Raw genomic sequence first — 57,671 nt, 5'->3', positions numbered from 1 at the left:
CCCGAGGTCGTCAGGTTCGTCTTCCGCGGCCTCGTCGGGTTCGCCGATCCGTTGCGCGCCGACGCGGCCGCCGCCGTGCGCGAGGCGCGGGCCGCCGGCGTCAAGGTGATGATGATCACCGGCGACTATCCGGCCACGGCCCTGAACATCGCGCGCCAGGCCGGCCTCGACGTGCGGGCGGGCGTTCTGACCGGGGATGACATCGCTCGGCTCGATCAGGCGGCGCTGCGCGCGCGCCTGACGGACGTCTGCGTCTTCGCGCGCGTACGGCCCGAACAGAAGCTGGCGCTGGTGGAGGCCCTGAAGGCCAATGGCGAGATCGTCGCCATGACCGGCGACGGGGTCAACGACGCGCCGGCCTTGGAGGCGGCCCATATCGGCATCGCCATGGGGCGACGCGGGACGGACGTGGCCCGCGAAGCCGCCGACCTCATCCTGCTGGACGACAGCCTGGCGTCGATCGTCGGCGGCGTGCGGCTGGGCCGACGGATCTACGACAATCTGCGGCGCGCCCTGACCTATGTCACCGCCATCCACGTGCCGATCGCCGGCCTGGCCCTGGCGCCGGTGCTGCTCGGCGCGCCGCCGATGCTGTTTCCAGTGCAGGTGGTGTTTCTCGAACTGATCATCGACCCGGTCTGCTCGCTGGTCTTCGAAGGCGAGCCCAGTGATCGCCAGAGCATGCGGCGGCCGCCGCGCTCGCCTCGGGCAAGCCTGTTCGGGCCGCGGCAGATCGCGCTCGGCGTCTTGCAGGGGCTGACCATTCTGGCCGCCGTGCTGGCGCTCTACCTCTGGGGCCTGACGTTCATGTCCGCTGCCCAGGCGCGGGCCGGAGCGTTCGTGGCGCTGGTGATCGGCAACCTGACCCTGGCCGTCACCGACGCCGCGGGGCGTGACGGACGCCTGCTGGATGCGCGGCGCTGGGTTTTCTGGACCATCGCGGGGACGGCGGGCGCCATCTTGCTGCTGGTGTTGTTGGCGCCGGGTCTGGCGGCCCTGTTTCGCATGGCGAGGCCGCCGGCGGGGTTTGCGGCGCTCTGCGTCGCCACGGGCGTCTCGGCGGCCAGCTGGGCCTGGCTGTCGAGGATGATGCGGCGGCCCGGTCCACGGGAGTCCGCCCCCGGCGCCGGCGAGAACGCTTGATCTCGCTCAAAGCGCGAAGCTAGGGCGCGCGCACCCTGACGTCGCGGCGGATCTAGCGAGAGCCGCGAGAGAAGGGACCGCCGATGGACTGGCAAATCTTGGAAGCGTGGTTGAGCAGCGCGAACCTGTTTGTTATCGCGGTCTGCCTCTTCGCCGCGCTGTGCGCAGCGGCGGTCGCCGGAGCGATGCTTCACGACTACCGACGTGGCAAGCGGGGCGCGGACGCGGACGCCGAGAGCGGGCAGGAGGGATACATCGTCTCGGCGGTCCTCGGGCTGCTGGCGCTTCTGTTGGGCTTTACGTTCTCCATGGCGGTGGATCGCTTCGACGCCAGGCGTTTCCTGGTGCTCGAGGAAGCCAACGCCATCGGCACCACCTACCTGCGCGCCCAGTTGCTGCCCGAGCCGCACCGGGCGCGCATCACGCATATTCTGGTTCAGTACACGGACAACCGTCTGGTGCTGGCCAAGGCGGCGTCCGGCAGCCCGGCGCAACAGGCCTCCCTCCGGGTCAACGACGCGCTGATCACCGACCTCTGGGCGGCGACCAGCGCCGCCTTCGACAGCGTGAAGACCTTGGACTTCTCCAGCGTCTTCCTCAGCTCGGTCAACACCGTCATCGACCTCGACGCCTCGCGCAAGATGGCGCGCGTGACGCGCGTGCCGACCGAGGTGTTCGGTGTCCTGATCATATTCCTCGTGGCGACGGCCGCGGTGCTGGGCTACGTGCTGAGAGGCATGCAGAGCCGCCGCGAGGCCGGGCTGCTCCTGGCGCTCCTGACGCTCTCGCTCATCCTGATCATCGATATCAATCGCCCGTTGCTCGGTGGCGTTTCCGAGAGCCAGCGGCCCATGGAGGACCTCCGCGCGGCGCTCGCCGCGCGGCCGCCAGCGGTTTTCGACAAGTGGCGATCCCCGGACTCGCCCGGCGTCGGGCAGCGGTGAAGGGGGCAAGCCGCTGCTGGGTTGATCCTGCTCCGGCGTCGGTTTCAGGTCAGCCAGTATCGGCCGCCCCGCGCCGCGAAGCCGTCGCGGATCAAGCGCAGCAGGCCGGTCGCCAGTTTGGACAGCATGATCGCAACCCTCCCTGCGAAGACTTCACGCTGGGTGATGAAGGGGGCGGAGGCAAACCTGGCCTTGGCGCGCGCGTGAGGGCGGGCGTGAACGGCGCGGGATGCGGCGCCTGAGGGCCGAGGGGCCTGCTTTTTTGGCAGATCGGCGTGGAGGCGAGCGCGCCAGCGGCCTGTCGGCGGTATTACGATTGCGACAACTCGTAATATGTCGAACGCTGCCTTCAGCGAATTTGGAGGGAGCCCGCTCATGACTGTCTTGTTCACCCGCAAGCGTTTCATCGCGGCCATGGCCGCGACTTGCCTGGCCCTGGCCTCGTGCGGACCCAAGCCCGCCGAGAAGACGGAAACCGCTCCGGCGGCGGCCCCCGCCAAGACCAGCTACAAGATCGGCTGGACGATCTATGCCGGGTGGATGCCCTGGGCCTACGCCCAGCAGTCCGGGATCGTGAAGAAGTGGGCCGACAAGTACGGCGTCGAGATCGAGCTGGTGCAGATCAACGACTATGTGGAGTCGCTGAACCAGTTTTCGGCCGGCAAGCTGGACGGCGTGACCGCCACCAACATGGACGCCCTGACCGTCCCGGCCGCCGCCGGCAAGGACACGACCGTCCTGATGATCGGCGACTATTCCAACGGCAATGACGGGGTGATCCTGAAGAACGGCGCGACACTGGCGCAGATCAAGGACCGGCCGGTCAATCTGGTCGAGCTGTCGGTCTCGCACTACCTGCTGGCCCGCGCGCTCGAGACGGCCGGGCTGAAGATGGCCGACGTCAAGACGGTCAACACCTCCGACGCCGACATCGTCGCCGCCTACAGCGCCGCCGACACCAAGGCCCTGGTGACCTGGAACCCGCAGCTGTCGGAAGTGAAGAAGATGCCCGGCGCGACCGAGGTGTTCGACAGCTCCAAGATCCCCGGCGAGATCCTCGACGGTCTGATGGTCAGCACCGACGCGCTGAAGGCCAACCCCAATCTGGGCAAGGCCCTGACCGGAATCTGGTACGAGACCATGGCCCTGACCGTCGCCCAGACCCCGGAAGGCAAGGCGGCCCGCGAGGCGATGGCCAAGCTGTCGGGCTCGGACCTGGCCGGCTTCGAGAGCCAGCTGAAGACCACCTACCTCTATGCCGATCCCAAGGCCGCCCTGGCCGCGACGGTCAGCCCGGACCTGGTCACCGCCAACGACCGCGTCCGCAAGTTCAGCTTCAGCATGGGGCTGTTCGGCCAGGGCGCGAAGTCGGTGGACGACATCGGCATCAGCTTCCCCAATGGCAAGACGCTGGGCGATCCGGCCAATGTGAAGCTGCGCTTCGATCCGACCTATGTGCAGCAGGCGGTGGACGGCAAGCTGTAGAGCGTATCGACTTCCAAAAAGCCGTGCGTGGTCCTCGTCCTTCGACAAGCTCGGGATGAGGACCGCTTCCAAGGCCGCGGCAGTCGAAAACCTCATCCTGAGCATGTCGAAGGACGAGGTTTTCGGTGGCCGGGGCAGGGCGGCTTCCTCGTAGACAAAGGACCCAGACCCGCTTCATGCGCCGCTTGTTGAACGTCAGACCCCGAGGCGGCCTAAGCGTCCTGCTCGGCCTGCTGCCGCTGCTGGCGGCGGCGCTGGTCTATCTGATGGCGTCCCAGGCCCGCCACGCCGAGAACCCGCGCGACAAGCTGCTGCCGACCCCGACCGCCATGGTCGAGGCGGTGCAAATGATGTCCAGGGTCGATCCGCTGACCGGCGACGCGCCGCTGGTGGTCGACACCGCGGCCAGCCTCAGGCGAATCGGGACCGCTCTGGGGATCTCGACCGCGCTCGCCCTGGTGTTGGGCCTGAGCCTGGGCCTGCTGCCCCTGCTGAGGGCCAAGTTCGGACCCCTGGTGGCGGCGATCGCCGTGGTGCCGCCGATCGCGGTGTTGCCCATCCTGTTCATCGTCTTCGGCCTGGGCGAGACGGCCAAGATCGCCCTGATCGTCATCGGCATCACCCCGGTCATGGTCCGCGACCTGGCCGCCCAGGTCGGCGCCATTCCCGAGGAGCAGCTGGTCAAGGCCCAGACCCTGGGCGCCAGCACCTGGCAGTTGGCCCTGCGCGTGGCGCTGCCGCAGGCCATGCCGCGGCTGATCGACAGCCTGCGGCTGTCGCTGTGTCCCGCCTGGGTCTATCTGATCTCGGCCGAGGCCATCGCCGCCGATGTCGGCCTGGGCTACCGGATCTTCCTGGTCCGCCGCTATCTGTCGATGGACATCATCCTGCCCTACGTCGTCTGGATCTCGATCCTGGCCGTGGCCATGGACGTGGCGCTGAAGCTGGCCAGCCGCCGCTTCTACCCTTGGGCTCACCCGGTGCGGGGGCGCTGATGGACCTGTTGACCTTCCGTAATGTCTGGGTCGAGTACGGCGACAAGGTCGTGCTCGAAAATGTCGATCTGTCGATCAAGCAGGGCAGCTTCGTCTCGATCGTCGGACCGTCCGGGGCGGGCAAGAGCACCTTCCTGCGCCTGGCCCTGGGTCAGGAGGCCCCGACCAAGGGCGCGATCGACCTGGACGGCCGCAAGCTGCGCGCCGAGCCGGGCCCCGACCGGGGCGTGGTGTTCCAGAAATATTCGGTGTTCCCGCACCTCAGCGCCCGCGACAACGTGGTGTTCGGCCTGGACTGCGCGGGTTCGATGTTCCGCGGCCGGCTGTCGGGCGCCAGGCGTCGCGCGGCCCTGGAGCAGGCCGACGCCATGCTGGCCGCCGTCGGCCTGGGCGACAGCGGCGACGTCTATCCGGCCCAGCTGTCGGGCGGCATGCAGCAGCGCCTGGCCATCGCCCAGGCCCTGATCAAGAAACCGCGCATCCTGCTCCTGGACGAGCCGTTCGGGGCCCTGGACCCCGGCGTGCGCCTCGACATGCACGCGCTGATCACCGGCCTTTGGCGCGAGCACGGCCTGACCATCATGATGGTCACCCACGACATCAAGGAGGCCTTCAAGCTGGGGACCCGCGTCCTGGCCTTCGACAAGCGCCGCCGCGACCCGCAGGCCCCGCACCGCTACGGCTCGACGGCGGTCTACGACTTTCCGCTGGACAAGCCGGGCGCGGTGGGGCCCGAGGCGCTGGCGGGCCTGGGCGGCTAGAGCGTGGCAGCCGAAAGTGGATGCCGGTTTCGGCGCCCGCCACGCTCCAGATGTTTGAACGAGAGCATATCCCTGAGGGATAGCTCTAGGCCACCTGCGCGCTGGCGGCGGCCATCTGGGCCTCGAACTCCGGGTTGGCCGGAAGCTTCAACAGCTCATGGGGTTCGTTGCGGTCGTTGGCCGTCTTCAGATAGCGGGCGCCCGTGCGGCTGGTCAGGGCCTCGACCTTCACCTCGACGCCGTCGCGCATCACGAAGAACCGCCGCTGGCCCGCGTCGGCCAGTTTGACCGCCTGCCTGATCGTCAGGGCCCAGGGCTCTGGCGAGGGGCCGCCGACATGGGTGATCCGCTCGTAGGTGGTGTGGCGTCCGTTCTGAGCGATCCAGGTGATTTCGGCGTGCTTGGTCATCGTGCTTCCGGGTCCGGGCAGGGCGCGCGACGAGACCCGGCCAGGCGATGGTCGCGTGGCCGGGGCGTCGAAACGATTGTCTGCTGGTGCAAGAGCGCTGACGTCAGCGCGTCAGCAAGCATAGCAGTTTTCAGCGATTCCGGGGAAAAATGCTTGAAACGCGCGTCGCGGCCGCGCCGGCTAGCCCGCCAGCGACGCGATATAGGCCCGCCAGCCGCCCAGGGCGGTGATGTCCGTCGCCCCGTCCAGGGCGCGCGGTTCGGCCACGAAGCCCTTCACGGAGGTTCCGTCCTCCAGGGTCACCGTGCCGATGGCCAGCGGGGCGGGGACCTCGGCCGTGAAGCTGCCGAAGGCCTCGAAGTCCAGTTCGTAGACCTCCACCAGGATCGACGCGCCGCCCCCGTCTTCATTGGCGCCCACGTGGATCAGCGCCGGCTTGGGCGGCGTGGTCCGCGCCATCGCGTAGAGCTTGTAGGCGGGAGCGGTCCTGGTCGCCGACACCAGCCGCGCGTCGCGCGAGGTCAGCTGCCAGTGCAGCGGCATCCCGGCCAGGTGGGCGCCGACCACGGCCAGCTTCACGCCGGGCCTGCGCGGCGTCAGGTCCAGCGGGGGCGTGTCGGCCATGGGGAAGGTCTCCAGATAGCGCTCGGCCAGGGCCAGCAGCGCGCGGTCGGCGAAGGCCGGTCCGATCAGGGTGACGCCGAAGCCGGTCCCGTTCTCACGGAAGCCGGCGGGGACGGCGAGGGCGCTCATGTCGAGCAGGTTCACGAAGTTGGTGTAGAGGCCGAGATTGGCGTTCAGCGCGATCGGTTCGGCCAGCACTTCCTTCAGGCGATAGATGGTCGGGGCCGTGGGCAGCAGCATCACGTCCACGTCGTCCCAGATCCCCTCGGCCGCCCGGCGATAGGCCTCCAGGGCGTAGAGGCCCTTGAAGGTCTCGACGCCGGTGACCGCCACCCCGCCCTGGACGATGGCGCGCACGGTCGGGTGGATCGCGCCGGGACCGTCGCGCAGCAGATCTTCTACGGCGGCCGTGCGCTCGGCCACCCAGGGGCCGCTGTACAGCAGCTTGGCGCAGTCCAGCAGCGGGGCGATGTCGATCTCGACGGGCGTGCCGCCGGCGGCGGTCATGCGGTCGAGGGCGGCGGCGTAGAGGGCGGCCGATTGCTCGTCGCCCATGAACAGGCGCTGGTCTGGGCGCGGGACGCCGAAGCGGAAGGGGCCTTCCGGCGCGGCGGGCGGCGAGGATGGCGCGCGCCGCGAATAGTCGTCCTCGGGATCGAAGGCCGTCAGCACCTCGTCCACCAGCGCCGCCCCGGCCAGGTCGGCGGCGAACACGCTGATGCAGTCCAGCGAGCGGCAGGCCGGAACCAGGCCGCGCGTGCTCCAGCGGCCCTTGGACGGCTTGAGCCCGACCAGATGGTTGAACGCGGCCGGCACCCGGCCCGAGCCGGCGGTGTCGGTGCCCAGGGCGAACGCCACCAGTCCCGCCGCCACCGCCACGGCCGAGCCGGAGCTGGAGCCGCCGCTGACATAGGCCTGATCGAACACGCACAGCGGCGCGCCGTAGGGGCTGCGAACCCCGACCAGGCCGGTGGCGAACTGGTCGAGATTGGTCTTGCCGATCAGCACCGCCCCGGCCGCGACCAGCCGCTCGACCACGGTCGCCGAGCGCTCGGGCGTGTAGGCGAAGGCCGGGCAGGCGGCGCTGGTGGGCCAGCCGGCGACGTCGATATTGTCCTTCACCGCGAACGGCACGCCGGCCAGGGGCAGGATCTCGCCGGCCGCGATCCTCGCGTCGACGGCGCGGGCCTGGGCCAGGACCGCCTCGGCGGACAGGCGCAGGATCCAGGCCTGGGGCTGGATCTCGTCATAGGCGGCGACCGCGTCGAGCGCCGCCTGGGCGACCTCGACGGCGCCGGCGCCGGCGCCGCCGTTGACGGCGTCGGCGATGACGGTGACCGACAGGCGCTGGAAGCCGCTCACGCCGCGGCCTCCAGATCGGGCGCGATGGCCACGATCGGCGCGCCGGCGGCGATGGCCTGGGCCGGCTGGGCGTAGACGGCGGTCACCACGCCGGCCGTCGGGCTGTTGACGTCGCACTCGGCCTTCATGGCCTCGATCACGGCGATCACCGTCCCGGCCTCGACCCTTTGGCCGGGCTCGACCAGCACCTTCCAGACATTGCCGCCCAGCGGGGCCTCGACCAGGTCGCTGCCGTCGGGAACGGTGACGGCCGCCGCCTCGCCGCCGTCATCGGCCACGCCGGACAGGGCCTCGACGCGCGCGAACTCGCCCTTGGCCTCCCATTCGGCGCGCTCGGCGTCGAAGGCGGCCTGGCGCGTGGCCTGGAAGGCCGCGATGCTGTCGGCGTTCTCGGCCAGCATCCGGCGATAGTCCGACAGGCGGAAGGTCTCTTCCTCGATGCGGATCTGGCGGCGGCCCAACGGGAAGTCGCGCCGCCATTCGACCAGTTCCTCGGCGCTGACCGGGAAGAAGCGGATCTGGTCGAAGAACCGCAGCAGCCACGGCTTGCCGTCCACGAAGGCGTCGGTCTGGCGCCAGGTGTTCCACACCTGGATGGTCCGCCCGAACAGCTGGTAACCACCGGGGCCCTCCATGCCGTAGATGCACATATAGGCCCCGCCGATGCCCACGACGTTGGGCGGGGTCCAGGTGCGGGCGGGATTGTACTTGGTGGTCACCAGCCGGTGGCGCGGATCGACCGGGGTCGCGACCGGCGCCCCCAGATAGACGTCGCCCAGGCCCATCACCAGGTAGCGGGCGTCGAAGACGATCTTCTGAACATCATCAATGCTCGCCAAGCCGTTGACCCGGCGGATGAACTCGATGTTGTCCGGACACCACGGCGCGTCGTCGCGCACGGCCTGCATGTACTTGTCGATCGTTTGATAGATCGCCGGGTCTTTCCAGCTCAGCGGCAGGTGGACCACGCGCGACGGGATCTCGAAATCGTCGAGACCGCCCAGGCGTTCCTCGGCCGCCGTCAGGGCGGCCAGCAACTCGGCCTGGGTCAGGCGGCGGCTGTCATAGTGCACCTGCAGCGAACGGATGCCGGGCGTCAGGTCGATGACGCCGGGCAAGGCCAGGGTCCGCAGATCCAGCAGCAGGGCGTGGATGCGCAGGCGGAGTTCGAGGTCGAGGACGATGGGGCCGTACTCGACGAGCAGGTGCTGGTCGCCTTGGCGGCGATAGGTGACGTGGGGGCGATGACCCTGTTCGGGGAGTTCCTGAAGAACAGGTTCTCCCCCCTCCGTCGGCTTCGCCGACACCTCCCCCACGGGGGGAGGCTCGCGGAGCGTTTCGAGCAGGATTTCCTGCTCCGCCAACGCCTCCGCCGCCGCCGCGTCGTCCACCACGTCGAACCGCACCGTATCCCCCGGCGCCAGCTGCCCGGCCTTCCACAGGTCGGCCTGGACGATCACGAACGGACAGACGAAGCCGCCCAGCGACGGGCCGTCCGGACCCAGGATGATCGGCATGTCGCCGGTGAAGTCGACGGCCCCGATGGCGTAGGCGTTGTCGTGGATGTTGGACGGATGCAGCCCGGCCTCGCCCCCGTCGCGACGGGCCCACTCGGGCTTGGGGCCGACCAGGCGAACGCCGGTGCGGTTGGAGTTGTAGTGGACCTTCCAGTCCGTGCCGCCGATCATCGCCACGTCGGCCGGGGTGAAGAAGTCCGGCGCGCCGTGCGGGCCGGGCAGGACGCGGACGGTCCAGGCCTTGGTCGTGGCGGGGCGCAGGTCCCCGGCGAGCGGCGCGGCGGTCGTCGCGGAGGCGGCGTCGCCCAAGCGCAGCACGTCGCCAGCTGTGAGATTGCGCCCGGCATGGCCGCCGAAGCCGCCCAGGGTGAACGTCGAGCGGCTGCCCAGATAGACCGGCACGTCCAGCCCGCCCTGGAACAGCAGACAACCGCGCAGGCCCGCGCCGATCACGCGGCCGATCTTCAGGGTCTGGCCGGCGGCGACGGTGACCGGGGCGTAGGCCTCGACCGCCACCCCGTCGAGCTTGGCGTCGAACGCCGCGCCGGTCAGGCAGACCACGGCGGAACGGTTGAACTTCAGGGTCGGACCCAGGGCGGTGATCTCCAGCCCCGCAGCGTCCTCGCCATTGCCCAGCAGGCGGTTGCCCAGTCGGAAGGCCAAGGCGTCCATCGGGCCGGACGGCGGCACGCCGACGTCCCAGTAGCCCTGGCGCCCGGGCCAGTCCTGGACGGTGGTGGCCGGACCGCCGCTGAGCACCTGGACGGTGTCGGGCGTCCAGGTCACGCCCTCCAGGGCGCGCGTCGAGACCTCGCCGCTGACGAAGGCCTCCGAGCGGACGACGGTGCGCAGCCAGTCCAGATTGGTCTCCAGCCCCGCCAGCCGGGTCTCGTCCAGGGCCGCCTGCAAGGCCGCCACGGCCGCCGGGCGATCGGCCGCCGTGACGATCAGCTTGGCCAGCAGCGGGTCGTAGAAGGCGCTGACCTCGGTCCCGTCCACCACCCAGCCGTCGGCGCGGACGCCCTGGGGAAACGACACCTGGGTCAGAACGCCGGAGCTGGGGCGGTAGTCCTGGGCCGGGTCCTCGGCATAGAGCCGCGCCTGGATCGACGCGCCCTTCGGCTCGGGCGGCGGTAGGTCGAGGAAGGCGAAGTCGCCGGCCGCGCCCCGCACCATCCATTCGACCAGGTCGACGCCGGTCACCTGTTCGGTGACGCCGTGCTCGACCTGCAGCCGGGTGTTGACCTCCAGGAAGAAGAAGTCGTCGCGCTCGGCGTCGTAGAGGAACTCCACCGTGCCGGCCGAGCGGTAGTTGGCGGCGCTGGCCAGGCGGACGGCGGCGTCCAGCAGGGCCGCGCGGGTGGCGGCGGGCAGGCCGGGGGCGGGGGTTTCTTCGACGACCTTTTGATTGCGCCGCTGCAGCGAGCAGTCGCGCTCGCCCAGGGCCACCACCTTGCCGGCCCCGTCGCCGAACACCTGGACCTCGACGTGGCGGGCCTTGCGGACATAGCGCTCGAGGAACACCCCGCCGTCGCTGAAATTGCCGGTGGCCAGGCGCCGCACCGCCGCGAAGGCCTCGCTGACCGCCTCGGCCGTCTCGCAGACCCGCATGCCGATGCCGCCGCCGCCGGCCGTGGCCTTCAGGATGACCGGGAAACCGATGCGTTCGGCCGCTTCCAGGGCCGCCGCCGGATCGACCAGCAGATCGGTGCCGGGCGCCAGGGGCACGCCGTGGGCCTGGGCCAGGTCGCGGGCCGTGTGCTTGAGGCCGAAGGCGCGGATGTTGTCGGCGGTCGGACCGACGAAGGCGATCCCCGCCGCTTCACAAGATTCCGCGAAGTCTGCGTTTTCGCTGAGGAAGCCGTATCCCGGATGAACGGCCTGGGCGCCCGTCGCCTTGGCCGCCGCCAGGATCAGGTCGGCGCGCAGATAGCTTTCGGCGGCCGGAGCCGGTCCGATCCTCACCGCCTCGTCGGCCAGGCTGACGTGCAGCGAGCCGGCGTCGGCGTCGCTGAACACCGCCACGGACTTCACGCCCATGGCCTTCAGGGTGCGGATGATCCGGCAGGCGATGGCGCCGCGGTTGGCGATCAGGACCTTGTCGAAAGGAACCTTGTCGAGCATGGGCGCGGGCCTATTCCGAAACGATCATGCGCACGGGCGTCGGATTGAAGCCGTTGCAGGGGTTGTTGATCTGCGGGCAGTTGGAGACCACCACCACCACGTCCATTTCGGCCCGCAGGTCGACATAGAGGCCGGGGGCCGAGATGCCGTCGACGATGCCCAGGGCCCCGTCGGCCTCGACCGGCACGTTCATGAACCAGTTGACGTTGCTGACCATGTCGCGCTTGCCTCGCCCGTGGCGGGCGTTGGCGGTCAGGAAGTTCTCGACGCAGGCGTGCTGGGCCTTGGTGTGGTGGCCGTAGCGCAGGGTGTTGCTCTCGCAGGAGCAGGCCCCGCCGATGGTGTCGTGATAGGCCACGGCCGTGGCGGTGACCGTCATCATCGGCGCGCCCTCGTTGGACAGCAGCACCGAGCCCTCGCGCAGGAAGACGTTGCCCTGAGCGGCGATGGTGTCCTGGGCGCTGTAGCGCTCGGCGTCGTCGGCGGCGCTGTAGGCCAGGAAGTCGACGGCCTGGTTGCCCTCCAGATCGACGATCCGCAGGGTCTGGCCGGCCTTGACCTCGTGCAGCCAGGGCGCGCGCGCGGGCACGATCTCGTCGTGGACCACGGTTCCGGACAACGGGGGCGGGGTGTGGGTCATGCGGCCCTCAGCGACGGTGGTAGTCTTCGACGTTGAGGAAGGCGCGCAGGCCCTCCGGCGTCGCGTTGCGGATCGGGTCGGCTTCCGGCGTGACCGGTCCACGCCAGGCGGTGGCCCGCAGCGGCGTGACCGCGTATGCGGGGCGCGGGTCCAGCACGTGCGGGCAGTTGGCCAGCACCACGAAGAGGTCCATCTCGGCGCGCAGGGTGACGAGCCGACCCGGCGGGTAGGGGCCGACATCGATCACCGTCTCGCCGCCCTGGGCGATCCGCACATCCTTGAACAGGTTCAGGCACGGATGGATGTCCTTGCGGCCCAGGCCGAACTTGGCCACGCCCAGCGAGAAGCGGTCGCGGGCGTTGGGGTGGGCGCCGTGGTTGAAGCCGTCGCCGTACTTGCGGGCGTTGCTGGCCTGGTTGGAGGCGCCGCAGAAGGCGTCGTGGGTCCCGGCCGTGTCCTCCACCAGGCTGGCCAGCACCCGGCCCATGTCCGACAGCAGCAGGCGCCCTTGGCCCAGATAACCGTTCCACTGCACCTTCAGGGTGTCGGCGATGTTCAGGCGCTCGACCGGGCGCTCGGCGTTGAACAGCAGCAGCGACGAGCTGGCGTCGCCGGCCAGGTCGGTCAGGCGCAGGCGGGTCCCGCGCGCGATCTGGCGGCCGGCATAGCCGCCCGGCGCGATCGTCTCGTCCCAGACCACGTCGGCGGCGGCGACGCCCAGCGGCAGGTCGACGGCGTCGGTGGCCGGCACGGTGGGCATGGCCTCGGCCCGGGTCCCGGCCTGGGCGCGCGCGTGGGCCTGGGCGGCGTAGGGATCGGCGGTGCCGCTCATCAGACGACTTCTCCTTCTTCGCCGTGGAAATGCAGCGGCGGCAGCAGGGCGGTGGTGGTCACCAGCTTGATCTGCTGCACGCCGCGCACCTTGCGCAGGTCGTCGCAGAGCTGTTGAAGGCGCTCGAACGGACCCTGGACCAGCAGGACCTCCATGGCCTGATCGTCCTCCAGGAAGACGTTCTGGGCCGAGATCACCTCCTTGACGAAGCTGAGCTGCGTCTGGGCCAGGGCATGGCGCACCCGGCCGCTTTCGGCCCGATAGATCAGGGTGATGGTGCCGGCCAGGACGGCGTCGGGACGCTCGGCGCTGTGCTCGGCCAGTTCGTGGCGGATCAGTTCGGCGATCATCTGCGAGCGGCTGGGCAGGCCGCGCTCGGCGACCATGGCGTCCAGCTGCGCCATCAGCTCGGCCGGCAGGCTGATGCTCAGGCGGGCGAGTGTCGAGGAGGGCGTGTCCATGGGATGCATCCGACGGTGAATATTACGAAGGATGCAATATGTAATACTGCCCGCGCAGCAGGTCGATGCCGGGCGCCTCGGTTTTGGGCGATCGGCGACCGATCGTTACGCAGCCGAAGCGCGCGCCGGACGCGATCTGGGCCCAGGCCGCGCCTCGTGCGCTCGGCGGTGACAGGTCCCGTTTTCCGGTCCGCGCCCAATGTCCGCCGTCGGCGCCGAGCCGCCACATGATCGCGCGAGTAGGCGTCCTTTCGTGCGCGTTTCATGCGCCGCCTCCGTTGTGGATGAGAATCTTTTGCTCCGATCACCCCCCTCAAACGGGGGTTGTCGCCTTGGTCCAGGCCCCGCTAGCTCCGACGCTGTCGTTCGGGGAACGGCGAATGTCCAGTGGCTGAGTGGGGTGAAACATGTCGGGAATCGAAATCAAACGCGGTAAGGCTCGACGCAATCCGCGAGCCTTGTGGCTGACGGGAACGGCTCTGGGATGCTCGTTGCTGGTCCAGCCGGCCGCCGCCCTGGCCGCCGAAGAATGCGGCGCGCCCGCCAGCGGGGTGGTCACCTGTTCGGCCCCCGTCACCACCGGCGTCAGCTACACGACGATCGACGATCTGATTCTGAACCTGCCCGCCTCGGTCTCCAACACCGGCGCGATCGCGGTGGGCGTCGCCGGCGGGGCCGGCGATATCGGGATCGTGGCGGTCGACATCGCCACCAGCGGCGACAACGCCCCGGGTCTGGTGGTCAACACCACCAGCGGCGCGATCGACATCGCCGTGACCAAGGCGGCCACAGCCGGAACCGGCTTCACCGGCGGCGACACCAACGACGCGATCATCGCCCAGTCGGTCAGCGGCGCGATCAAGGTCAAGGCCGGCGAGCTGTCGACGGCCGGAACCTATACTTCGGCCGTCGCGGCGGGCTCGCAGACCGGCGACGTCTTGGTCGAGATCGACAAGGTCGCCTCCTCCGGCCTGGGCGGCGGCGTCGTGTCGGCCCGTTCGCTGAGCGGTCCCGCCGGCGCGCCGACCAGCGGCGGCAAGGCGACCGTCGTGGTCGGCGAGGCCACGGTCACGCGACCCAACGGGGTCATCGGCGCCTATGCGTTCGGCGACGTGTCGGTGACCGTCGGCAAGATCGTCGCGACCGGGGGGCCGGCCACCGGCTATTTCGGCGAGACGGTCTTCGGCCAGGCGATCGGCGCGCGCAGCTACGGCGGCGACGTCAGCGTCAAGGTCGACGAGCTGTCGACCAGCGGCGTGGGCTATCTGGGGGTGACCGCCACGGCCCTGGCCGGCGACGCGACCGTCGAGAGCGGAACGGTCACCACGGCCAGCGACGGCGCGTACGGAATCTATGTCCGGGCGCGCGACACGGCCAAGGTCGTGGCCGACACCACGACCACCCACGGCGCGGTCACCTATGACACCGCGACCCACTATACCGACGCCATCCGTGTCGAGGCGGCCGGCCTGATGGACGTCGCCTCGCAGCACGCCACGGCCACGGGGGCCGGCGGCTCGGCGATCCTGGCCAAGGGCGACGGGGCGATCAAGATCGTCAGCGGCGAGGCGGCGGCGACCGGCGACGTGATCACCGTGGGCGGCGTCCAGGTGTTCGCCAACGCCATCAGCGCCCAGAGCTTCCTGGGCGGCATCGACATCACCAGCGACACGGCCAGCGCCCAGGGCGCCCAGTCCTGGGCGATCTACGCCTCGGCGGCCAACGGCGCGATCAGCATCGACAGCGGGACCGCCACGGCGGCCGGGGCCGGCGGCCGGGCGATCTACGCCAACGGCGGCGGCGGGGTGACGATCAAGAGCGACACGGCCTCGACCACGGGCGCGCCCAGCGGCGCCAACGCGGCTGACGCCATCATGGCCCTGACGTTCAACAAGACCGCGAACATCAGCATCACCAGCGGTTCGGCCAGCACGACCGGAAACAACGCCCGCGGCATCTATGCCTGGACCAACGGCGACATCGCCATCGACAGTGGCGAGGTGACCACCACCGGCGCCAACGCCCACGGGATCATGGTCGATTCCGACGGGGCCATCGTCTACGCGACGCCGCACGTTCCCGCCGGCGGCGCGGGCGCGCTGAGCATCGTCAGCGACAAGGTCAGCGCCACCGGCGCGGGCTCGACCGGGATCTGGGTGGATCACGCCGGTCCGATCACGATCGACAGCGGCGAGATCACGGTCGGCAACGGCGTGGGCCTGTACGTCTACGGCCAGGACGCGGTGGACGTCTCGGCCGACAAGGTCACGGCGACCGGCACCGGCGTCGTGGTCTATGGCCGCGAGGGCGCGGTGAAGGTGGCCACGGGCGCGGTCTCGACCGGCGTTGAGGGCGACGTGGGCGTGTTCGCCCAGAGCATCAGCGGCGACATCACGATCACGGCGGGTTCGACCCAGACCAGCGGGGACCTGGCCCATGGCTTCACGGCCGACGCCGTCGGCGGGGTGTCGACCAGCGGCGATGTCAGCGTGACCAGCGGCGAGGCCAAGACCTCGGGCCGTTCGGCCTTCGGCGCCTACGCGATCAGCCAGACCGGCGCGGTGTCGGTGGACAGCGATTCGGTGGTGACGGCGGGCCAGGGCTCGACCGGGCTCTATGCCCGCGGGGCGAGCGCCTCGGTCACCAGCGGCTCGGTCCTCACGACGGGCGACGGCGCCGGCGGCGTCTACGCGTGGTCCAACGGCGACATCGCCATCGACAGTGGCGAAGTGACCACCACCGGCGCCAACGCCCACGGGATCATGGTCGATTCCGACGGGGTCATCGTCTACGGCACGCCCCATGTCCCCGCCGGCGGCGCGGGCGCCCTGAGCATCGTCAGCGACAAGGTCAGCGCCACCGGCGCGGGTTCGAACGGGATCTGGGTGGATCACGCCGGCCCGATCGACATCGACAGCGGCGAGATCACGGTCGGCAGCGGCGCGGGTCTGTACGTCTACGGCCAGGGCGCGGTGAACATCTCGGCCGACAAGGTCACGGCCGACGGCACCGGCGTCGTGGTCTACGGCCGCGAGGGCGCGGTGCACGTCACCACGGGCGAGGTTTCGGCCGGCGCCGCGGGCGACGTGGGCGTCTTCGTTCAGAGCACGACCGGCGATATCGTCGTCGACGCCGGCGTCACCAGCACCGCCAACACCGGGCTGAGGGGCGGCTTCACGGCCGACGGCGTGGGCGCCAGCTCGACGAATGGCGGTCACGTGACCGTCAACAGCGTCGATTCCGCCGTGGTGGGCCAATACGCCTCGGCCGTGTTCGGCGTGTCCACGGGCGGCCAGGTCGAGATCAACAGCGGCAAGGCGCGCGCCAGCAGCGCCAGCACGGTCGCCGTCTACGGCCGCGCCGACCAGGTGACGATCACCAGCCAGGACGCCCAGATCGCCGGCGCCAGCGCGCGGGCGATCCAGGCTCTGGCCGATCGCGGCGACGTCGTCGTGACCTCGGATCGGGCGGTCGCCGGCGACACGGGCGGCGTCGCCATCGACCTGTTCGCCAGCCACGACGTCGACCTCACCGTCACCGGCGAAACCGTGGGCGGTCAGAGCGGGGTCCGGGTTTCGGCCCTCAACCGGGCCGAGGTCACGGTCGGGGCGGACGCCTCGATCACCTCGACCAGCGGCCCGGCCGTCGAATTCCGCGCCATCCCCGTGCCCAGCGGGCTGGGAGGCTCGCCGGCGACGGGTTACGGCGCGAGCCTGACCACGGCCGGCCATATCGGCGGCGGGACCGGAGCCTTGGCCGTGAAGTTCGGTGATGGGGCCGACACCCTGACCATCCTGACCGGCGCCAGCTTCACCGGCGCCGTCGACGGCGGGGCCGGCGTGGACAGCCTGGTGCTGAAGGGAACCTCCAGCCAGCAGAGCGCCGACCAGACGTTCGGCGGCGTTCTCGGCTTCGAAACCGCCACGGTCGAGGCGGGCGACTGGACCCTGACCGGCCTGTTGCAGACCGACAACATCGCGATCGCCTCGGGCGCGACCCTGCGCATCGACGACCGCCAGGACGCCAACGCCTGGCTCCAGACGACGACGCCGGGCACGGGTCTTTCGATCCACAATGACGGGACGCTGATCTCCCAGAGCTTCGACACCAACCTCTATGCCGACAGTGGCGTGCAATCGATCAGCGGGACGGGCGACGTCGTGCTGAACTCGGGCGCGATCCTGGCCTCCGGCGCCTGGACCTATACGGGCGTGACGCGGGTGAACGGCGGCGAGCTGTACGTGGCGACCGACATCGGCGGCGCCCTTGAGCAGACCGGCGGCGACGTGGTCATTGGCGCGGCCTACGTCACCGACGACGCCGGGTTGGGCACGGTGAAGGTCTCCGGGCCGGGCTCGGTCGGCGGCTTCGCCGGCGCCATCAAGGTCGACGGCGGGCAATTCTTCATCGGCCATGCCGGCGACTACACGCTGACCAACGCCCTGTCGGGCGCCGGCGGCGACGTGATCTGGGCGGGCGGCGGGAACCTGACCCTGTCGGGCGCCTATTCGCGCACGGGCCTGCTGACCAACGACGGCGGCCTGGTGACGATCGCCAACCTGTCCGCCGACTCGCGGCTCAACCTGAAGGGCGACGCCTTCGCCCTGGCTTCGGGCGCCAAGACCACCGGCGGGCTGTCGGGCGACGCCGACCTCGACATCGGGGCCGGGACCCTGACGATCGTCCAGATCAACGGCTCCAGCTATTCGGGCGACCTGACCGGCGCCGGCGGCCTGACCAAGTCGGGCGCCGCGACCCTGACCCTGAGCGGCGCGGCCATCTATGCGGGCCCGACCACGGTCTCGGGCGGCAAGCTGTTGCTGACCGGTTCGCTGAGCAGCGACGTCACGGTGGCCTCGGGCGCGACCCTGCAGGTTGGCGACGGCGGGACGATCGGCGACCTGACCGGCGACCTGGCAATCGCCGGCACGGCGATCTTCAACCGCTCGAACGAGTACGACTACGGCGGCGACATCACCGGCGCGGGCGACCTAGTCAAGCAGGGGGCGGCTCGCCTGACCCTGTCGGGCCAGTACGGCTTCACCGGCACGACCACGGTCCAGGGCGGGTCGGTGCGAATCCTGCACCTGCCGCAGACCGCCGAGGTCCAGGTCGACAACGGCGTGCTCGACCTCAGCGGCCTGACCCAGACCATCACCAACCTCAGCGGCGGCGCGACGGGCGAGGTCGACATCGACGGCGGGGCCCTGACCGTCAACCAGTCGGGCAGCACCACCTTCGCCGGCGCGATCACCGGCTCGGGCTCGTTCACGATCACCGGCGGCGGCGTCATCGAACTGACCGGCGCCAACACCTATACCGGCGACACCACGGTCAGCGCCGGCAAGCTGAAGATCAACGGCTCGGTGACGTCCGACGTCACGGTCGGCTCGGCGGGCGCCCTGGGCGGCTCCGGGACGATCGGCGGCGACGTGGTCGTGCAGACCGGCGGCCAGGTCACTCCCGGCAACTCGCCCGGCACCCTGAACGTGGCCGGCGACTTCACCTTCGCCAGCGGCTCGACCTATCAGGTCGAGGTTTTGCCGACCGGCGAGCACGACCTGATCGTCGTCGGCGGCGCCACCACCATCCAGGCCGGCGCCAGCGTCGCCGTGCTGGCCGGCGGTCCGGCCTCGCAATACGCGCGCCTCAGCCAGTACGGCATCCTGACCTCGGCGGGCGGAATCACGGGTCGGTTCTCCAACGTCACCAGCGACATGGCCTTCCTGACGCCCAGCCTGACCTACACGACCAACGCGGTGCGGCTGAACCTGCTGCGCAACGACATCCGCTTCGCCAGCTTCGCCACCAGCCCGAACCAGGCCCGCGTGGCCGGCGCGGCCGAAGCCCTGGGTCTGGGAGCGCCGGTCTACGACGCCCTGGTCACCCAGAACGCGGCGGGTTCGGCCCAGGCCTATGACGCCCTGGACGGTCAGATCTACGCCGACGTCACGTCCGTCCTGGCGGGCGAGGCGGGACGTCTGCGCGAGGCGGTCCAGGCCCGCAGCTCGGCGTCCGCCGAGATCGCCGGCGGCTGGGGCGACGTCCTGGCGGGCTGGAGCGAGATCGACCCCGGCGCGGGCGCGGCGGGCCTGAAGGTCAACGGCGCGGGCCTGGTGGTCGGCGGCGACAAGGTGCTGGGCGAGACCCGCCTGGGCGTGGCCGCCGCCTATGGCGAAGGCCAGGCCAGGGTGTCGGCGCGCAGCAGCCGCGCCGAGGCCTCCGGCGGCCAGGTCGCGGCCTACGCCGCCACCACCTTCGGACCCCTGCGCGCCAATCTGGGCGGGGCCTACGCCTGGTCGTCGGTCGACGCCGAGCGGGTGGTGCTGTTCCCGGGCGCCCAGGATCGGCTGAAGGGCAAGTACGACGCCACGGTCGGCCAGGTGTTCGGCCAGGTGTCGGCCCCGCTGGCGCTGGGCGCGGCCTCGGTCGAGCCCTTCTTGGCGGCCAGCTATCTTCAGGTGAAGAGCGACGACTTCAGCGAAACCGGCGGCTTCGCGGCCCTGAAGGTGGACGGCGTCACGCGTGAGCTCGGCGTCGTCGACCTCGGGGTCAAGGTGAAGGGCGAGCTCGGCCTCGGCTCCACCGTGGTCCTGCGGCCGCGCGGCGCCGTCGCCTGGCGCATGGCGACCGGCGACCTGGCGGGTGAAACCGCCAACGCCTTCGCCGGCGGGACGACCCGCTTCGTGGTCAGCGGCGCCAAGTACGACGCCAACGCCCTGGCCGTCCAGCTCGGCGCCGACCTGGTGTCGGGCGATCGCGCCCGGTTCGGGGTCACCTACGAAGGAACCTACGGGGAGCGGCATCAAGCCCAGGCCATCCGCGCCGGCGGCGTCTGGCGGTTCTAGGCGGCGCTTTCGGGAGGCGCTTCTGGGGGGGCGCTTCCGGAGGAGGGACGGTCGAGGGCGTTAGCGCGTCCTCGACCGGTCTTCGCCGAGGATCAGGATCAGTTCGGCCTGACGGGTCGCCCCCGTCTTGCTGAAGATCGATTTGAGGTACGACCGCACCGTATTGCGCGACAGGTTGCTGGTCAGGGCGTAGTTGGCCAGGGTGCCGCCCTCGACCAGGAAATAGGCCAGCTTGGCCTCGGCCTCGGTCAGGCCATGCTCCTCGCGATAGTTCGCCAGCGCCTGCTCCTGCGAGCGGCCCTTGGCGCGACCGAAGATTTCGAGGGCGCGCAGGACATAGGGATGGCCGGCCTCGGCCGCCTTGGTCAGGCGGGCTTCAAGGCTGGGATAGACCCGGGTCAGCGACTTGAGGTTGTCGAACAGAGCGTCTTGCTGTTTCTTGTTCGTCATAAAAGCGTGACCCGGGGAGCGTTCGCGTACAATGGTATCGATTACGACGGCTGGCTCGCGTCAAGGGCTGGTCGAATTGAAGGCCGCGCCGGAAACGCCGCGCAGGCCGTTTTCCGATTTCCGCCAGAAGGCCAGCTACGCCATCGCCCAGCGGGTGATCATGGGCCAGCTGCGCAAGGGCCTGGCCTGTCACGCCCAGGGCGAAGCGGCGTTCGCCGGCTTCCTGCGGCGCGCCCGGGCCTGGCACGACCGCTACGACGGCGTGCTGCCGTCGCTGGAGGTTGACGCGACCTGGAGCGAGGCGCCCGACTTCGTCGCGCCCGCGCCGCCCACCCGCGCCGACTGGTTCGCGCCTCGGGACAAATCGCCGCGGGGCACGGTCTTTTACGTCCATGGCGGTTCGTTCGTCGCCGAGCGCAGTCCGCGAATCGGCCAACTGGTGGGCCGGTTCGCCGCGGCGGCGGAGGCCAGCGTCTATGCGCCGTCCTATCGCCTCGCGCCCGAGCATCCCTGTCCCGCGGCTGTCGACGACGTCGTCGCGGCCTGGCGCTGGCAGCGGCGTCACCGACCCGACGAACCGGTCGTGGCCCTGGCCGAGTCGGCCGGCGCGGCGATCATGATGGCCGCCTTCCAGGTGGTGCGCGACCAGGGCGAGCCGATGCCGGCCGGCATCGTGCTGCTGTCGCCCTGGCTGGACCTGTCGCTGCAGAGCTGGTCGGTCATGGCCGCCTCGATCGCCAAGACCTCGCCGCACACGATGGAGTCGCTGGCGATGTTCGCGCACTTCTATCTGCAGGGCCGCTCGGCGATCGAGCCGATCGCCTCGCCGCTGTTCGGCGGCTTCCACGGCTTTCCGCCGCTGCTGGTCCACGCCAGCCGGACCGACATCCTGTACGACGACTCCATGCGCCTGGCCGACAAGATCCGCGACGTGGGCGGCGACCTGACCCTGCGCCATTGGGCCGACGAGACCCATTTCTGGGAGCGGATGAACACGCCCAAGGCCCGGCAATCGATCGAGCTGGCGGCGGGCTTTATTCGGCGGCGATTGGACGCGGCGACGGCGTCGTCGCTATAGGCCGCCGACAGCTCACCGCCGTGACAATAAGCGGCGCCATCCGTTAACCCTGCTTGTCTAGGGTCGCCGCATGCGATCGGATGCCGAAAACAGATCAGGTGGCGTGGACCTGCGGGCCCACCCCCGTACGCCGACCAAGCGCAAAGCCTATCTGGTCGATGGCCGAAAGGCCTGGAAGTGCTCGCTGATCGACATCGCCGAAGGCGGGGCCCGCATCGCGCTCGGCGACATGGATCTGCCGGCGGAAGGCGCTTTCCTGGTGGATTCCATCGCCAAGCGGGTCCACCGGACCCGGGTGGTCTGGCGTTCCGAGAAGGAAGCCGGCCTGCAGTTCCTCGAAAGCGATACGCTGGACGGGCCGGCGGGCGGCAAGGACGGCGCGGTGAGCATCGCCACGCGCTTCGCCTGGCGGCTGACCACGGCCTGACCGCCGAAAGTCGCGACGGCGGTCCCCCGACTGGCGGCGAAGATGCGGCGCGGCAGATTTCGACCTTGAAATGCGCAGGCAACGTGGCCGGGCAACTAAGGCGGCGAGCGACTTAGCGCCGCTGTACGAGCATCCGTTTCGCCACCGTGGCGTTTGATGCTGCGGACACGGCGGCGTTCGTCCTCTCCTTGCCCCGCGCGCCTGAGATCTCGATGACCGAACCCCACCGACCGACCCGACCCGTCAGCCGCAAGGCGCAGATCATCGGCGGCGCGATCGCCTTGGCGGTTCTGGCCGGCGTGGTGTGGTTAGCCTGGAGCCTGATGCACGCGCCGAAAGGCGAGGGCGGCGGTCCAGGCGGCGGATTTGGCGGCGGACGGCGCGGCGGTCCAGCCAGCACCGTGGCCGTGGCCACCGCCGCCCAGACCGACCTGCCGGTGGTCATCGAGGCCCTGGGTACGGTGACTCCGGCCGCGACCGTCACCGTCAGGCCGCAGGTTTCGGGCGTGATCACCCAGGTGATGTTCAGGGAGGGTCAGATGGTCCGCGCCGGCCAGCCGCTGGTGCAGATCGATCCGCGTCAGTTCCAGATGGATCTGCTGCAGGCGCAGGGCGCTCTGACCCGCGACGAAGCCCAGTTGGCCAGCGCCCAGGTCACCCTGTCGCGCTACCAGACCCTGCTGGCCCAGGATTCCATCGCCCGCCAGGAGGTCGACACCCAGGCCGCGACCGTCAAGCAGCTGCAGGGCTCGGTGATGGCCGACCGGGCCGCCGTCGGCACGGCGCGGCTGAACGTCGGCTATGCCCGGATCATCGCCCCGGTCAGCGGCCGCGTCGGCCTGCGGGTGGTGGACGCCGGCAACTATGTCGGGGCGGGCGACGCGGCCGGGGTGGCGGTGATCACCACGATCTCGCCGATCGATGTCGAGTTCACCGTGCCCCAGGACGACGTGCCGCGCATCGGCGCCCGGGCCAACAGCGGCGCCGCCCTGCCGGTCATCGCCCTGGACCGGACGCGGACCACCACCCTCGACAAGGGAACCTTCTCGACCCTGGACAATGTGGTCGATGTCGGCACGGGCACCGTCAAGGCCAAGGCCCGGTTCGCCAACGCCGGCGGAACCCTGTTCCCCAGCCAGTTCGTCAATGTCCGCCTGGAGCTGGACACCATCAAGGACGCGGTGGTCGTGCCGGCCACGGCCCTGCGCCAGAGCAGCGACGGCGCCTTCGTCTGGGTGCTGGGTCAGGGCCAGACGGTGCACAAGCGCAAGGTCACGGCCGGTCCCTCAACCACGTCGCAGGTGTCGATCGTCAGTGGACTGAAGGTCGGCGAAAAGGTCATCACCGAAGGCGGCGACCGCCTGCGCGAAGGCGGCAAGGTCCAGCTGCCGGGCCAGGCCGCCGGCCGCATGGGTCAGGGCAAGGGCAAGGGTCAGCGCGCCGGCAAGGCGGGCGAGGGGCAAGGCGGGCAGGGGCAGGGCGGCGAGCGTCGCCGCCGGCAACAAGCCGAATAGGCCCGCGCCATGAATCCCTCCAAGCCCTTCATCCAGCGGCCGGTCGCCACGGCGCTGTTCATGGCGGCCATCGTCCTGGCCGGCCTGGTCGGTTTCCGGCTGCTGCCGCTGTCGGCCCTGCCGCAGGTCGACTATCCCACGATCCAGATCCAGACCCTCTATCCCGGCGCCAGCCCCGAGGTGATGAGCCAGACGGTGACCGCGCCGCTGGAGCGCCAGCTGGGCGAGATGGCGGGTCTGGCGCGGATGAGCTCGGTCAGTACGGCCGGGGCGTCGATCATCACCCTGCAGTTCAACCTGGGTGAAAGCCTGGACGTCTCCGAGCAGGAGGTGCAGGCCGCCATCAACGGCGCCAACAGCCTGCTGCCGGCCGATCTTCCGGCCCCGCCGGTCTACGCCAAGGTCAATCCGGCCGACGCTCCGGTCCTGACCCTGGCGGTGACCTCCGACACCCTGCCGCTGACCGAGGTGCAGAACCTGGTCAACACCCGCCTGGCCCAGAAGATCAGCCAGGTGTCGGGCGTGGGCCTGGTCACCCTCAGCGGCGGCCAGCGTCCGGCCATCCGCATCCAGGCCGACACCCAGGCCCTGGCCAGCTACGGCATCACCCTGGCCAATGTTCAGACCGCGATCAGCAACGCAAACGCCAACAGCGCCAAGGGCAGCTTCGACGGCCCGACCCGCGCCTACACGATCAACGCCAACGACCAGCTGCTGACCGTCGACGACTATTCGAACCTGATCGTCGCCTACAAGAACGAGGCCCCGATCCGCCTGCGTGACATCGCCCGGGTCGTCCAGAGCGCCGAGAACACGCGTCTTGGAGCGTGGGCCAACGAGACCCCGGCGATCATCGTCAACGTCCAGCGTCAGCCGGGCGCGAACGTCATCAAGACCGTCGACGCCATCAAGGCCAGGCTGCCGGAGCTGGAGGCGGGCCTGCCCGCCACGCTCGAGGTCAAGGTGCTGGCCGACCGCACCACCGGCATCCGCTCCTCGGTCCACCACGTGGAGATGGAGCTGCTGCTGGCGGTGGTGATGGTCGTGGTGGTGATCTTCTTCTTCCTGCACAGCCTGCGCGCCACCCTGATCGCCGGCCTGGCCGTGCCGATCTCGCTGATCGGCGCGTGCGGGGTGATGCACCTGATGGGCTTCAGCCTCAACAATCTGAGCCTGATGGCCCTGACCATCGCGACCGGCTTCGTGGTCGACGACGCCATCGTCATGATCGAGAACATCAGCCGGCACCTGGAGAGGGGCGTCAAACCGATGACCGCGGCCCTGCGGGGCGCGCGCGAGATCGGCTTCACGATCATTTCGCTGACGGTGTCGCTGATCGCCGTGCTGATCCCGCTGCTGTTCATGGGCGACGTGGTGGGGCGGCTGTTCCGCGAGTTCGCCATCACCCTGGCGATCACCATCCTGATCTCGGCGGTGGTGTCACTGACCCTGACGCCGATGCTGTCGGCCCGCTGGCTGAAGCCGGCCGGCGAGGAGCACCAGGGCCGCGTCGCCCGCAAGTCCCAGGCGGCGTTCGAGCGGGTCGAGCGCCGCTACGAGAAGGGCCTGGCCTGGGTGCTGGAGCATCAGAAGGCGACCCTGATCGTCGCGGTGGCCACCTTCGCCCTGACCGCCTTGCTCTATCTGATCATTCCCAAGGGCCTGTTCCCGACCCAGGACACCGGCCAGCTGCAGGCCCGCACCGAGGTCGAGCAGTCGGTGTCGTACGACCGCATGGCCGGGCTGCAGCAGGAGGCCGCCCGGGCGATCCTGGACGACCCGGCGGTGGAGAGCCTCAGCTCGTTCATCGGCGTCGACGGCGCCAACAACGCGATGCTCCACACGGGGCAGATGCTGGTCAACCTGAGGGCCGACCGGAAGGGCTCGCAGGAGAAGATCATGCAGCGGCTGCGCGACCGCGTCGCCGCCGTGCCGGGCGTGCACCTGTACCTCCAGCCCACCCAGGACCTGACCATCGACGCCGAGACCGGCCCGACGCTCTATCGCCTGTCGCTGGAGGGGGCCGACACCGCCACGGTCAAGGAATGGGCCGGCAAGCTGGCCGAGCGCCTGGCCAGCGTGAAGTCGGTGCGCAACGTCTATAGCGACGCCGGCGCCACTGGGGCGGCGGCCTATGTCGACATCGACCGCGACACCGCCGCGCGGCTTTCGATCACGGCTTCCGACATCGACGACGCCCTCTACAGCGCCTTCGGCCAGCGGATCGTCTCGACCATCTTCACCGAGACCAACCAGTACCGGGTGATCCTGGAGGCCAAGCCGGGCCTGCTGACCGCGCCGGAATCCCTGGGCCTGCTGAACCTGAAGACCGGCGGCGGCTCGCCCACGCCGCTGTCGGCGATCTCGACGATCAAGGAACAGACCGCTCCGCTGCAGGTGACCCACGTCTCGCAGTTCCCGGCCACCACGATCGGCTTCGACACCGCGCCCGGCGTCTCGCTGGGCAAGGCGGTCGACGACATCCGCGCGGCCATGAAGGACATCGACATGCCGGTGGCCGTCACCCACACCTTCCTGGGCGCGGCGGGAGCGTATGAGAACTCGCTCAGCAACCAGCTGTGGCTGATCCTGGCGGCGGTGGTCTGCGTCTACATCGTGCTGGGCGTGCTCTACGAGAGCTACATCCACCCGCTGACCATCCTGTCGACCCTGCCGTCGGCGGGTGTCGGCGCGCTGCTGGCCCTGTGGATCACCGGCAACGACCTGGGCGTGATCGGCGTCATCGGCATCATCCTGCTGATCGGCATCGTCAAGAAGAACGCGATCATGATGATCGACTTCGCGATCGACGCGCAGCGCAACGAGGGCAAGAGCCCGCGCGACGCCATCTTCCAGGCCGCCGTCCTACGCTTCCGCCCGATCCTGATGACCACCCTGGCGGCGCTGTTCGCGGCCGTGCCGCTGATGCTGAGCTTCGGCGAGGGCGGCGAGCTGCGCCGGCCGCTGGGCATCGCCATCTTCGGCGGCCTGCTGGTCAGCCAGCTGCTGACCATGTTCACCACCCCGGTGATCTACCTGGCCTTCGACCGGTTCGCCCCGGCCGACAAGGGCGTCCATCGCGAACACGACGACCACGTCGCGCCGGATCGCGCCGATCCAGACCCGATCCCGGGAGCGCCGTCGTGAACCTGTCGGCGCCCTTCATAAAGCGGCCGGTCGCCACGGTCCTGCTGACTCTGGGCCTGGCCCTGGCCGGGATCGCCGCCTTCCTCGTGCTGCCGGTCTCGCCGCTGCCGCAGGTGGACTATCCGACCATCTCGGTCTCGGCCAACCTGTCGGGCGCCAGCCCCGAGACCATGGCCTCCAGCGTCGCCACCCCGCTGGAGCGGCGGCTGGGCGTGATCCCCGGCGTCACCGAGATGACCTCGCAGAGCAACACCGGCTCGGCCCGGGTGACCCTGCAATTCGACCTGAACCGCAACATCGACGGCGCGGCGCGCGAGGTGCAGGCCGCCATCAACGCCGCGCGGTCGGACCTGCCGGCCACGCTGCGCAGCAACCCCAGCTACCGCAAGCAGAACCCGTCCGACGCCCCGGTGATCATCCTGGCCCTGACCAGCGACACCAAGACCCCGGGCCAGATCTACGACGCGGTGTCCAACATCGTGGCTCAGCGCCTGTCGCAGGTGACGGGCGTGGGCGACGTCGAGATCGGCGGCGGCTCGCTGCCGGCCGTGCGGGTCTCGGTCAATCCGTTCCTGCTCAACAGGTACGGCATCGCCCTGGAGGACGTGCGCGCCGCGGTGCAGTCGGCCAACGCCAACCGGCCCAAGGGGCAGGTCGAGGGGGGCGGGCGGCGGTTCCAGGTCTACACCAGCCCCGGCGGGCGCAAGGCGGCCGACTATGCCGGCCTGGTCGTGGCCTGGCGCGGCGACGCGCCGGTGCGGCTGATGGACGTGGCCGACGTCACCGACAGCGTCGCCGACACCCGGACCCTGGGCCTGTTCAACGGCAAGCCGGCGATCATCATCCTGGTCACCCGCCAGCCGGGGGCCAACATCATCCAGACCGTCGACAGCGTTCGCGCCACCCTGCCGGAGCTGCGCGCCCAGCTGCCGGGCGACATCAACGTGGCGGTGGCCAGCGACAGCACCAACTCGATCCGCGCCTCGCTGAAGGAGATCGAGATCACCCTGCTGATCTCGGTGGTGCTGGTGGTGCTGGTGGTCAGCGCCTTCCTGCGCAGCGCCCGGGCCACCTTCATCCCGGCGGCGGCGACCATCGTCTCGCTGCTGGGCACGTTCGGGGTGATGTATCTGCTGGGCTTCTCGCTGAACAATCTGAGCCTGATGGCCATCACCGTGGCGACCGGCTTCGTGGTCGACGACGCCATCGTCGTGCTGGAGAATACCCAGCGCCATATCGAAAAGGGCATGGACCGCTTCAAGGCCGCCCTGCTGGGCGCGCGCGAGGTGGGGTTCACGGTGCTGTCGATCAGCATCTCGCTGGTCGCGGTGTTCATCCCGCTGCTGTTCATGGGCGGCCAGGTGGGGCGGCTGTTCCGCGAGTTCGCCGTCACCCTGTCGGCGGCGGTGCTGATCTCGCTGGTCATCTCGCTGACCACCACCCCGATGATGTGCGCCTACCTGCTGCGTCCGCCGAAGCCGGGCAAGAAGGAGGGGCGGATCGCGCGCTTCTTCGAGGCCGGCTTCGACCGCGTGCACCAGACCTACGAATACAGCCTGGACTGGGCCCTGGCCGCCAAGCCGCTGGTGCTGCTGATCCTGGTGGTGGTGATCGGCCTGACCGCCTGGCTCTATGTCGCCATGCCCAAAGGCTTCTTCCCGCAGCAGGACAGCGGCCAGATCCAGGCCGGGCTGCGCGCCGACCAGAGCGTGTCGTTCCACGTCATGCAGGCCAAGCTGAAGCAGGTGGTCGACATCATCCGCAAGGATCCGGGGGTCGACACCGTGGTCGGATTCACCGGCGGCGCCCGGGCCGGCGGCGGCTTCCTGTTCGTCAATCTCAAGCCGATCGGCGAGCGCAAGGAAAAGGGCTCGGTCGTGATCAACCGCCTGCGGCCGCAGCTGCAGAAGGTCACCGGCATCAGCGTGTTCCTCAATCCCGTCCAGGACGTGCGGATGGGCGGGCGGCAGAGCAATTCGACCTACCAGTACACCCTGACCAGCGACTCCAGCGACGCGCTGAAGGCCTGGGCCCCCAAGCTGGCCGAGGCGATGAAGGCCCGGTCCGACGTGATGACCGACGTCGACAGCGACCAGTCCGAGAACGGCGTCGAGACCTTCGTGACGATCGACCGCGACAGCGCCTCGCGGATGGGCGTCACCCCGCGCGCCGTCGACAACGCGCTCTACAACGCCTTCGGCCAGCGCCAGGTCGCGACCATCTACGAGGACATCAACCAGTACGCCGTGATCCTGGAATGGGACCGCCGGTTCTCGAAGGGCCCCGAGGCGCTGAACGACCTCTATGTGCCGACCCGCGCCAGCGGCGCGACGGGGGCGACGTCAACGAGCGGCGCGGCGGTCAATCCGAGCCTGCGCGACCCTTCCACCGGCTCGGCCCTAAACACGGCGGTGACGCCGATGACGCCGCTCTCGGCGATCTCCAGCGTCGCCCAGGCCGCCACCCCGACCTCGATCAACCACCAGAACGGCGAGCTGGCCACCACCGTGTCCTTCAATCTGGCCGACGGGGTTTCGCTCAGCGACGCCCAGGCCGCCATCAAGCAGGCCGAGGCCGACATCGCCCTGCCGACCAATGTCCGCGGCAGCTTCCAGGGCAGCGCCCGCAGCGCCAACGAGCAGAACAAGCAGCAGCCGTTCCTGGTCGCCGCCGCCATCGTGGCGATCTACATCGTGCTGGGCATCCTCTACGAAAGCTACGTCCACCCGCTGACCGTGCTGTCGACCCTGCCCGCCGCCGGGGTGGGAGCGATGCTGGCCCTGCTGATCTTCAGGATGGAGTTCTCGGTGATCGCCCTGATCGGGGTGTTCCTGCTGCTGGGCATCGTCAAGAAGAACGCCATTCTGATCATCGACTTCGCCCTGGAGGCCCAGCGCTCGCGCGGGCTGAGCGCGATCGAGGCGGTGCGCGAGGCCAGCCTGCTGCGCTTCCGCCCGATCCTGATGACCACCATGGCCGCCGCCCTGGGCGCCTTGCCCCTGGCCATCGGGTTCGGCGAGGGGGCCGAGCTGCGCCGCCCGCTGGGGATCACCATCATCGGCGGCCTGATCGCCAGCCAGTTGCTGACCCTGATCACCACCCCGGTCGTCTACGTCTATCTCGACCGTCTGCGGGGCAAGGCGCGCGACGAGCGCTACCTGGCCCACATGCCCTCCGCGCCGGAGCCCGTCTGATGCCCTTCAAGTCCTTCATTCTCGCCGGCGCTTCGCTGATCCTGCTGTCGGCCTGCACGGTCGGTCCTGCCTACGAGAAGCCCCAGGTCTCGGCCGCGGCCCTTCCGGCCAGCTACAAGGCCCTGGACGGCTGGAAGATCGCCGCGCCCGGCGACCTGATCGACCGCGGCGACTGGTGGACCCTGCTGGGCGATCCGCAACTGGACGCCCTGGTCGCCCGGGTCAACGTCTCCAACCAGACCATCGCCGCCGCCGAAGCCAACTACCGCCAGGCCCGGGCCCTGACGCGCGAGCAACGCGCGGCCCTGTTCCCGATTGTCGACCTGTCGGGCTCGGCGACCAAGCTGGGCGGTTCGGCCTCGCTCAACGCGTCCAGCGGTTCGGGCAACGCCGCGCGCTATCAGGCCAGCATCGGCGCCAGCTGGGAGCCGGACCTTTGGGGCCGCATCCGAAACGGCGTCACCGGCGCCAAGGCCGGCGAGCAGGCCAGCGCGGCCGACCTGGCCGGGGCCCGGCTGTCGATGCAGGGCGAGCTGGCCGTGAACTATCTGGGCCTGCGCCAGACCGACGTCGAACTGGCCCTGGTCGGCAAGACGGTCGAGGGCTACCAGCGCAGCCTGCGGATCACCCAGAACCGCTACGCCGCCGCCATCGCGCCCAGGTCCGATGTGCTGCAGGCCACCACCCAATTGGCGGGCGCCCAGGCCGAGTTCGAAAGCCTGCGCCAGACCCGCGCCGCCTACGAGAACGCCATCGCCACCCTGGTGGGCGAGCCGGCCAGCGGCTTCCGCCTGGCCGCCGATCCGGCCTGGAGCGCCCGCGTGCCCGAGATCCCGGCCGGCGTGCCATCGGCCCTGCTGGAGCGCCGCCCCGACATCGCCGCCGCCGAGCGCCGGGTCGCCGCCGCCAACGCCGACATCGGCGTGGCGCGGGCGGCCTTCTTCCCGACCATTGGCCTGACCGCCGCGGGCAACACCAGCGCCTCCAGCCTGGGCAATCTGTTCTCGGCCTCGGCCAACACCTGGTCGTTGGGCTTGAGCGCCGCCCAGACCCTGTTCGACGCCGGGGCGCGCAAGGCGCGGGTGGAGCAGGCGAGGGCTTCGCATGACGCCTCCGTCGCCGACTATCGTCAGACCGCCTTGGCCGCCTTCGAGGATGTGGAAAACCAATTGACCGCCGCCCAGGTGCTGGAGCGCCGGCACGCCCTGCTGAAGACCAGCTCGGACGCCGCCGACCAGACCGAGCAGATGATCCTCAACCAGTACAAGGCCGGGCAGGTGGCCTACACGGACGTGGTCTCGGCCCAGGCCTCGGCCCTGTCGGCGCGACGGGCCCTGCTGGGCGCCGCCGTGGCGCGCCAGGCCACGGCCGTGGCCCTGATCCAGGCCCTCGGCGGCGGCTGGACGCCGGCGGCCTAGGGGCCGCGGGCGGCCTTACCAAGCCCGCGCGCCTTTGGCGAAACCCGCCGATCTCGCGCCTGAATCGTGGCGATCTGTCGCGCGATTCGGATCGACGGTCCGGCTAGGATGCCTTCCGTGGACATCGGCTTTCGTCTCGGCCTGTTCGCCAGCCAGGCCGAGAATCTCAATTACAACAAGCCCGTGACCCGTCTGGTCTTGCCTCCCTGGGTTTTGGCCTGACCAGAAAGATCCGCCACTTCAAAAAGTGGCATTACCAATCATTGACACATTTCTCGATTGGTCGGATAAGTCGGCTCGTAAGGGCGCCCAATCAGACGCGCCGGGGGAGGACCTATGAATCTCGTTCGCAACACTCTCGTCCTGCGCACCGCGCTGCTGGCCTCGTGCGCGGCGGTCGCGATCGGTTCGGCCGCGCAGGCCCAGCAGGCCGCGCCCGCGCCGGAACAAGCCAAGGCTGACGAAAGCGTCGTCGACACCGTGGTGGTAACCGGTTTCCGCGCCGCCTACGCCAACGCCATCGCCACCAAGCGCGACACCCTGCAGATCTCGGACGGCATCTCGTCGGACGGCCTGGGCCGCTTCCCCGACCTCAACGTCGGCGAGGCGATCCAGCGCGTTCCCGGCATCCAGATCAACCGCGAGGCCGACAGCCGTAACGCCACCATCAGCCTGCGCGGCTTGCCCGGCACCTTCGCGCGCACCACCCTGAACGGCGGCGCCTTCGCCGACCCGATCCTCAACGGCTCGACCCCGCTGGGCGCGTTCAACTCCGACATCTTCACGTCGATCAACGTGATCAAGTCGCCGATGGCGTCGGACCTGGCCGGTGGTCTGTCGGGCAACATCGACCTGCGCATCGCGCCCGCCCTGCAGCGCAGGGACGGCGGCTTCGCCAAGATCTCGTACGAGTATAACGACCTGGGCGACCTCGGCAGCCCGCTGGCCTCGATGGGCTACAACGCCCACCTGAGCGACGATTTCGCGGTGTTCGGCGTCGTGGCCTGGAAGGACGAGAAGTTCCGTCGCGACTCGATCACGGTCAATTCCTGGGGCAACAAGCTCGGCGCGATCCAGGTCGGCAACCAGAAGGCCGCGGGCCAGAATCCGGTCTACGACGCCCTGATCGCCGCCAATCCGGGCGGGGTCTATTTCCCCAGCCAGACGCGCCAGCTGGTCAAGTTCAACCGCGGCACCACCTGGTCCGCCGCGACCGGTTTCGAATGGCGGATCAATGAGAACTGGAAGCTGGGCGCCAACGCGTTCCTGACCGACCGCAAACTGGATGAGGGCACCAACAACCTGCTCTATATCGACGCGGGCGCCGGCCAAGGCACCAACACCGGCCTGACGGCGACCTCGGCGGTGGCCCACATCACCGACATCGGCACGCCCTACATCGTCCAGACCCCGAACGGTCCGCGCGCCTACATCAACAAGTTCTCGGCCGAGAACATCAACACCTACGACTCGATTCGTTCCGAGCCGGCCGAGAACTCGACCTGGGCCATCAATCCGACCCTGGAGTTCAGGAATGACGACTGGCGCGTCACCACCAACCTGACCGTCTCGCGCGCCAAGGCCCTGGCCAACCAGATCGAATTGGACATCATCGAGAACCCGTACCGCAACCTCGGCGCGGGCGGCCTGAACGGCATCACCACCTCGATCGACCTGCACGGCACGGACCTGGCCGACTACACGGCGGTGCTGAACACGCCCCTGGCCACCCACCTGCTGGCCGGCGGCTTCGGCATTCCGTCCGCCGCCAACCAGGCCACCCAGGCCGGCGCCCAGATGCCGGGCGCGGCGGCGGGCGTCGCCGGCAACAAGTTCGGCGTCACCGGCACCAACGGCAAGGCCAACAACGACCTGGACTCGTTCCAGATCGACGCCGAGCGGAGCTTCGCCGACAGCCCCTTCCTGACCAGCCTGCAGTTCGGCGGCCGGGCCGAGCACCTGACCTTCGCCTCGAGCGGTTCGCGCAACACCTCGCTGGGCGCCCAGACCCTGAACATCACGCCGGACATGGCGTCCCAGCTGTCCTACGCCCAGGACTTCTTCGGTGGTCAGGCGGGCGGTCCCACGTCCAACTGGATGGGCCTGGACGTCGATCGCATCCTGGCGGCGATCACCCCGGTCAACACCAATCCTCGCACGGCCGGCAACCCGACCGGCCTGCCGGCCCAGTTCGCCTTCGATCCCGCCACCGGCGTGTTCCTGACGCCCTACGGCCTGGTGAACAACTACTGGGACGGCAACTACTGGAACAACAACTTCACCAACGAGAACCACATCTACTCCGCCTATCTGATGGCGAAGTTCAAGGCCGACGTGGGCAGCGTGCCGGTTCGCGGCTCGGCGGGCGTGCGGTATGAGTACACCCAGAACGACATCACCGCGCTGAACTGCCAGAACTGCTCGGCGGCCCTGTCGGTGGCTCCGGGACCGGTCAACCACTCGCTGAACACGAGGGACTACAGCCGCCACTACGACTACTGGCTGCCGTCGATCGTGCTGGCGGCGGATCTGCGGGAAGACCTGATCCTGCGCTTCGCGGCCTATTCGACCTATGTCCGCCCGCAGCCGCGCGACACCGTGCCGACCAGCTTCGTCCAGGAGCCGACCAACCTGACCCCGCCGGTCGACCCGGTCTATACGGTGACGATCGGCGCGACCGACCTGAAGCCCTACACGTCGGACTCGTTCGACATGTCGCTGGAATGGTACAACCGCCCCGGCGGCCTGATCTCGCTGGCCGTCTACCGCAAGAACATCAGCGGCTATATCGGCCCGATCACCGATCCGGCGGTTCTGTGCCCGGCGAGCGGCCAGATCCCCGGCCTCGACGTCAATCTGGGCACGCTGACCATCGACAACTCGGGCGGCACGCCCAAGTGCATGAGCTCCAACCAGTTCGCCGGCGCCGGCGGCACGCTGAAGAACGCTCAGGTCAACATCAGCGGCAAGACCAACCAGAACGACATGAAGGTCACGGGCGTCGAGTTCAACATCCAGCAGAACTTCGACTTCCTGCCGGGCTTCTGGAAGGACTTCGGCGGGGCGTTCAACTATTCCTACACCACCATCGACGGCAAGGATCAGGCCGGCAAGGCGATCACCCTGCCCAGCGTGTCGGAGAACAATCTCAACGTCATCGGCTACTACGAATCCGACAAATTCGGCGTGCGCCTGGTCTACAACTGGCGTGACAAATACGACCTGGCCGCCGGCAACTCGTTCGTCGGCGACGCTCGCACCGTCAAGGCGCGCAGCCAGCTGGACGCCTCGGCCTCGTACAACGTCACCAAGGATCTCAGCATCTCGGTCGACGCCTTCAACCTGACCGACGCGACGCGCTCCGAGTACGAGAACGATCCGATGCTGCCGCGCCGGATCGACTACGACGGGCGCACCTATCAGGTGACGATGCGCGCCAAGTTCTGATCCTTCCGACTGGGGCCGGGCTCATCGCCCGGCCCCTTTTTCTTTCCAGTACGGAAGAGACGCGTGACATGAAGACCCTGCTGACCGGCGCGGCCTGCGCCGTGGCCCTTCTGGCCTCGCCCGCCTTGGCGACGACCTCTTGGGCCGCCGACTACGCCCTGCTGGGCCCGGACTACGCCCAAGGCCTGGGAAAGGGGGGCGCGGCTCTGGCGCCGGCGGCCCAGGAGGTCGTCACCAAGGCCAAGGCCGCCCTAGGGCGCCCGCCGGGCGCGATCCCCAAGCTGCACACCGAAGGCACCCTGCCCGGCAAGGGCATCCGCGAGATCAGCCTGAAGGCCAAGGAGGATCAGCCGATCGTGCTGAACCTGGCCCTGGCCTGGCGGCTGACCGGCGACCGCGCCTATCTCGACCAGGCCGGCCGCTATCTGGAGGCCTGGGCCGACATCTACGAGCCGTCGTTCAACCCGATCGACGAGACCGGCTTCGACACCCTGCTGATGGCCTATGACCTGACCGAGACCGACTTGCCGGCGGCGACCCGCGCCAAGGTCGACAAGCTGTGGCGCGGCATGGCCGCCGGCTATCTGGACGCGATGGACGCCAAGCCGCGCAACTTCGACACCAACTGGCAGAGCCATCGCGTCAAGCTGGCGACCATGGCGGCCTTCCAGACCGGAGACGCCGGACTGATCGCGCGGGCGAGAGCCGCCTATCGGGCCCAGGTGGCCACGAACATCCGGCCGGACGGCTCGGTGTTCGACTTCCACGAGCGCGACGCGCTGCACTATGTGACCTACGACCTGGATCCGCTGATGATGGCGGCCCTGGCCGCCCAGGCCCACGGCGAGAACTGGCTCGACTGGCGGGCCGCCAACGGCGTCAGCCTGGCCGCCGCGCTCGACTGGCTGGTTCCCTACGCCAAGGGCGAGAAGACCCACATTGAGTTCGCCAACTCCAAGATCCAGTTCGACCGCGACCGCGCCGCCGCGGGCCAGAAGGAGTACGCGCCCCATCCCTGGGACGTGTCGAACGCGGTGGGGACCTATGGCCTCGCCACGTTGCTGGACCCGCGCTACCGGGCCGTGCGCGACGACGTGACGGCCCGCACGGGCAAGAAGCCGGCGGCCTGGATCCGACTGCGGGAAGCGCGCTGACACCAGAAGGCTTTTGGGCGGCCTTTCGGCGCCGCTATTTCGGGCTAGTGTGTGCAAATACCAGGCTGATCGAGTAACTCCGCCCGCGATGGACCTTCACCGCTCCCCCCCGCAGCCAGACGGACTTACGGCGGAGGGCATGCGCGTCCTCGTCATCGATCCGGATCCCGCGCGCGCCGCCCTCGTGGCCGAGGGGCTCGCCGGCGTGCAGCCGCTGGAGGTGCGGCGCGCGGCGACGTTCGACGAGCGCGAGGCCGCGGACTTCGCGCCGGACGTGGTTGTGATCGCCGCCGACAGCCCCGACCGCGACACGCTGGAGAGCCTGCGCGAGGCCGGGCAGCACAATCCGCGCGCCGTGGTGATGTTCGTGGACCGCTCCGAACCGGGCCTGGCCGAGCAGGCGGTGCGGGCGGGGGTCGCGGCCTATGTCGTCGACGGCCTGGCGCCGGCGCGGGTGCGGTCAATCCTTGATGTGGCCATGAGCCGCTTCGCCCTGACCCAGCAGCTGCGGGGCGACCTGGCCAAGGCCAAGGCCGATCTGGAATCGCGCAAGACCGTCGAACGGGCCAAGGGGCTGCTGATGAAGGAGCGGGGGTTGGACGAGGACGGGGCCTATCGCCTGCTGCGCAAGCTGGCCATGGATCGCGGCAAGCCGATCGGCCAGGTCGCCGCCGACCTGCTGGCCTTCGCCGGGGTGTTGAAAGGCGACGCCTCGTGAGCGGGCTGGCCGATCTGACCCTGGGGTTCATCCCGCTGACCGACTGCGCGCCGCTGGTGGTGGCCAAGGCGCGCGGCTTCTTCGCCGAGGAGGGGCTGGAGGTCGCCCTGAGCCGCGAGGCGTCGTGGGCGACGATTCGCGACAAGGTCACGGTGGGCGCGCTGGACGGCGCCCATATGCTGGCGCCGATGGCCCTGGCGGCTGACTCCATGCTGGCGCCGTTGGCGCTGAACCAGAACGGCAGCGCGATCACCGTGTCATCCAAGCTGGCGGCGATGATGCGCGAGGCCGATCCCGCGGCCATGGACGCGCCGCTGATCACGGCCCGGGCCCTGGCTGGCGTCATCGAGCGCCGGCGAGGGCAGGGCGCGCCGCCTCTGACCTTCGCCGTCGTCTTCCCTCATTCGATGCACAACTATTTCCTGCGCTACTGGCTGGGCCAGGCGGGGATCGATCCCGACCGCGACGTGCGGCTGGTGGTCACCCCGCCGCCGCGCATGGTCGAGCACCTGCGCTCGGGCGAGATCGACGGCTTCTGCGTCGGCGCGCCCTGGAACGCCGTCGCCGTCGACGAGGGCCTGGGCGAGATGCTGATCAAGGCCTCCCAGTTCTGGCCCGGCGGTCCGTGCAAGGTGTTCGGCGTCACCGCCGCCTGGGCCGACCGTCATGGCGACGAGCTGCGGGCGGCCCTGCGCGCCCTGATCCGCGCCGCGGCCTGGGCCGACGAACCGGGCAACCACGCCGAGCTGGTCGCCCTGCTGTCGCGGCCGGAGCATGTGGGCGTCGAGGCCGAGGTCGTGGCCCGGGCCCTGAAGTCCGAGATCGTCTTCCACCGCGACGCCGCCGGCCTGCCGCGCCGCGAGCACGCGCTGTGGTTCCTGTCGCAGATGGTGCGCTGGGGGCAGGTGGGGTCGGAGGTCGATCTGGAGGCGGTCGCCGACCGCGTCTATCGTCCGGACCTGTTCCGCGAGGCGGCGCTGTCGCTGGGGCCGGTGCTGGAGTTGGCCCAGGTGTTCGCCGACGCGGCGCCCCTGGCCTCGGCCCTGTTCGACGGCGCGCCGTTCGATCCGGCGAACGCGCGGGCCTATGCGGCGTCCTTCGCGGTGAGACGGGTTCGCTAGGGCTGGCCCTAAGACCTCCGCGCGCTCCTTCCTTCCCCCGTCATCCTCGGACTTGTTCCGAGGACCCTTCGTTCAGCTGAGCTGTCGGCGGCCAGCAAAGCCGCGACCTCACCGCCCCACGGATCATCCTTCTTCGCGGTTGAAGCAGGGGTCCTCGGAACAAGTCCGAGGATGACGGGCGTTGGGGGCAGACTCCATCGGCGCCCCCGTGTTCTGCTCACGCATCGAGCAGCGCCGCTGCCTATCTGCTGAGCAACTGCACGAAGCGACCCTGATTACGCCGCAACGCAGCATGAGGCGTGACTCGCTCCGCGTTCCGCTCCTTCACTAGCGTCAGGCCTCCGGACAACGGCGTTCGTGGCTGCCAGAGACGACCGCTCGGATGCGGTCACCCGCTCGGGGCGCTCGCGCCTCGCTCTCGCAGACACCGCAACCGAGGCGCATCATGATCTCGCGTGATTTCCTGAAGGCCGGCCATACGCCGACCCTGTTCGCCGCGTTTCTGTACTTCGATCTCAGCTTCATGGTCTGGGTGATCCTGGGCCCGCTGGGCGTGGCCATCGCCAAGGATTTCCACCTCGACCCCGCCCAGAAGGGCCTGATGGTCGCCATCCCCGTCCTGGCCGGCGCTTTGCTGCGGCTGGTCAACGGCGTGCTGGTCGACCGCATCGGTCCCAAGAAGACCGGCATGATCAGCCAGTTGATCGTGCTGACCGGCCTGGTCCTGGCCTGGGCGCTGGGCATTCACAACTATCATCAGGTGCTGGCCCTGGGCCTGGTGCTGGGCGTGGCCGGCGCCTCGTTCGCCGTCGCCCTGCCGCTGGCCTCGCGCTGGTATCCGCAAGAGCATCAGGGCCTGGCCCTGGGCATCGCCGGGGCCGGCAACTCCGGCACCGCCCTGGCCGCCCTGTTCGCCCCGATCCTGGCCAAGACCTTCGGCTGGCAGAACGTGATCGGCCTGGCCGCCATCCCACTGGCGATCGCCTTCGTCGTCTACATGCTGTTGGCCAAGGACGCCCCTGAACAGCCCGCGCCCAAGACGCTGGTCGAATATATGGACGTGCTGAAGGTCCCGGACGCCTGGTGGCTGATGCTGCTCTACGCGGTCACCTTCGGCGGCTTCGTCGGCCTGGCCTCCTCCCTGACCATCTATTTCAACGCCGAATACGGCCTGAGCCCGGTGATCGCCGGCTTCTTCACCGCGGCCTGCGTGTTCGCCGGATCGTTCATCCGCCCGGTGGGCGGGGCCCTGGCCGACCGCTTCGGCGGGGTGCGAACCCTGAGCTTCGTCTTCGTCCTGGCCGCCGCCGGCCTGGCGACCGCCAGCTTCCAGCTCCCCTCGGCCTGGATCGCCCTGGCGGTGCTGATGTTCTCGATGCTGGCCCTCGGCGCCGGCAACGGCGCGGTGTTCCAGCTGGCCCCCCAGCGGTTCCGCAAGGAGATCGGCGTCATGACCGGCCTGATCGGCATGACCGGCGGCGTCGGGGGCTTCTACCTGGCCTCCAGCCTGGGCATGGCCAAGAAGCTGACCGGCTCCTACCAGATCGGCTTCCTCGGCTTCGCGGCCCTGGCGGTGCTGGCCCTGGTGGCCTTGCACGGGCTGAAGGCCCGCTGGCGGGCGGTCTGGCCGACCCTGCACGGCGCCGACGCCCGTCCGATCCGCGTCTGAATGGCCGCGTCTGACCCTGTTCCTCCAGTGAGCAAAACCATGATCAAGGAAAAGCTGGTCGTCATCGGCAACGGCATGGCCGGCTGCCGGGCGGTCGAGGAAGTCCTCAAGCGCGATCCGGACCGCTACGAGATCGCGATCTTCGGGACCGAGCCGCGGGTGAACTACAACCGCATCATGCTGTCGCCGGTGCTGGCGGGGGAGAAGTCCTTCGCCGACATCGTGATCAACGACGAGGCCTGGTACGCCGACAACGCCGTCACCCTGCACGCCGGGCGGGCCGTCACGGCGGTCGACCTGGAAGGCCGCAAGGTGGTGGCCGAGGGCGGGCTGGAGGTCGCCTACGACAAGCTGATCCTGGCCACGGGCTCGGATCCGTTCCGTCTGCCGCTGCCGGGCATCGACCTGAAGGGCGTGGTCACCTTCCGCGACCTGGACGACGTCGAGGCCATGGTCGCCGCCTCGGGCAAGCCCGGGGCCCGCGCCGTGGTGATCGGCGGCGGCCTGCTGGGCCTGGAGGCCGCCTACGGCCTGGCCCGGCGCGGCATGGCCGCCACGGTCGTCCACCTGATGGACGTGCTGATGGAGCGGCAGCTGGACGAGAGCGCCGGCTTCCTGCTGCGCGAGGCCCTGGCCGAACGTGGCGTCGAGACGGTGATGGGCGCCCATTCCGAGGAGATCGTCGGCGAGAACGGCCGGGTCACCGGCCTGAAACTGAAGGACGGCCGCGTTCTGCCGTGCGACCTGCTGGTCATGGCCGTGGGCATCAAGCCCAATGCCGCCCTGGCCCGGAACGCCGGCCTGGCGGTCAATCGCGGCGTGATCGTCGACGACGCCATGCGCACCTCCGATCCGGCGGTGTTCGCGGTCGGCGAATGCGCTGAACACCGGGGCAATTGCTACGGCCTGGTCGCGCCCATCTGGGACATGTGCCGCTCGCTGGCCGAATCCATGACCGACGGGGAGGGCGCCTACGAGGGCTCGGTCCTGTCGACCCGCCTGAAGGTCTCGGGCGTCGACGTGTTCTCGGCCGGCAAGTTCTCGGGCGGCGAAGGCTGCGAGGACATCGTGTTCCGCGACGCCGGACGCGGGGTCTACAAGCGCGTGGTCATCGAGGACGGCAAGGTGGCCGGCGCGGTGCTGTTCGGCGACGCGGCCGACGGCAACTGGTACTTCGACCTGATGCGGGCCGGGACCTGCGTCACCGACATTCGCGAGACCCTGATCTTCGGCCAGGCCATCACGGAAGGGCTGGCCGGCCTGGACCCTAACGCCGCCGTTGCGGCCATGCCCGACACGCAGGAAATCTGCGGCTGCAACGGCGTCTGCAAGGGTTCGATCGTCTCGGCCATCACCACCCAGGGCCTGACGACCCTGGACGACGTCAAGGCGGTGACCAAGGCCTCGGCCTCGTGCGGCTCGTGCACGCCGCTGGTCGAGCAGGTGCTGAAGCTGACCCTGGGCGACGGCTTCAAGGAGCAGACCGGCCCCAAGCCGATGTGCAAATGCACGCATCGCCCGCATTCGGACGTCCGCACGGCCATCCTCGAGTACGACCTGAAGTCGATGCCCGCCGTCATGCAGGCCATGGAATGGACCACGCCCGACGGCTGCTCGTCGTGCCGCCCGGCCCTGAACTACTACCTGCTGTGCGCCTGGCCGTCCGAATATCGCGACGACAAGCAGTCGCGCTACATCAACGAACGGGTCCACGCCAACATCCAGAAGGATGGCACCTACAGCGTCGTCCCGCGCATGTGGGGCGGCATGACCACCCCCGACGAACTGCGGGCCATCGCCGACGTGGCCGACAAGTTCGCGATCCCGGCGGTCAAGGTCACCGGCGGCCAGCGCATCGACCTGCTGGGCGTCAAGAAGGACGACCTGCCGGCCGTCTGGGCCGACCTGAACGCGGCCGGCATGGTCAGCGGCCACGCCTACGCCAAGGGCCTGCGCACGGTGAAGACCTGCGTCGGCAGCGACTGGTGCCGGTTCGGCACCCAGGACTCCACGGGCCTGGGCATCCGCCTGGAGAAGTTCCTCTGGGGCTCGTGGGCGCCGGCCAAGGTCAAGCTGGCGGTGTCGGGCTGCCCGCGCAACTGCGCCGAGGCCACCTGCAAGGACTTCGGCGTGGTCTGCGTCGACAGCGGCTACGAGATCCACATCGGCGGCGCCGCCGGCCTGCACATCCAGGGCACGAAGGTGCTGACCCACGTCGCCTCCGAGGACGAGGCCGTCTGGGTGATCGCCGCGGCCATGCAGCTGTACCGCGAGGAAGGCTGGTACCTGGAGCGGGTCTACAAGTGGATGGCGCGGGTGGGCCTGGAAACCATCCAGGCGAAGGTCACCGATCCGGTCCAGCGCAAAGCCCTCTACGACCGCTTCGTGTTCTCGCAGCGCTTCGCCCGCATCGACCCGTGGGCCGAGCGGGTGGCCGGCCGCCACACCGAGGAATTCACGCCCATGAGCCGCCGGATGGAGTTCGTCCCCGCATGAACGCGCCCACTCTCTCCAAGGATTGGAAGGTCCCTGTCTGGGTCGATGTCGGCGCCGTGACCGACATCCCCCGCCGCGGCGCGCGCCGGGTGCCCAGCCCGCGCGGCGACATCGCCATCTTCCGCACCGGCGACGGCGAGGTGTTCGCCCTGATGGACGCCTGTCCGCACAAGGGCGGGCCGCTCAGCCAGGGCATCGTCCACGGCCGCGCGGTGGCCTGTCCGTTGCACAACTGGTCGATCGACCTGGCCTCCGGCGAGCCGATGGGTGCCGACAAGGGCAAGGGCTGCACGCCGGTCGTGCCGCTGGAGGTCCGCGACGGCCGCCTGCTGCTGAGCCTGCCAGTGGGCCTTGACGTCCATGGCTGACGGCTCGACCGCCCCGCTCGTCAAGACGACCTGCCCCTATTGCGGGGTGGGTTGCGGCGTGTCGGGCGCGGTCGGCCAGATTTCGTCGGAGGGGCGGCGCGCCCTGTCGGTGGCCGGCGACACGGCCCACCCCGCCAACCTGGGCCGCTTGTGCTCCAAGGGCACGGCGCTGGGGGCGACGGTGGGACTGCAAGGCCGGCTCTTGGAGCCGACCATCGGCGGCAAGCCCGCGTCCTGGAGCGACGCCACCGCCCTGGTCGCCAAGCGCTTCAAGGACACCATCGCCAAGCACGGCCCCGACAGCGTGGCCTTCTATGTCTCGGGCCAGCTGCTGACCGAGGACTACTACGTCGCCAACAAGCTGATGAAGGGCTTCATCGGCTCGGGCAACATCGACACCAACAGCCGCCTCTGCATGGCCTCGGCCGTGGCGGCCCACAAGCAGGCGTTCGGCGCCGACCTGGTGCCGGGCTGCTACGAGGACCTGGACCTGGCGGACCTGGTGGTGTTCAGCGGCCACAACGCCGCCTGGACCCATCCGGTGCTGTTCCGCCGCATGGAGGCGGCCAGGGCGCGGGGCCAGAAGCACGTGGTCATCGACCCGCGCCGCACCGACACGGCCGAGGGCGCCGACCTGCACCTGGCCATCGCCCCGCAGAGCGACGTGCGGCTGTGGAACGGCCTGCTGGCCCACCTGATCCGCGTCGAGGCGATCGACCGCGACTACATCGCCGCCCACGTGAACGGCTTCGCGGATGTCGAGGCCGCCCTGGCCGAGCTCGACCAGTCGCCCGCCACCGTGGCCGCCGACTGCGGCGTGCCTGTCGAGGACCTGCTGACCTTCTACGACCTGTTCGCCGCCCACGAGCGCACCGTCAGCCTGTTCTCGATGGGCGCCAACCAGTCGGCCCAGGGCACCGCCAAGGGTCTGTCGATCCTCAACGCCCACCTGGCCACCGGACGGATCGGCAAGCCGGGCGCTTGTCCGTTCTCGATCACCGGCCAGCCCAACGCCATGGGCGGACGCGAGACCGGCGGCATGGCCAACACCCTGGCCGGCCACATGGACTTCGCCCCGCACGAGCGCGACCGCGTGGCCCGCTTCTGGGGCGCGCCCGACACCGCCCGCGCGCCGGGCTTGAAGGCCGTCGACATGTTCGAGGCCATCCACGCCGGCAAGATCAAGGCGGTGTGGGTGATGGCCACCAACCCGGCCGTCAGCCTGCCCGACGCCGGCCGGGTGCGCGAGGCCCTGGAGCGCTGCCCGTTCGTGGTGGTGTCCGACTGCGTCGAGACCGACACCACGGCCTTCGCCGACGTCAAGCTGCCGGCCCTGGCCTGGGGCGAGAAGGACGGCACGGTCACCAATTCCGAGCGCCGGATCTCGCGCCAGCGGGCCCTGTTTCCGGCGCCCGGCCAGACCCGCGCGGACTGGCGGATCGTCGCCGACGTCGCCAAGGCCATGGGCTTCGACGGCTTCGGCTGGGCCTCGCAGGCCAGCGTGTTCCGCGAATGGGCCCGTCTGACGGCCTACGAGAACACCGACCGCCTCCTGAACTTGTCGGGCCTTTCGGCTTTGACGCCCGAGGCTTACGCCGGGCTCCTGCCAGTCCAGTGGCCGGTGGCGGCGGACGGACGGGGGACGCCGCGGCTGTTCGGAAACGGCCGCTTCCAGACTCCCGACGGCCGCGCCCGCATGGTCCCGACCCGGCCCAAGGGCCCGGCCGACGCCGTCGACGCGGCCTATCCGATGTCGCTGAACACCGGCCGCATCCGCGACCAGTGGCACACCATGACCCGCACGGGCCTGGCCCCCGACCTCTGCCGCCACGCGCCCGAGCCGTTCGTCGAGGTCCACCCCGTCGACGCCGAGGCCCTGGGCGTCAAGGACGGCGGTCTGACCCGGGTGATCACCGCGCGCGGCGAGGCCGTGGCCCTGGCCAAGGTCACCGACCGCCAGCGGCCGGGAAGCGTGTTCATGCCGATGCACTGGACCGACGCCTTCGCGCCGTCGGGCCGGTCCAACCCGCTGATCGCGCCGAACCTCGATCCCACCTCCGGCCAGCCGGAATTCAAGCACACACCCGCCCGGATCCGCGCCTATCGCGAGACCTGGAAGGGCTTCTTTCTCACGCGGTCCAGCCTCGCGCCCCCCACGGGGCTGGACCTCGTCTGGCGGCGTATTCCCCAAGACGCTTGCCAGCAACACGAGTTCGCCGGCCGGGGCGACGAGGTCGAGCGCGCCACCTTGCGCAAGGCCCTGTCCAAGGGCCTGCCAAAGGAGCCGGTTGGCGAACTCGTGACCTATGAGGACGCGGCCACCGGCGCGCGTCGCGACGCCTGGCTCGCCGATGGCCGGCTGGTGGCCGTGCTGTACGTGACCCTGACCGGCCGCCTGCCGGCGCGCGACTGGCTGGCCGAGCTGTTCGCCGAACCGGTCCTGAGCCAGGAGGCCCGCTCGGCCCTGCTGTTCGGCCGCCCGCCCGGCCCGCCGGTCGACAAGGGGCCGCTGGTCTGCGCCTGCCTGAAGGTCGGCGCCAAGGCCGTGCAGGCCGCCATCGCCGCCGGGGCCGTCAGTCCCGACGCGGTCGGCGCCGCCACCGGGGCCGGGACCAACTGCGGGTCCTGCCGTCCCGAAATCGCCCGGATGATCGCCGCGGCCGCCTCCGTCTCCAGCAAGGAGCCTGCTCATGCCTGACGCCCCCAAGCAAAGCGCTCAAGTCCTGCTCGTCGGCGCCGGTCCCGGCCCGGTCGACCTGATGACCCTGCGGGCGGTGCGCGCCGTCGAGAGCGCCCAGGCGCTGCTCTACGACGCCCTGATCAGCGAGGAGGCGATCGCCCTGGCCCCGGCCGGCTGCGTGCGCATCCAGACCGGCAAGCGGGCGGGCAAGCCCAGCATGCACCAGGACGAGATCAACCGTCTGATGCTGCGCCTGGCGCGCAAGGGCTTGCGGGTCGTGCGGCTGAAGGGCGGCGATCCTTCGGTGTTCGGCCGGGTGGGCGAGGAGTCGGCCTTCCTGCGCGAGCACGGCGTCTCGGTCGAGGTGGTTCCCGGCGTCACCGCCGCCTGCGCCGCCGCCGCCCAGTTCGGCTTTCCCCTGACCCATCGCGGCGAGGCGCGGCGGGTGGTGTTCACCACGGCGCGGCTGGAGGCGGGCACGCTGAGCGGCGACTGGAGCGCGGCCGGCGATCCCGAGGCGACCCTGGCGGTCTATATGGGCGGCGAGGTGGCCCAGGCCCTGTGCGAGCGGATGATCGCCGCCGGTCGCGCCCCCGACACCCCGGCCGTGGCGGTCGAACAGGGCGGCGCGAACGCCCGGATCTATCACGGCACGCTGGAGACCCTGGGCGACCGGCTGAACAGCCAGGGCGGCCCGGTGGTGATCGTCGTCGGCGAGGTGGCGGCCCAGGCTTGGGCGGCCGTGGCGGACGAGGCGGCGTTGGCGGTTCGAAGCGCCTAACCCCAGCACGTCGCTCCCGGATCGACGCGCCGCGCGCTTGTCCGGGATGACAGCCTTGGAGTGGTCTTGACGAACTACCCCGAACGGCCCGCCCATGGGGCATGCCGAACGGAAAACCGACTCGATGAGCGTCGCCAGAGTTCAGGGTCATGGCCCGATCGCCCGCGCCCTGGCCAAGGCCCCGCCCTGGGCCTTCGCGCTGTACGGCGGGCTGGCGGCCTTCGCGGCCTATTTCTCGATGTTCGCCTATCGCAAGCCGTTCACGGCCGCGCACTACGACGCGATCGCCGGCTGGCCGCTGGCCATCGACTTCAAGGTCGCCCTGGTGATCGCCCAGGTCGCCGGCTACGCGGTGTCGAAGATCATCGGCATCAAGGTGATCTCCGAGATGCGGCCCGAGCGGCGCTGGCTGGCGATCCTGGCGCTGATCGGCGGGGCGGAGCTGTCGCTGCTGGGCCTGAGCCTGGGTCCGGCCGTCGTCGGTCCGCTGGCCCTGTTCGTCAACGGCCTGTGCCTGGGCATGATCTGGGGCCTGGTGTTCGGCTTCGTCGAGGGGCGGCGGGTGTCGGAGGTGCTGGGCGCCATGCTGTGCGCCAGCTTCATCCTGGCCTCGGGCGTGGTGAAGTCGGTGGGCAAGAGCCTGCTGCTGCAGGGCGTCGACGAGCGCTGGATGCCGGCCCTGACCGGCCTGATGTTCACCCCGCTGCTGCTGCTGGCCGTCGCGGCCCTGACCCAGCTGCCGCCGCCGTCCCCGGCCGACGAGGCCGCCCGCGTGCGCCGCGCCCCGATGGACGCCAAGGCCCGCGCCGCCATGTTCGCCGCCCACGCCCCGGCCCTGGTCCTGCTGGTGGCGGTCTATGTGGTGCTGAGCGCCCTGCGCGACTTCCGCGACAACTTCGCCGCCGAGATCTGGGCCGAGCTGGGCTTCAAGAACGCCGCCGGGATCTTCTCGCTGTCGGAGATCCCGGTGGCGGCGATCGTGCTGGTGGGTCTGGGCGTGCTGAGCCTGGTGCGCGACAACCGCCGGGCGGTCGGCTTCAACTTCGCCTTCGTGGCCCTGGGCTTCGCCGTGGTGGGCGTGGCGACCCTGGGGCGGCAGGTGGGGCTGCTGGGGCCGGTGGCCTGGATGATCGCGATCGGGGCGGGGATCTACATGGCCTACACCCCGTTCAACGGCATGCTGTTCGACCGGCTGATCGCCGCGACGGGGCAGGTGGGGACGGCCGGGTTCCTGATCTACGTGGCCGATTCCTGCGGCTATGTCGGCAGCGTCTCCCTGCTGTTGGCCCGCTACTTCGCCAAGCTGGAGCTGGACTGGAGCGGATTCCTGGCGGGGGCGGCCTACGGAACCTCGGTGATCGGCGTGGTCGGGGTCGGGCTGGCTTGGATGCTGCTGAGGTTGCCGAAGGCGATGGCGCCCGACTAGTTCGCACGTCATTTCAGCCGTCATTCCGGGCCTTGTGCCCGGAACCCCTGGTCCAGCTTGCAAGTGAAGTGCTTTGGCGCGCTGGCGCGCCACACCCCCGCACTCGCGGCGGACAGAGGGGTCCCGGGCACAAGGCCCGGGATGACGACTGAGAAGGGGTGGAAAGTGTATTCACCCCTCCAGCGCCAGCAGCCCGAACAGCGCGCCCTCCGTCTCCGACAACCGCCAGCCGCGATGCACGAACACCGCCCCCCGCCGGAAGTCCTCGGACACCTGGCGGCGCAGGGCGGGCAGGGCGTCCGGGCCGCGGCCGTGGGGTAACAGGCGCCGGGCGAGGGCGGCCGAGCCGATGTCGGGGCGTCCGGCCAGCCAGGCCTTGCCGATCCGCGCGGCGGCGGCGCGGTCGAGGTCGGGAAGCAGCGGCGTGGCGGCGTGGGCCAGGCCGGGCAGGGCGGTGGCGGCCAGCAGCGCGGCCAGCAGATCGCGGCGGGCGAGGACGGTGCTCATGAGCGGACTCCCATGTCGCGCTTCAGGTGATCGGCCAGGCGCATGACCAGGGCCAGGATCGTCAGGGTCGGGTTGGCGATGCCCGAGGTCGGGAACACCGAGCTGCCGGCGACATAGAGATTGGCGGTCTCGTGCACCTTCAGGTTCGGATCGACGACGCCCGTCGTCGGGTCGGCGCTCATCCGCGTCGTGCCCATGTGATGGCGCGAGGCGCTGGAGATCTCGAGCAGCTTGCCGCGCTGGACCGGCCAGCAGACGCGGCCCTGGCCCGACGCGCCCAGGGCGTCGCCGAAGCCGGCGGCCGAACGCTCCAGGCTGTCCCAGTCGGCCTTGGCGTAGCGCCATTCCAGATGGATGCGCGGCATGCCCAGGGGGTCCTTGGCCGACGGATCCAGCGTCACGCGGCTGTCGGGATTGGGGAAGTGCTCGGACATGGCGAAGAAGCCGAGAAGCTGGCCGTCTCCCCCGTCGCCAACTTGCCTGTTTCCGTCGACTCGGGCGGCCACCTGGCGCACGGCCCTGGTCTCGGCCTCGGTCGGCGTGCCGGCCCCGGTCGCGGTGACCGCGTAGAGGGTGGCGGTGAAATTGCCGGTCCCCATCCGCGCCTGGGCCGGCAGGCCGGCCGCCACCACGCAGTGGGCGCCGGTGCGGCCGGGGTTCAGATAGAGGCTCATCGACGGCTGACGCGAGACATGGACCGCCGTGCCCTCGGTCTCGGCGTCGCCGTCCAGCGAATAGGTCACATGGCCCTGGAAGAACCGCCCGACCAGGTCGTGGCGGTTGCCGATCCCCTCGGGCCGCACCCCATTCGAGGCCAGCAGCAGCCGCACGTTCTCGATCCCGCCGACCGCCAGGACGTAGGTCCTGCCCACCGCCGTGTGGCGCTTGCCGTTAAGGCACGCCACGTCCAGCGCCTCGACCTTGTCGCCGTCCTTGCCCAGCCGGACTTGGGTGACGTTGACGTGCAGATAGACGGTGATGTTGGGCGCGTCGGCGAAGTCGGTGCGGAAGCGGTCGAAGGCGGCCTTGTCGGCGCCGCCGGAATAGCGGGTGAAGACGCGCGGGGCCGAGAAGAAGCCGTCTTGCGGGTCCAGGGCCAGCGGCGGTCGGGCCGGGTCTTTCAGGATCTTGTTGTCGGCGTCGAAGCGCGGGATTTCCAACAGATCGCAGGCCCGGTCGTAGAACGGCTGCAACTGCGGGCGGGTGACCGGCCAGCCGCTGTGCGGAGCCCAGGCGCGGGCGGTGAAGTCGGCCGGGTCGAGCGGCACGCACTTGCCGCCCCAGATCATGCCCGAGCCGCCCAGCACACGGGCCCGCGACTGGACCGGATAGTCGTCGAACGGCTTGTCGGGATTGTCCGGCGCCTTGACCACGGCCGTGCCGGCGTAGAGGCCCTGGATCTCTTCGTCGATCTCACGGCCGCCGCTCTCCAGGATGGCGACCTTCAGGGGGCCGCCGGCCAGTTCCCTGGCGAGCGTGATGCCGGCCAGCCCGCCGCCGATGATCACCAGGTCGGCTTCGATCCGGCTGGCGTCGGGCAAGGTTCGGGCGTCGATGAAAGCCATCGTGTTTCCGATCTGATTTTGAAGAGGATTTGGGCGCGGCGCTTAAGCGCGCGCGCCCTTGGACTTGAGGTAGTCGACGACCGCGTCGTGGCCTTTTCTGACCGCTTCGCCCATCGGTGAGCGGGTCTGGCCGTTGTTGGCCGGGACGGCGCGATTCACATCGGCGCCCTTCTCGACCAGGTAGCGGACCGTCTCCAGGTCGCCGGACTGGGCGGCGTTGATCAGCGGGGTCTCGTCGCCGGGCACGAAGGACTCCACCGAGGCGCCGTGCTCGACCAGGGTCCTGACCAGGTCCAGCCGTCCCGCGCCCGCCGCGGCGATCAGAGGGTCGCCGTCGCCGCGCACGGCCAGGCCGGCGTCGGCGCCCTTGGCCAGCAGCAGATCGATCACCTCGGCCCGGCCCGAATGGACCGCCTCGATCAGCGGCGAGCCGTCGCCCGGCGCGGGCTGGTTCACGTTCGCGCCCTTGTCCACCAGATAGCGGACCGTGGCCAGGTCGCCGGAGCGGATGGCGCTGATCAGCGGCGTGCCGTCGCCGGGCACGAAGACGTCGACCGAGGCGCCGCGTTCGACCAGGGCCTTGGCGAGGTCGGCGCGACCAGCGTCGGCGGCTGCGATCAGGGGCGCGCCGTCGCCGCGCGAGGCGAGGTTGGGGTCGGCGCCGTGGGTCAGAAGCAGGTCGACCAGGTCGGCCCGGCCCTGCCGCGTCGCCTCGATCAGCGGCGTGCCGTCGCCCGAGGCCTTAAAGTCGACGTCGGCGCCGGCCGCGATCAGGTCGCGCGCCTTGGCCGCGTCGCCGTCCAGGACGGCCTTGTACAGCGGGCTTTCGCGATAGGTGGCCGCGTCGTGGCGGGAGACCTTGGCCGAGGCGTGGGTCTCGCGCGCGGGCTGGGCGGCCCAGACGGCGAAAGCGACGCCCAGCGACAGGGCGGCGACGGCGCCGCCGCCGATCAGACGACGGGCGCGGCCCTGGCGGTGCTGCTTGAGCATGACGAACCTCTCCTTGAGTTGGGTGTTGGCCGAGGCCGGCCAGTGGCAGCCGAGCGGCGGCGCGTGGGGCGCCAGTTGGGTCTTCAGCATCGCCTCGCCATACTGGCGGCCGGCGACGGGAAAGCGGGTCAGGACGGCGGCGTCGCAGGCGATCTCCTGGTCGACCCGCAACCGGTGGGCGCCCAGGTGGACCAGGGGGTTGAACCAGAACAGGCACTGCAGGGCCGTGGTCAGGGCGTTGATCTGGGCGTCGCCGACGGCGAGGTGATTGCGCTCGTGGGCCAGGATCAGGGCCTGCTCCTCGCGCGTGAAGCGCACGGCGAAATCGGCGGGCAGCACGACCTTGGGGGCCAGGGCGCCGATCACCGCCGGGCCGACGCCGTTGCGCTCGGCGTGGAACAGACCGTCGTCGGCCCTCAGGCGGCCCAGCGACTTGACGAACCGCCGCTGGCGCTCGGCCTGGACGACCAGGGCCAGCAAGGCGACCAGGCCCCAGATCGCGACCAGCGGACCGTCGAGATCAAGGATCGGCGCGGGCGGTGGCGCGGGCGGCGGGGACGGGATCGCCGTCGGCGCGGGCGGGGCGCCGATCGGCGCCGCCGCGGTCGAGACGATTGAGGCCGGAGGGGCGGGGGCTTGGACGACGACGGTGCGAGCCGGCAGCAGGGACGCCGCCATCGCCAGCGGCGCGATCAGCCACAGGGCGTAGGCCGCGCGGGCCCCGAACAGCCGCCGCGCCGGACGGCGCAGGATCAGCGCCAGGATCACCGCCGCCCCGATCGCCAGGTTGGCGCGGATCAGCAGGGTCAGCAGGTCATTGGCCATCGTCGTGCGCCTTCAAGATCCGGCGCAGTTCGGCGACGTCTTCGTCGCTCAGGCGCTCGCGCTGCGAGAAGTGGCTGACCAGCGGGGCCAGGCGGCCGTCGAACAGGCGGTCCAGCAGGCCCTGGCTCTCGGCGTGGACATAGTCGCCCTGGGCGACCATCGGCCGATAGAGGAAGCGCCGGCCGTCCTTGTCGGCGGCGATGGCGTTCTTCTTCAGCAGGCGGTTCAGCAGCGCCTTGACCGTGCCCTCGGCCCAGTTCTGGTCGTCGGCCAGGGCGGCGGCGATCTCCTCGGCGGTCATGGGGCTCTTGGCCCACAACGCTTTCATGATCTCGCTTTCGGCGGTGCTGATCCGCATGGGAAAACCCTCTTGTTCCCCGCAACGATTACCGACGTAAACGTTGGCGTCAATCAGCGATTATGATTGTAAACGATATGTAATGCGCACGCCCGCCATGATCGTGTCGCGCGAGCTTCCCCTTTTGGTTGCGCCTTGGCGCGCGATGCGGGCACAGTTCGCTCGCGGCCTCGAGGCCGCCAAACCGGGGGGAACGCCATGGCCGAGGTGAAGACGATCAATATCACGCTTAGCGACGCCTCGCTCAGCGACCTCAAGGCGTTGGGCTACACCCTCTACCTGCAGCGGGCGTTCCAGGCGACCAACGCTGAAGGCGTGCCGCTGGTCGTGATGGCGATCCCCAACTACCTGAGCGTCAACGCGATTCCCCTGTCCTGGCCATACGCGGCCTTCATCACCGATCAGAATATCGGCGGCGGCGCGGCGGTGCACACCGACACGACGGTCGCGGTGACTCTGGGAGACGTCGTCACGGTGGAAAACGGCATGCAGTTGAGGGTGGCGGGCGACGGCTTCGCCGGGGCGGTGGCCATTCGCAACACGACGAAGTTGCTCTTCTACGTCGGCTTGGCCGCGATCGAAGGCGAGGGCTGGCCCCAACCCTTCGCCGCCGTGCCGCTGTACGGCTTGGCCGAGGACGTCATCACGCCGCTCGACACGTTCATGGTCACATTCTCGACCGACGGCGTCCAAGCCGGTTCGCCGCTGCAATATTCCATGTCGCAGAGCCTGATGATCGACATGTCCGGCGCGGCCGTGGCCAACGCCCAATTCGACACCTACAAAGGCTGGTCGTTCAACGGCGCGCCGGGCAAGACCGTGCCGGCGGGGACCGATCTCTTTCCGCTGTTGGCCAGGGAGGCGCCCCTGACCGAGGAGGCCTAGCCGGCGTCCAGCATCGCCTCCAGCGCCAGGACGGTGGTCCAGTTCCGGCCGGTGATCCGCGCACCCAGGGTCTTCTCGACCAGGCCGTTGGTCAGTTTCGAGCCGCCGATCCCGTCGGGATAGGTCGCGTAGAGCTGGCGGCTTTCGGCCCGCGCCTGCTCGCGGCCGCGGATCGCCGCGCGCAGGGCGCCCATGGCCTTCTTGTCCGGCGCGTCCTTCAGGAACAGGACCATCAGCCAGCCGGGGTCCTGGGCCGCGAATTCGGGGAACGGATTGGCGGCGACCATGGCGCGCCAGGCCTCCGCGGTGCGGACATAGACGTCGGTGCGCAGCGAAAAGCGGTCCATCAGCGCGGTCTCGATCTGGGTCTGCAGCTCGGCGCCGGTCTGCTCGCCGCTGGTGAACACCAGGTCGCCGACCTTGGGGCCGGGGCGGACCTCGGCATGGCCGAGCTCGGTCAGCAGGGCGGTCAGCTCGTCGGCCGTCACCTGGCGGTTTCCGGCGGCGTTGACGCCGCGCAGCAGGGCGATGTGGACGGTCATGGAGCGGGCCTTTCGAACGAGGCGGTTGTCTAGACCCTCGCGGCCCCGCCGTCCCAGATCATTTAGGGCGGATCGATTTACGCCGTGGCGAGCGCCGCGAAGCCGCGCTCCAGGTCGGCGATCAGGTCGGACGTGCTTTCCAACCCCACATGCAGGCGCAGCAGCGGGCCTTCCAGGGCCGCCGGAACCGAGCGGTTCTTCAGCTGCGGATCGCAGTGGATGGCCAGGCTCTCGTAGCCGCCCCACGAGAAGCCGAGGCCGAACAGCTCCAGTGCGTCGAGGAAGGCGTGGACGGCCTTCTGCGAGGCGGGCTTGAGCACCACGCCGAACAGGCCGCAGGCGCCGGTGAAGTCGCGCTTCCACAGGGCGTGGCCCGGATCGCTCTCCAGGGCCGGGTGCAGAACCCGGGCCACCTCGGGACGGCCTTGCAGCCAGCGGGCGATCTTCAGGCCGGCGTCCTGGTGGGCGGGCAGGCGGGTGGCCAGGGTGCGCAGGCCGCGCAGCACCGTGTAGGCGTCGTCGGGCGACACCGACCAGCCGATGTCCCACATCGCGTCGCCCAGCTGGTTGCCGATCACGTTGTCGGCGGTGGCGGCGCTGCCCATGAACACGTCGGAGTGGCCGCCGACATATTTGGTCAGGGCCTGGACGCTGATGGTCACCCCGTGGGCCAGGGGCTTGAAGTAGAAGCCGGCCGCCCAGGTGTTGTCGATCAGGGTCAGGACGCCGCGGGCGTTGGCGGCGGCGGCGATGGCCGGGATGTCCTGCATCTCGAAGGTCAGCGAGCCGGGGGCCTCCAGCAGGATCATCCGCGTGGCCGGGGTGCACAGGGCCATCAGCGCCTGCGGCGACAGGGCGGGGTCGTAGTAGGTGGTCTTGACGCCGAACCGCGTCAGCACCCGGTCGCAGAACCGGCGGGTGGGCTTGTAGGCGCTGTCGACCACCAGGATCTCGTCGCCGGCCTTCAGCAGGGCCAGCATGACGCCGGTGATCGCCGCCAGGCCGGATGGGTACAGCGTCACGTCGGGCGAGCCCTCCAGCTCGGCCAGGGCCAGCTGCAGGTTGGCCGGCGAGGACAGGCCGGTGATGCCGTAGGTCAGCTGGTCGTCGTCGTACAGCGAGGCGGCGTTGGGCATCAGCACCGTCGAGCCGCGCTGGACCGGCGGATTGACCGTGCGGGCCAGCACCGTGCCGCCCTTGGGCGGGGCGCCCTTGCGGATCAGGCGGGTTTCTTCATCCAGGGGCATGGCGGACTCGACGACGGCTAAGCCCTTGTCGTGTACGGCGTGGGGGCGAGCCGGTTCAAGGCAGGAAATCCGTCCGGGGCAGGAGAGAGCCTGTGGTGGGACTGGGGACACGCACCCATCCCACGGCCGATGCAAGCCAGGCATGAGCCGTGGGATGGGTGCGTGTCCCCAATCAGGCCCCGACGCTCAGCTTGGCGAAGACGCGGGTGGCCTCGGCGATCAGGGCGCGGCGGCGTTCGCTGTCGACGCCGTGCGCGGCCTCGGCCTGCGCGACGTCGGCGTCGCAGTGCGGGCAGGTGGTCTCGTGGGGCCAGATGTAGCCGGCGCAGGCCCGGCAGGGCTTGAGGCTGGGCGGCAGGGCGCCGCCAGCCGCCGAGCGTTCGCGGACCGCCACGTGCACGGCGGCCGGATCGCGTTCGGGCAGGGGCGTGACCTCGGCTCCGGGGATGGCCTCGGTGATCAGCGCGAACTCGCCGACCGCGAAGCTTTCGGGCGGCGCGTCCTTGATCTTGACCACCCGCTCGCGCAGGCCGTGCTTGGCCAGGTCCAGGGCGCGATAATGGCAGTAGGGATTGTTGCCGCGCTTGCCCAGCAGCGATTCCGAGGTCCAGGTGCAGCCGGCCCGGCAGACGTCGGCGTAGTAGCAGGTGCGGCAATAGCCCCACAGCTCCTCGACGTCGCGCACCCGCCCGAAGCTCATCTTCTCGCTGTGCCGCCAGATGTCGGCCACGCTCATGTCGCGGACGTTGCCGGCAGAATAGAGCGAGGTGGCCAGGGACGGGCAGCCCTTGATCGTGCCGTCGGCCTCGATGCCGATGCCGGTCTGGCCGGCCGAGCAGCCGTTCCAGTGGTCGGTGTCGTCGCCGAACCCGCGCCAGATGTGCTCGTAGGGGCCGAAATAGCCGATGTTGTTGCCCACCACCATCAACAGGCCCCGCGCCTCGCCCTCGCGGTACAGCCGGGCCAGCAGGGGCATGACCTCCAGCAGCTGGTAGGGCTGCATCAGCAGTTCGGGATTGTCGACGGCGTTGCCCATGGCCACCGTCAGCTGGATCTGCCAGTGGGTGGCGCCCGCCTCGATGATGCGGTCCATCAGCTCGGGCAGATGCTGGGCGGTCTCGGCCCCGATCTGGGTGTTGACCGACACGGCCATGCCCCGGGCCTTGGCGCGCTTGAGCGCGTCGATCGCCTGGTCGTAGGAGCCGGGGACGCCGCGCACCCGGTCGTGCAGGTCGGGCAGGCCGTCGATGGACACGCCCACGCCCTGCAGGCCCGCCTCGGCGGCCTCGTCCAGGCGCTTGTCGGTCAGGTTGCGGGCCCCGGTCTGGATGCCGGTGCGGATGCCGTGGTCGCGGCTGCGGCGGATCAGCTCGATCCAGTCGCGGCGCAGATAGGCCTCGCCGCCGATCAGGGTCAGCTCGCGCGTGCCCAATTCCGCCAGGTGGTCGATCAGCTCCAGCGCCTCGACGGTGGTCAGCTCGTCCGACCGGGGGCGGCCGGCCCGCGAGCCGCAGTGCTGGCATTTGAGATTGCAGGCCAGGGTGACTTCCCAGACCACGTGGACCGGCACCAGCTCGGTGTAGTCGCGCTCCACCCGGTAGCGGACGGGCTTGCCGGCGGGCGGCGGCGCGCCAGGAGCCGCGGAGCCAGGAGCCACGGAAAGTGTGTCCGTCATCGCGTCGGTCCTTCGAGCGGTCGGTTCGGAAACAAAGACGGGACGCGCGGCCGTCACGGCCCCGCGTCCCGGAGGAGGAGCAATGGCGTCAGCGGCCTTCGAGCTTGGCGATGCCGTCGGTGATGGCTTGTCCGTAGAGAATGACGATGGCCATGGTCATGACCTTCCATTGGCGATGAGACGGGTCGGCAAGCGGCTCAGGACTTGGCGCGGCCTTTTTCGAGCTTGGCGATCTCCACCTTCAGCAGGGCCAGCAGGGTGGGGATGTCGCCGTACTCCTTCAGGTGGGCCTCGGCGGCGGCCTCGGCTTCCTTCAGGCGGGACAGTTCGCCCGAGGCGATCGCGTCGGTCACGGCGACGCCGTAGGGTTTGATGCTCATGGTGTTTCCTCCGTGCCTCCCGGGTCCGGGGGCTGTTGTGGTCGGGTCGATCGCGGGCGGTCAGCGCTTCAGCTTGGCGATCTCGACCTTGAGTTGGGCCAGCAGGGCGCCGATGTCGCCGTATTCTTCGAGGTGGGCCTCGGCCAGGGACTGCAGCTTGCGCAGCTGGTCCAGGTCGCCGCCGGCGATGGCGTCGGTGATGGCGGAGGCGTAGAGCGGTCTCGGCGTCATGGGGGAACTCCAGGATGTTTGGGGCGCGCCGAATGCGGGCGGCAGGCGTCGTCTCCCGACGCGGGGCGTCGTGACCCGGATCCCACCCCAGACTTCGTTCGGCGGACGGATTGAAGCGATAGACGAGCACTGACGATGTCTCGCCACGGCCGATCACGCCGTTGGCGGCGGAGGAAGATCGCGATCCCTCCTCCTGACCGGGACGTTCGGGGAAAGGTCCGGGTTTGTCAACTCATGAGTGTGTGGAGATTTTATGATAGCATAGCGTTCATATCGTCGGCCGGGGCGGGAACCGTTATGAACACGATCGAGAGCGGGCCGGGCGTGGACCGGGAGGCCGCGCGGCGGCTAGTCCTGGCGCTGGACCGGACGGACGCGCCGATCGACGATGCCGCGCTGGACGCGGTTCTGGACCTGCGGATCGCGACGGTCGAAGGGAGGCTCGACACCCTGGGCCTGCTGGACCGCCACGGCGTGCAGCGCTTCAGCCAGGGCGACCTGGCCTATGAGGTGGTGCGGGCCTTCTATCGCGCGTTGGGCCCTGAGGTCGAGGCTCGCCCCGGCCTGCGGCTGCTGGACCTGGGCAGCGGCTACGGGCGGTTCGGCCTCTACGGCGTCCTGCGCCACGACCTGACCGCCCATGGGCTGGAGCTGGTCCCCGAGCGGGCGGCGGAAGCCGCGCGCGCGGCCCGGGCCCTGGGCCTGGCCCGGCTGACCTTCGCGGCGGGCGACCTGCTGACGGCCGCGTGGCCGGCCGCCGACGTCTATTGCATGATGAACGCCGTGCTGCCCGGCCTGCTGCCGCCCGTCCTGGCGCGGTTGGAGCAAGAGGCCCGGCGGCGGCGGATCGTCATCGCCTCGGTCTCGACCAGCAACCGGGCCTTCGCCCGGGCCGCCTGGCTGCGCGGCTTGCCGGTCGCCGCCGAGGGCCTGGCGGGCCGCGAGCTGGGGCTCTGGGAGTCGGTCTAGCACCAATCGGCATTCAGCGTGCCGGGCGAAAACCTCGTCCTTCGACAGGCTCGGGATGAGGTTTTTCCAACGCCTCGACCTATCAATGGTCCTCGTCCTGAGCCTGTCGAAGGACGAGGACCAAGCATCCGAGCGTGAAACTCGGTGCGGCCTAGACCGGCGCCGCCTGGCCCGTGGCCACCGGCACGTCCTCGCGGCCGCCCCATTCGGTCCAGGAGCCGTCATAGACCGCCGCCCGGGGCTTGCCGAGGCGGGCCAGGGCCA

The 57,671-nt window shown here is 70.0% G+C and carries 41 protein-coding genes (2 of these 41 running past the window's edge); 24 read left to right on the top strand and 17 right to left on the bottom strand.

The features are described 5' to 3' along the window. From ASD38_RS13815 to ASD38_RS13795, 5 genes are all read left to right on the top strand, one after another. A protein-coding gene (locus ASD38_RS13815; protein WP_056460696.1) for a cation-translocating P-type ATPase crosses the window boundary here: on the top strand, positions 1 to 1,143 show its 3' portion. Its footprint begins 1,344 nt before the window's first position; the window shows 1,143 of its 2,487 coding nt (coding positions 1,345-2,487); its start codon lies off the left edge, out of view; its stop codon occupies positions 1,141 to 1,143. Positions 1,144 to 1,226: 83 nt separating this feature from the next. Next, complete coding sequence (locus tag ASD38_RS13810; protein ID WP_056460692.1) at positions 1,227 to 2,087, top strand: bestrophin-like domain; 861 nt, start codon at positions 1,227 to 1,229, stop codon at positions 2,085 to 2,087. Positions 2,088 to 2,462: 375 nt separating this feature from the next. Further along, positions 2,463 to 3,572, top strand: a complete 1,110-nt coding sequence (locus ASD38_RS13805; RefSeq protein ID WP_056460689.1) for a putative urea ABC transporter substrate-binding protein — start codon at positions 2,463 to 2,465, stop codon at positions 3,570 to 3,572. 176 nt (positions 3,573 to 3,748) lie between these two features. Beyond that, positions 3,749 to 4,567 (top strand): ABC transporter permease, encoded by an 819-nt coding sequence (locus ASD38_RS13800; RefSeq protein WP_056460686.1) that lies wholly within the window; start codon positions 3,749 to 3,751, stop codon positions 4,565 to 4,567. Continuing rightward, positions 4,567 to 5,328 (top strand): ABC transporter ATP-binding protein, encoded by a 762-nt coding sequence (locus ASD38_RS13795; RefSeq protein ID WP_056460683.1) that lies wholly within the window; start codon positions 4,567 to 4,569, stop codon positions 5,326 to 5,328. Before ASD38_RS13800 ends, ASD38_RS13795 begins: the two co-directional genes overlap by 1 nt. 85 nt (positions 5,329 to 5,413) lie before the next feature. On the opposite strand, the gene ASD38_RS13790 is transcribed toward ASD38_RS13795, so the two are convergent. The 6 genes from ASD38_RS13790 to ASD38_RS13765 all read right to left on the bottom strand — a co-directional run bounded on the left by ASD38_RS13790 (position 5,414) and on the right by ASD38_RS13765 (position 13,306). Beyond that, entirely contained in the window at positions 5,414 to 5,737 is a 324-nt protein-coding gene (locus ASD38_RS13790; RefSeq protein WP_056444442.1) for a DUF3892 domain-containing protein, read from the bottom strand. Positions 5,738 to 5,917: 180 nt separating this feature from the next. Then, complete coding sequence (atzF, locus tag ASD38_RS13785) at positions 5,918 to 7,723, bottom strand: allophanate hydrolase (RefSeq protein WP_056460680.1); 1,806 nt, start codon at positions 7,721 to 7,723, stop codon at positions 5,918 to 5,920. Then, a complete protein-coding gene (gene uca, locus ASD38_RS13780) occupies positions 7,720 to 11,364 on the bottom strand; it encodes an urea carboxylase (protein ID WP_056460677.1) in 3,645 nt (1,214 codons plus the stop codon). Before uca ends, atzF begins: the two co-directional genes overlap by 4 nt. 10 nt (positions 11,365 to 11,374) lie before the next feature. Next, positions 11,375 to 12,004, bottom strand: a complete 630-nt coding sequence (locus tag ASD38_RS13775; protein ID WP_056460674.1) for an urea amidolyase associated protein UAAP2 — start codon at positions 12,002 to 12,004, stop codon at positions 11,375 to 11,377. A gap of 7 nt (positions 12,005 to 12,011) precedes the next feature. Next, positions 12,012 to 12,836, bottom strand: coding sequence for an urea amidolyase associated protein UAAP1 (locus ASD38_RS13770; protein ID WP_056460671.1), 825 nt, complete (start codon positions 12,834 to 12,836; stop codon positions 12,012 to 12,014). Then, positions 12,836 to 13,306, bottom strand: coding sequence for a CopG family ribbon-helix-helix protein (locus ASD38_RS13765; RefSeq protein WP_156390704.1), 471 nt, complete (start codon positions 13,304 to 13,306; stop codon positions 12,836 to 12,838). Before ASD38_RS13765 ends, ASD38_RS13770 begins: the two co-directional genes overlap by 1 nt. Positions 13,307 to 13,788: 482 nt before the next feature. Between ASD38_RS13765 and ASD38_RS13760 the strand changes: the two genes are divergently transcribed. After that, a complete protein-coding gene (locus ASD38_RS13760) occupies positions 13,789 to 20,145 on the top strand; it encodes an autotransporter domain-containing protein (RefSeq protein ID WP_056460668.1) in 6,357 nt (2,118 codons plus the stop codon). A gap of 60 nt (positions 20,146 to 20,205) precedes the next feature. On the opposite strand, the gene ASD38_RS13755 is transcribed toward ASD38_RS13760, so the two are convergent. Then, positions 20,206 to 20,595: a helix-turn-helix transcriptional regulator gene (locus ASD38_RS13755; RefSeq protein ID WP_056444423.1), complete on the bottom strand. Its 390-nt coding sequence runs from the start codon at positions 20,593 to 20,595 to the stop codon at positions 20,206 to 20,208. 31 nt (positions 20,596 to 20,626) lie between these two features. Between ASD38_RS13755 and ASD38_RS13750 the strand changes: the two genes are divergently transcribed. The 16 genes from ASD38_RS13750 to ASD38_RS13675 all read left to right on the top strand — a co-directional run bounded on the left by ASD38_RS13750 (position 20,627) and on the right by ASD38_RS13675 (position 47,233). After that, positions 20,627 to 21,673: an alpha/beta hydrolase gene (locus ASD38_RS13750; RefSeq protein WP_082554838.1), complete on the top strand. Its 1,047-nt coding sequence runs from the start codon at positions 20,627 to 20,629 to the stop codon at positions 21,671 to 21,673. A gap of 70 nt (positions 21,674 to 21,743) precedes the next feature. Next, positions 21,744 to 22,100: a PilZ domain-containing protein gene (locus tag ASD38_RS13745; RefSeq protein WP_056444418.1), complete on the top strand. Its 357-nt coding sequence runs from the start codon at positions 21,744 to 21,746 to the stop codon at positions 22,098 to 22,100. Between the two features lie 212 nt (positions 22,101 to 22,312). After that, positions 22,313 to 23,614, top strand: coding sequence for an efflux RND transporter periplasmic adaptor subunit (locus ASD38_RS13740; protein ID WP_056460665.1), 1,302 nt, complete (start codon positions 22,313 to 22,315; stop codon positions 23,612 to 23,614). 9 nt (positions 23,615 to 23,623) lie between these two features. Beyond that, complete coding sequence (locus tag ASD38_RS13735; RefSeq protein ID WP_056460662.1) at positions 23,624 to 26,761, top strand: multidrug efflux RND transporter permease subunit; 3,138 nt, start codon at positions 23,624 to 23,626, stop codon at positions 26,759 to 26,761. Then, positions 26,758 to 29,955, top strand: coding sequence for an efflux RND transporter permease subunit (locus tag ASD38_RS13730; RefSeq protein WP_056460660.1), 3,198 nt, complete (start codon positions 26,758 to 26,760; stop codon positions 29,953 to 29,955). Before ASD38_RS13735 ends, ASD38_RS13730 begins: the two co-directional genes overlap by 4 nt. After that, on the top strand, positions 29,955 to 31,373 hold the full coding sequence (locus ASD38_RS13725; RefSeq protein ID WP_056460657.1) for an efflux transporter outer membrane subunit: 1,419 nt from the start codon (positions 29,955 to 29,957) through the stop codon (positions 31,371 to 31,373). The genes ASD38_RS13730 and ASD38_RS13725 overlap by 1 nt, the downstream gene beginning before the upstream one ends. A gap of 336 nt (positions 31,374 to 31,709) precedes the next feature. Then, positions 31,710 to 34,820, top strand: coding sequence for a TonB-dependent receptor (locus ASD38_RS13720; RefSeq protein ID WP_056460654.1), 3,111 nt, complete (start codon positions 31,710 to 31,712; stop codon positions 34,818 to 34,820). Positions 34,821 to 34,888: 68 nt separating this feature from the next. After that, positions 34,889 to 35,974 carry an alginate lyase family protein gene (locus ASD38_RS13715; RefSeq protein WP_056460651.1) on the top strand — a complete coding sequence of 362 codons (1,086 nt, stop codon included), beginning with the start codon at positions 34,889 to 34,891 and terminating at the stop codon, positions 35,972 to 35,974. A 139-nt stretch (positions 35,975 to 36,113) separates the two neighbouring features. Further along, a complete protein-coding gene (locus tag ASD38_RS13710) occupies positions 36,114 to 36,692 on the top strand; it encodes an ANTAR domain-containing response regulator (protein ID WP_056444397.1) in 579 nt (192 codons plus the stop codon). After that, the gene (locus tag ASD38_RS13705; protein ID WP_056460648.1) at positions 36,689 to 37,813 is read left to right on the top strand and encodes a CmpA/NrtA family ABC transporter substrate-binding protein; all 1,125 of its coding nucleotides are present in this window, start codon (positions 36,689 to 36,691) and stop codon (positions 37,811 to 37,813) included. Before ASD38_RS13710 ends, ASD38_RS13705 begins: the two co-directional genes overlap by 4 nt. 445 nt (positions 37,814 to 38,258) lie before the next feature. After that, a complete protein-coding gene (locus ASD38_RS13700; protein ID WP_056444326.1) occupies positions 38,259 to 39,482 on the top strand; it encodes a nitrate/nitrite transporter in 1,224 nt (407 codons plus the stop codon). A gap of 39 nt (positions 39,483 to 39,521) precedes the next feature. Further along, positions 39,522 to 41,978 carry a nitrite reductase large subunit NirB gene (gene nirB / locus ASD38_RS13695; RefSeq protein ID WP_442857032.1) on the top strand — a complete coding sequence of 819 codons (2,457 nt, stop codon included), beginning with the start codon at positions 39,522 to 39,524 and terminating at the stop codon, positions 41,976 to 41,978. Continuing rightward, complete coding sequence (gene nirD, locus ASD38_RS13690; RefSeq protein ID WP_056444320.1) at positions 41,975 to 42,346, top strand: nitrite reductase small subunit NirD; 372 nt, start codon at positions 41,975 to 41,977, stop codon at positions 42,344 to 42,346. The genes nirB and nirD overlap by 4 nt, the downstream gene beginning before the upstream one ends. Next, on the top strand, positions 42,339 to 45,044 hold the full coding sequence (locus tag ASD38_RS13685) for a nitrate reductase (RefSeq protein ID WP_056460643.1): 2,706 nt from the start codon (positions 42,339 to 42,341) through the stop codon (positions 45,042 to 45,044). The genes nirD and ASD38_RS13685 overlap by 8 nt, the downstream gene beginning before the upstream one ends. Next, complete coding sequence (gene cobA / locus ASD38_RS13680; protein WP_056460640.1) at positions 45,037 to 45,807, top strand: uroporphyrinogen-III C-methyltransferase; 771 nt, start codon at positions 45,037 to 45,039, stop codon at positions 45,805 to 45,807. Before ASD38_RS13685 ends, cobA begins: the two co-directional genes overlap by 8 nt. Before the next feature lie 124 nt (positions 45,808 to 45,931). Then, positions 45,932 to 47,233, top strand: coding sequence for a DUF5690 family protein (locus tag ASD38_RS13675; RefSeq protein WP_056460637.1), 1,302 nt, complete (start codon positions 45,932 to 45,934; stop codon positions 47,231 to 47,233). Between the two features lie 171 nt (positions 47,234 to 47,404). Here the strand turns inward: ASD38_RS13675 and ASD38_RS13670 are convergent, their stop codons facing one another. The 4 genes from ASD38_RS13670 to ASD38_RS13655 are packed head-to-tail and all read right to left on the bottom strand — an operon-like array spanning position 47,405 to position 51,478. After that, entirely contained in the window at positions 47,405 to 47,740 is a 336-nt protein-coding gene (locus ASD38_RS13670) for a hypothetical protein (protein ID WP_056460634.1), read from the bottom strand. After that, positions 47,737 to 49,305, bottom strand: a complete 1,569-nt coding sequence (locus ASD38_RS13665; protein ID WP_056460630.1) for a GMC oxidoreductase — start codon at positions 49,303 to 49,305, stop codon at positions 47,737 to 47,739. The genes ASD38_RS13670 and ASD38_RS13665 overlap by 4 nt, the downstream gene beginning before the upstream one ends. Positions 49,306 to 49,347: 42 nt before the next feature. Beyond that, complete coding sequence (locus ASD38_RS13660) at positions 49,348 to 51,120, bottom strand: M56 family metallopeptidase (protein WP_056460627.1); 1,773 nt, start codon at positions 51,118 to 51,120, stop codon at positions 49,348 to 49,350. Continuing rightward, entirely contained in the window at positions 51,110 to 51,478 is a 369-nt protein-coding gene (locus ASD38_RS13655; RefSeq protein WP_056444300.1) for a BlaI/MecI/CopY family transcriptional regulator, read from the bottom strand. Before ASD38_RS13655 ends, ASD38_RS13660 begins: the two co-directional genes overlap by 11 nt. A gap of 198 nt (positions 51,479 to 51,676) precedes the next feature. Here ASD38_RS13655 and ASD38_RS13650 point away from each other — a divergent pair, with 198 nt between their 5' ends. Then, a complete protein-coding gene (locus ASD38_RS13650) occupies positions 51,677 to 52,363 on the top strand; it encodes a hypothetical protein (protein ID WP_056460624.1) in 687 nt (228 codons plus the stop codon). Here the strand turns inward: ASD38_RS13650 and ASD38_RS13645 are convergent. The 5 genes from ASD38_RS13645 to ASD38_RS23415 form a co-directional block, all read right to left on the bottom strand. Next, the gene (locus ASD38_RS13645) at positions 52,360 to 52,905 is read right to left on the bottom strand and encodes a DUF1697 domain-containing protein (RefSeq protein ID WP_056444294.1); all 546 of its coding nucleotides are present in this window, start codon (positions 52,903 to 52,905) and stop codon (positions 52,360 to 52,362) included. The genes ASD38_RS13650 and ASD38_RS13645 overlap by 4 nt on opposite strands. A gap of 77 nt (positions 52,906 to 52,982) precedes the next feature. Continuing rightward, a complete protein-coding gene (gene metC, locus ASD38_RS13640) occupies positions 52,983 to 54,146 on the bottom strand; it encodes a cystathionine beta-lyase (RefSeq protein ID WP_056461440.1) in 1,164 nt (387 codons plus the stop codon). Positions 54,147 to 54,324: 178 nt separating this feature from the next. After that, complete coding sequence (locus ASD38_RS13635; RefSeq protein WP_056461438.1) at positions 54,325 to 55,809, bottom strand: GDL motif peptide-associated radical SAM/SPASM maturase; 1,485 nt, start codon at positions 55,807 to 55,809, stop codon at positions 54,325 to 54,327. 215 nt (positions 55,810 to 56,024) lie between these two features. Next, positions 56,025 to 56,207 (bottom strand): DUF1843 domain-containing protein, encoded by a 183-nt coding sequence (locus ASD38_RS13630; protein ID WP_056444290.1) that lies wholly within the window; start codon positions 56,205 to 56,207, stop codon positions 56,025 to 56,027. 60 nt (positions 56,208 to 56,267) lie between these two features. After that, the gene (locus tag ASD38_RS23415) at positions 56,268 to 56,438 is read right to left on the bottom strand and encodes a DUF1843 domain-containing protein (RefSeq protein WP_082554832.1); all 171 of its coding nucleotides are present in this window, start codon (positions 56,436 to 56,438) and stop codon (positions 56,268 to 56,270) included. Between the two features lie 297 nt (positions 56,439 to 56,735). Between ASD38_RS23415 and ASD38_RS13625 the strand changes: the two genes are divergently transcribed. Further along, positions 56,736 to 57,407: a hypothetical protein gene (locus ASD38_RS13625; RefSeq protein WP_056460621.1), complete on the top strand. Its 672-nt coding sequence runs from the start codon at positions 56,736 to 56,738 to the stop codon at positions 57,405 to 57,407. 151 nt (positions 57,408 to 57,558) lie between these two features. Here the strand turns inward: ASD38_RS13625 and sseA are convergent, their stop codons facing one another. Continuing rightward, a protein-coding gene (sseA, locus tag ASD38_RS13620; protein WP_056460618.1) for a 3-mercaptopyruvate sulfurtransferase crosses the window boundary here: on the bottom strand, positions 57,559 to 57,671 show its final stretch. The gene runs 748 nt beyond the window's last position; only the last 113 of its 861 coding nucleotides appear in the window; the start codon falls outside the window, past its right edge; it ends in the stop codon at positions 57,559 to 57,561.

Origin of the sequence: Caulobacter sp. Root487D2Y (assembly GCF_001427165.1) — a bacterium.
Taxonomy (GTDB): domain Bacteria; phylum Pseudomonadota; class Alphaproteobacteria; order Caulobacterales; family Caulobacteraceae; genus Caulobacter.
This window is presented reverse-complemented; position numbering and strand designations above follow the sequence as displayed.

What these genes read in the sequence shown, in the direction of transcription:
- ASD38_RS13765 (WP_156390704.1), bottom strand. Translation starts at nt 13,306, where the DNA reads ATGCATCCCATGGACACGCCCTCCTCGACACTCGCCCGCCTGAGCATC.
- nirB (WP_442857032.1), top strand. Translation starts at nt 39,522, where the DNA reads ATGATCAAGGAAAAGCTGGTCGTCATCGGCAACGGCATGGCCGGCTGC.
- ASD38_RS13650 (WP_056460624.1), top strand. Translation starts at nt 51,677, where the DNA reads ATGGCCGAGGTGAAGACGATCAATATCACGCTTAGCGACGCCTCGCTC.
- ASD38_RS13810 (WP_056460692.1), top strand. Translation starts at nt 1,227, where the DNA reads ATGGACTGGCAAATCTTGGAAGCGTGGTTGAGCAGCGCGAACCTGTTT.
- ASD38_RS13790 (WP_056444442.1), bottom strand. Translation starts at nt 5,737, where the DNA reads ATGACCAAGCACGCCGAAATCACCTGGATCGCTCAGAACGGACGCCAC.
- ASD38_RS13800 (WP_056460686.1), top strand. Translation starts at nt 3,749, where the DNA reads ATGCGCCGCTTGTTGAACGTCAGACCCCGAGGCGGCCTAAGCGTCCTG.
- ASD38_RS13795 (WP_056460683.1), top strand. Translation starts at nt 4,567, where the DNA reads ATGGACCTGTTGACCTTCCGTAATGTCTGGGTCGAGTACGGCGACAAG.
- ASD38_RS13755 (WP_056444423.1), bottom strand. Translation starts at nt 20,595, where the DNA reads ATGACGAACAAGAAACAGCAAGACGCTCTGTTCGACAACCTCAAGTCG.
- ASD38_RS13675 (WP_056460637.1), top strand. Translation starts at nt 45,932, where the DNA reads ATGAGCGTCGCCAGAGTTCAGGGTCATGGCCCGATCGCCCGCGCCCTG.
- ASD38_RS13655 (WP_056444300.1), bottom strand. Translation starts at nt 51,478, where the DNA reads ATGCGGATCAGCACCGCCGAAAGCGAGATCATGAAAGCGTTGTGGGCC.
- ASD38_RS13725 (WP_056460657.1), top strand. Translation starts at nt 29,955, where the DNA reads ATGCCCTTCAAGTCCTTCATTCTCGCCGGCGCTTCGCTGATCCTGCTG.
- ASD38_RS13720 (WP_056460654.1), top strand. Translation starts at nt 31,710, where the DNA reads ATGAATCTCGTTCGCAACACTCTCGTCCTGCGCACCGCGCTGCTGGCC.
- ASD38_RS13770 (WP_056460671.1), bottom strand. Translation starts at nt 12,836, where the DNA reads ATGAGCGGCACCGCCGATCCCTACGCCGCCCAGGCCCACGCGCGCGCC.
- ASD38_RS13710 (WP_056444397.1), top strand. Translation starts at nt 36,114, where the DNA reads ATGCGCGTCCTCGTCATCGATCCGGATCCCGCGCGCGCCGCCCTCGTG.
- ASD38_RS13715 (WP_056460651.1), top strand. Translation starts at nt 34,889, where the DNA reads ATGAAGACCCTGCTGACCGGCGCGGCCTGCGCCGTGGCCCTTCTGGCC.
- ASD38_RS13660 (WP_056460627.1), bottom strand. Translation starts at nt 51,120, where the DNA reads ATGGCCAATGACCTGCTGACCCTGCTGATCCGCGCCAACCTGGCGATC.
- ASD38_RS13750 (WP_082554838.1), top strand. Translation starts at nt 20,627, where the DNA reads ATGGTATCGATTACGACGGCTGGCTCGCGTCAAGGGCTGGTCGAATTG.
- ASD38_RS13630 (WP_056444290.1), bottom strand. Translation starts at nt 56,207, where the DNA reads ATGAGCATCAAACCCTACGGCGTCGCCGTGACCGACGCGATCGCCTCG.
- ASD38_RS13625 (WP_056460621.1), top strand. Translation starts at nt 56,736, where the DNA reads ATGAACACGATCGAGAGCGGGCCGGGCGTGGACCGGGAGGCCGCGCGG.
- ASD38_RS13665 (WP_056460630.1), bottom strand. Translation starts at nt 49,305, where the DNA reads ATGGCTTTCATCGACGCCCGAACCTTGCCCGACGCCAGCCGGATCGAA.
- ASD38_RS23415 (WP_082554832.1), bottom strand. Translation starts at nt 56,438, where the DNA reads ATGACGCCGAGACCGCTCTACGCCTCCGCCATCACCGACGCCATCGCC.
- ASD38_RS13685 (WP_056460643.1), top strand. Translation starts at nt 42,339, where the DNA reads ATGGCTGACGGCTCGACCGCCCCGCTCGTCAAGACGACCTGCCCCTAT.
- ASD38_RS13700 (WP_056444326.1), top strand. Translation starts at nt 38,259, where the DNA reads ATGATCTCGCGTGATTTCCTGAAGGCCGGCCATACGCCGACCCTGTTC.
- ASD38_RS13740 (WP_056460665.1), top strand. Translation starts at nt 22,313, where the DNA reads ATGACCGAACCCCACCGACCGACCCGACCCGTCAGCCGCAAGGCGCAG.
- ASD38_RS13670 (WP_056460634.1), bottom strand. Translation starts at nt 47,740, where the DNA reads ATGAGCACCGTCCTCGCCCGCCGCGATCTGCTGGCCGCGCTGCTGGCC.
- ASD38_RS13745 (WP_056444418.1), top strand. Translation starts at nt 21,744, where the DNA reads ATGCGATCGGATGCCGAAAACAGATCAGGTGGCGTGGACCTGCGGGCC.
- ASD38_RS13805 (WP_056460689.1), top strand. Translation starts at nt 2,463, where the DNA reads ATGACTGTCTTGTTCACCCGCAAGCGTTTCATCGCGGCCATGGCCGCG.
- ASD38_RS13735 (WP_056460662.1), top strand. Translation starts at nt 23,624, where the DNA reads ATGAATCCCTCCAAGCCCTTCATCCAGCGGCCGGTCGCCACGGCGCTG.
- uca (WP_056460677.1), bottom strand. Translation starts at nt 11,364, where the DNA reads ATGCTCGACAAGGTTCCTTTCGACAAGGTCCTGATCGCCAACCGCGGC.
- ASD38_RS13775 (WP_056460674.1), bottom strand. Translation starts at nt 12,004, where the DNA reads ATGACCCACACCCCGCCCCCGTTGTCCGGAACCGTGGTCCACGACGAG.
- cobA (WP_056460640.1), top strand. Translation starts at nt 45,037, where the DNA reads ATGCCTGACGCCCCCAAGCAAAGCGCTCAAGTCCTGCTCGTCGGCGCC.
- nirD (WP_056444320.1), top strand. Translation starts at nt 41,975, where the DNA reads ATGAACGCGCCCACTCTCTCCAAGGATTGGAAGGTCCCTGTCTGGGTC.
- ASD38_RS13645 (WP_056444294.1), bottom strand. Translation starts at nt 52,905, where the DNA reads ATGACCGTCCACATCGCCCTGCTGCGCGGCGTCAACGCCGCCGGAAAC.